The 57,671-nt window shown below is 46.4% G+C and carries 17 protein-coding genes and 2 pseudogenes (2 of these 19 cut by a window edge); 16 read left to right on the top strand and 3 right to left on the bottom strand.

Annotation, left to right across the window (positions count from 1 at the left end):
* The 13 genes from G4P54_RS10500 to nrnB all read left to right on the top strand — a co-directional run.
* On the top strand, window positions 1-6,118 hold the 3' portion of the coding sequence (locus G4P54_RS10500) for a non-ribosomal peptide synthetase (RefSeq protein WP_167872616.1). 1,550 nt of this gene lie to the left of the window's left edge; the window shows 6,118 of its 7,668 coding nt (coding positions 1,551-7,668); its start codon lies beyond the left edge, outside the window; its stop codon occupies window positions 6,116-6,118.
* A 27-nt stretch (window positions 6,119-6,145) separates the two neighbouring features.
* A complete protein-coding gene (locus G4P54_RS10495; protein WP_167872615.1) occupies window positions 6,146-16,972 on the top strand; it encodes a non-ribosomal peptide synthetase in 10,827 nt (3,608 codons plus the stop codon).
* Between the two features lie 7 nt (window positions 16,973-16,979).
* On the top strand, window positions 16,980-20,813 hold the full coding sequence (locus tag G4P54_RS10490; RefSeq protein WP_167873862.1) for a non-ribosomal peptide synthetase: 3,834 nt from the start codon (window positions 16,980-16,982) through the stop codon (window positions 20,811-20,813).
* Window positions 20,814-20,920: 107 nt separating this feature from the next.
* Complete coding sequence (locus tag G4P54_RS10485; protein WP_024716449.1) at window positions 20,921-21,313, top strand: DUF1360 domain-containing protein; 393 nt, start codon at window positions 20,921-20,923, stop codon at window positions 21,311-21,313.
* 152 nt (window positions 21,314-21,465) lie between these two features.
* Complete coding sequence (locus G4P54_RS10480) at window positions 21,466-22,998, top strand: glycoside hydrolase family 10-like protein (RefSeq protein ID WP_167872614.1); 1,533 nt, start codon at window positions 21,466-21,468, stop codon at window positions 22,996-22,998.
* A gap of 270 nt (window positions 22,999-23,268) precedes the next feature.
* Window positions 23,269-24,411 carry an acyl-CoA dehydrogenase family protein gene (locus tag G4P54_RS10475; protein WP_167872613.1) on the top strand — a complete coding sequence of 381 codons (1,143 nt, stop codon included), beginning with the start codon at window positions 23,269-23,271 and terminating at the stop codon, window positions 24,409-24,411.
* 42 nt (window positions 24,412-24,453) lie between these two features.
* Window positions 24,454-26,103, top strand: a complete 1,650-nt coding sequence (locus G4P54_RS10470; RefSeq protein WP_167872612.1) for an AMP-binding protein — start codon at window positions 24,454-24,456, stop codon at window positions 26,101-26,103.
* Window positions 26,104-26,112: 9 nt separating this feature from the next.
* On the top strand, window positions 26,113-27,447 hold the full coding sequence (locus tag G4P54_RS10465) for an acetyl-CoA carboxylase biotin carboxylase subunit (RefSeq protein WP_167873861.1): 1,335 nt from the start codon (window positions 26,113-26,115) through the stop codon (window positions 27,445-27,447).
* Between the two features lie 14 nt (window positions 27,448-27,461).
* The gene (locus G4P54_RS10460) at window positions 27,462-27,683 is read left to right on the top strand and encodes an acetyl-CoA carboxylase biotin carboxyl carrier protein subunit (protein ID WP_167872611.1); all 222 of its coding nucleotides are present in this window, start codon (window positions 27,462-27,464) and stop codon (window positions 27,681-27,683) included.
* Between the two features lie 14 nt (window positions 27,684-27,697).
* Window positions 27,698-28,597 carry a hydroxymethylglutaryl-CoA lyase gene (ldeG, locus tag G4P54_RS10455; protein ID WP_167872610.1) on the top strand — a complete coding sequence of 300 codons (900 nt, stop codon included), beginning with the start codon at window positions 27,698-27,700 and terminating at the stop codon, window positions 28,595-28,597.
* Between the two features lie 19 nt (window positions 28,598-28,616).
* Window positions 28,617-29,399, top strand: a complete 783-nt coding sequence (locus G4P54_RS10450) for an enoyl-CoA hydratase (RefSeq protein ID WP_167872609.1) — start codon at window positions 28,617-28,619, stop codon at window positions 29,397-29,399.
* Between the two features lie 10 nt (window positions 29,400-29,409).
* Entirely contained in the window at window positions 29,410-30,945 is a 1,536-nt protein-coding gene (locus tag G4P54_RS10445) for an acyl-CoA carboxylase subunit beta (protein ID WP_167872608.1), read from the top strand.
* 170 nt (window positions 30,946-31,115) lie between these two features.
* Window positions 31,116-32,315 carry an oligoribonuclease NrnB gene (nrnB, locus tag G4P54_RS10440; protein WP_167872607.1) on the top strand — a complete coding sequence of 400 codons (1,200 nt, stop codon included), beginning with the start codon at window positions 31,116-31,118 and terminating at the stop codon, window positions 32,313-32,315.
* Between the two features lie 47 nt (window positions 32,316-32,362).
* On the opposite strand, the gene uptA is transcribed toward nrnB, so the two are convergent.
* From uptA to G4P54_RS10425, 3 genes and pseudogenes are all read right to left on the bottom strand, one after another.
* A complete protein-coding gene (gene uptA / locus G4P54_RS10435; RefSeq protein WP_167872606.1) occupies window positions 32,363-32,959 on the bottom strand; it encodes an undecaprenyl phosphate transporter UptA in 597 nt (198 codons plus the stop codon).
* Window positions 32,960-33,020: 61 nt separating this feature from the next.
* Window positions 33,021-33,621 (bottom strand): annotated as a pseudogene (locus tag G4P54_RS10430) (hypothetical protein).
* A 55-nt stretch (window positions 33,622-33,676) separates the two neighbouring features.
* A pseudogene (locus G4P54_RS10425) lies at window positions 33,677-33,834 on the bottom strand (GtrA family protein); the annotation flags it as partial.
* Window positions 33,835-34,570: 736 nt separating this feature from the next.
* Between G4P54_RS10425 and fabD the strand changes: the two are divergent.
* The 3 genes in view from fabD to G4P54_RS10410 are tightly spaced (at most 44 nt apart) and all read left to right on the top strand, a layout consistent with a single transcriptional unit that may run on beyond the window.
* The gene (gene fabD, locus G4P54_RS10420; protein WP_167872605.1) at window positions 34,571-35,770 is read left to right on the top strand and encodes an ACP S-malonyltransferase; all 1,200 of its coding nucleotides are present in this window, start codon (window positions 34,571-34,573) and stop codon (window positions 35,768-35,770) included.
* Between the two features lie 19 nt (window positions 35,771-35,789).
* Window positions 35,790-47,738, top strand: coding sequence for a non-ribosomal peptide synthetase/type I polyketide synthase (locus tag G4P54_RS10415; protein ID WP_167872604.1), 11,949 nt, complete (start codon window positions 35,790-35,792; stop codon window positions 47,736-47,738).
* 44 nt (window positions 47,739-47,782) lie between these two features.
* Window positions 47,783-57,671: the 5' portion of a non-ribosomal peptide synthase/polyketide synthase gene (locus tag G4P54_RS10410; protein ID WP_167872603.1), read on the top strand. It continues 6,206 nt past the right edge of the window; only the first 9,889 of its 16,095 coding nucleotides appear in the window; its start codon is at window positions 47,783-47,785; its stop codon lies beyond the right edge, outside the window.

The following is a 57,671-nucleotide window of genomic DNA, read 5'->3' as shown; positions in this document are numbered from 1 at the left end:
CGGTGTCCTGTCTGAGCGGTCACCTGACATGCTGATCGCTGTCCTTGCTGTCTTGAAGGCCGGCGGGGCCTATTTGCCGCTTGACCCAGCATATCCAAAGGAGCGGCTGAGCTACATGCTGAAAGACAGCGGAGCAGCGCTCTTGCTGACACAGCGGGGATGCTCCGCACCGAACTTTTCTGGCGAAACGCTTGAAATTGACATGACATCTCTTGCGGGCGAAAAAGCAGAAAACCATGTGTTTACTCCTGCTGACGGCGGTTCTCTCGCCTATGTCATCTATACATCGGGCTCTACCGGGCAGCCGAAAGGAGTGGCCGTTGAGCACCGCCAGGCTGTTTCCTTTCTGACCGGCATGCAACACCAGTTTGCGCTTCAGGAAGATGACATTGTCATGGTGAAAACCTCTTTTTCCTTTGATGCATCTGTCTGGCAGCTGTTTTGGTGGTCGCTTTCCGGCGCTTCGGCGTATCTGCTTCCGCCCGGCTGGGAGAAAGATCCGGCATTGATCGGAAAAGCCATTCATCAGGAACGTATTACAACGGTTCATTTTATTCCGGCTATGCTGAACAGCTTTCTGGATCAAGCGGAAATCGAAAGGCTGAGTGACGGGACAAGCCTGAAGCGTGTATTCGCCGGAGGTGAACCGCTTGCGCCCCATATGGCAGCCCGTTTTGCTTCTGTATTGCCTCATGTATCGCTGATCCATGGCTACGGGCCGACAGAAGCAACGGTAGATGCGGCATTTTATGTGTTGGACCCAGAGCGGGACACGGATCGCTTACGGATTCCGATCGGGAAGCCCGTACCGGGTGCGCGTTTGTATGTTTTAGATCCGCAATTAGCCGTACAGCCTACCGGTGTCGCCGGCGAACTGTACATTGCCGGAGCGGGTGTTGCCAGAGGTTATTTGAATCGGCCGGCATTAACGGCAGAGCGTTTTCTCGAGGACCCGTTTTATCCTGGTGAACGCATGTACAAAACAGGGGATGTGGCGCGCTGGCTCCCTGACGGGAACATTGAATTCATCGGCCGGTTGGATGATCAAGTCAAAATCAGAGGCTACCGAATTGAGCCCGGAGAAATTGAAGCGGCGCTTAGAAGCATAGAAGGCATAAGGGAGGCAGCCGTGGCCGTACGGACAGACAGCGGGGAGCCGGAATTATGCGCATATATAGAAGGACTCCGGAGAAACGAAGTGCGGGCGCAGCTTGAGAGACAGCTGCCGGGTTACATGATCCCAGCCCATCTGATAGAGGTGGAACAGTGGCCGGTTACGCCGAGCGGAAAGCTGGACCGAAACGCCCTGCCAGCTCCTGACGGAGCTGCAGATGCGGAGACATACACGGCGCCGAGAAATGTGACAGAGATCAAGCTTGCCCAGTTATGGGAGGACGTCCTGAAAAACGGCCCTGTCGGCATTCACGACAACTTCTTTGACCGCGGAGGACATTCCTTAAAAGCAACGGCGCTTGTCTCCCGAATCTCAAAAGAATTCGATGTACAGGTGCCGCTGAAAGATGTGTTTGCCCATCCGACGGTAGAAGGGCTGGCTTCTGTTATCCGTGAAGGAACGGACAGTCCATATGAAGCGATGAAACCGGCGGAACAGCGTGAGACCTATCCGGTTTCCTCTGCCCAAAAGCGGATCTATGTCCTTCAGCAGCTGGAGGACGGAGGGACCGGCTACAATATGCCGGCTGTATTAGAACTGGAAGGGAAGCTCGCCCCCGAAAGGCTGGACAGAGCTTTCAAAGAGCTGATCAAGCGCCACGAGTCGCTTCGGACATCCTTTGGACAGGATGAAGGCGGCGAGCCGATGCAGCGTATCCATGCCGAGGTGCCGTTTACATTACAGACGGCAGACCTCGACGAACAAACTGAACAGGAAGCGGCAGCCGCGTTTATCAAACCGTTTGATCTCAGCCAAGCGCCGCTGTTCCGTGCCCAAATCGTAAAAGTATCAGATGAACGGCACCTATTGCTGGTTGATATGCATCACATCATATCAGACGGTGTTTCCGTCAACATTCTGATTCGGGAATTCGGGGAGCTGTACAACAACCGGACCCTTCCGGCGCTTCCCATTCAATATAAAGACTACGCCGTATGGCAAGAAGGTTTTAAAAAAGGAGACGCATACCAGAGGCAGGAGACGCACTGGCTGAAGCAGCTCGAGGGCGAGCTGCCGGTGCTGGATCTCCCGGCTGATCATACCCGCCCGCCGGTGCGGAGCTTCGCGGGTGACAAGGTCTCATTTACGCTTGATCAAGAGGCAGCATCAAGGCTTCACAAGCTGGCACGGGCGAACGGAAGCACACTGTACATGGTGCTCCTTGCGGCCTACACAGCGTTATTGTCACGCTTAAGCGGACAGGAGGATATCATCGTCGGCTCGCCAATTGCCGGCCGTCCGCACAAGGATCTTGAGCCGATACTCGGCATGTTTGTGAACACGCTGGCGCTGCGGACACGCCCGGAGGGCGGGAAGCCGTTTGTGCAGTATTTGCAGGAAGTGCGCGACACAGCATTGGAAGCCTATGAGCATCAGGATTATCCGTTCGAAGAGCTTGTCGATAAGCTTGGAGTGACGCGGGACATGAGTCGGAATCCGCTGTTTGACGTGATGTTTGTTCTTCAAAATATGGATCAGGAATCGATTCATTTGGATGAACTGCATCTAAAACCTGCAGCAAACAATGGGCATCAAACGTCAAAATTTGATTTAACCCTGTATGCTCACGAACAGCCCCGCGGTTTGCTGACGTTCCAAATGGAATTTAGTACGGACTTATATAAGAAGAAAACGATAGAAAAGTGGCTTCACTATTTCATCAATATGTTACTCTCCATCATCCAAGACAACAAAGCCGCTCTCGGATCAATAAATATACTGAATGAGGATGAGACCCATTACCTTATCCATGAGCTCAATCGTACAAAAATTGAATATCCAAGAAATGAAACCATCAGCAGACTCTTTGAAATGCAGGCGGAACAAACGCCTAATGCCATAGCAATTGTCAGCGATACACAAGAGTTAACTTACGCGGATCTGAACAGCTGGGCAAATCAAATTGCTTCACTTCTACAGAGAAAGGGAGTCGGTCCCGATCGAGTCGTAGCCTTGTTGGCAGGACGAACGCCAGAACTCATAGCCGGAATGCTGGGTATTCTGAAAGCCGGGGGAGCCTATTTGCCTATCGCTTCTGATCTGCCTGTTGAGCGAATAGCTTACATCCTGTCGGACAGCGGAGCGACATTGCTTCTTCAATCTGAAAAAATCGACAAACGGCTATTAGACATTGAATGTGAACAAATCATAATCGAAGACATTCAAAAGCAAGGAGAAACAAAGAACATTGAATCTTCAGCAGGGCCGCATTCGCTTGCTCATATCATTTATACCTCTGGATCAACCGGTAAACCAAAGGGTGTCATGATTGAGCAGCGAAGTGTCATTCGCCTTGTTAAAAACAGCAATTATATTGCATTTACACCTGCAGACCGTCTTCTCATGACATCATCAATCGGTTTTGATGGTGTGACATTTGAAATATTTGGACCGCTGCTAAATGGGGCAGCTTTGCACCTGTCCGAGAAACAGGCATTTCTCGATCCCCATCAGCTGAAGAGATACATAGAACATCACGGGATCACAACGATGTGGCTGACATCTTCTCTATTCAATCATTTGACAGAGCAAAATGAGACAACATTTTCACAGTTGAACCATCTGATTATTGGCGGGGAAGCTTTGTCGGTGAGCCATGTCAATCGAATCAGAAATGCCTGCCCGGAAGTATCGATATGGAATGGATATGGGCCAACCGAAAATACAACTTTTTCGACATGTTTCCATGTTCAAAAAACATATGAACTTTCCATTCCGATCGGGCGGCCGATTGGTAATTCCACCGCTTATATCTTAAATAAATGGGGAATGCTGCAGCCGATCGGAGCTGTTGGCGAACTTTGTGTCGGCGGAGATGGCGTCGCCAGAGGATATTTGGGCCGTCCTGATTTAACGAGAGAGAAATTTATCCCAAATCCATTTGCATCTGGCGATCGACTGTACCGCACAGGTGATCTGGCGCGCTGGCTTCCCGATGGCACAATTGAGTACGCTGGCCGTATTGATGATCAAGTAAAAGTCAGAGGCTACCGGGTGGAGCTGGGTGAGATCGAATCAGCACTTCGCCAAATAGAGGGGGTCAAAGAAGCAGCTGTATTGGCGCGAACAGGACAGACAGGGAGCAAAGAGCTGTTTGGCTACATCAGTGTAAAAGCAGGCACGACCGCTGAACAAGTGCGATCTCTTCTTGCGCGTTCACTGCCAAATTATATGATTCCGGCGTACATCATTGAAATGGATACACTTCCGCTCACATCAAACGGCAAATTGAACCGGCAAGCCCTGCCTGAACCAGATTTTGCATCTAAACAAACGTACGTCCCCCCACGCAACGAACTTGAAGAGCAGCTGGCATTGATCTGGCAAGAGGTTCTAGGCATCCAGAGGATCGGAATAGAGGATTCGTTCTTTGAATTGGGCGGAGATTCAATCAAAGCGCTTCAAGTTTCTGCACGTCTCGGGCGCCACGGGTTAAGCCTGCAGGTAAGCGATCTATTTCGTCATCCGAAGATAAAAGACGTATCACCATTTATCCGAAAGACAGAGAGAGTCATAGAGCAAGGACCCGTTCAGGGAGATGTTCCCTGGACACCTGTTCAGCAATGGTTTCTTTCACAAGATATTGAAGAACGACACCATTTCAATCAGTCTGTCATGCTTTTCCATGCTGACCGTTTGTCTGAAGACGCTCTTAGAGCATCTTTAAAAAAACTGGCGGAGCATCATGATGCGCTTCGGATGGTTTATCGCAACGATGACGGGCGGTGGATTCAAATCAACCAAAGCATACATGAATCACAGCTATATCGTTTAAGAATATCTGATCTTTCACAGACAGAAGGCGGTTGGGAAACACAAATCAAACAAGAAGTTGCAGATCTTCAGCAAAGCATCAATTTACAGGAAGGACCATTGTTACATGCCGCGTGGTTTAAAACATTGACCGGAGATTACTTGTTTCTTACGATCCATCATCTTGTCGTTGATGGTGTGGCATGGCGGATTTTGCTGGAGGATTTGTCAGCAGGGTACCAACAAGCGGCTTCTGGCCAGGCGATTCAGCTTCCGCCTAAAACTGATTCTTATCAAGAATACGCCAGACGGATTCAGGAATATGCCCAAAGCAGCAAGCTGATTCGCGAAGAGGCGTATTGGCGAAGTGCAGAAGAACAGCAAGCTGCGGAACTGCCATATGACATGCCGCTTCAAGAGAACATCGGCTGCGGCAGGAGGGACTCGGTAAGCTTTTCTCTCTCTGAAGCAGACACTGACATTTTGCTGCAAAACGTCAATCACGCCTATGGTACAGATACACAAGATATTCTGTTAACCGCGGCATCCTTGGCGATTTGTGAATGGGCAGGCGGAAAGAAGCTCCGAATCGCTATGGAAGGACACGGAAGAGAACACATTATGCCGGAGTTAGATATCAGCCGGACGGTCGGCTGGTTTACATCCATGTACCCGGCCCTCATAAGCTTTGAAAATCATAGGGATGAACTTGGAACCGCAGTAAAAACCGTTAAAGATACACTGGGCCGGATACCAAACAAAGGGGTGGGTTACGGTATGCTGAAATACCTCACACACCCTGATAACAAAAGCATTTCGTTTTCAAAAACACCTGAAATCAGCTTTAACTATTTGGGCCAGTTCAATGACATAGAAAGACAGGGCAGTTTCCGTCCATCAAGTCTTGGAAGCGGAACGGATATCACTCTTACATGGAAGCGTGAGCAAATCATTGAGATGAGTGCTATGGCGGCAGACAAAAAGCTTCATTTTAATCTTAGTTATCCGCCAGCCCGCTTTCATCGACACACAATGGAGCAGCTGCTCAACAGGATCGAACACTTTTTGCTGGACATTATGAAACACTGCGCCGGTAAACAGACAGCAGAAAAGACACTGAGCGATTTTAGCAGTCAATCATTAACGACAGAGGATTTGGACAGTATATCCAGCTTGGTGGAAGAATTGTAGAAAATCATGACAGGGAGAGACATGAACATGACAAAAGCGAATTCAATTCAGGATATTTATCCGCTGTCTTACATGCAGGAAGGGATGCTTTTCCATTCCCTCCTGCAAAAAGATTCACAAGCATATGTCGAGCAAGCTTCTTTTACAATAGAAGGGAAAGTCAACCCGCAGTATTTTCAAAACAGCATCAATGCTCTTGTAGCAAGACATGATATTTTCAGAACAATTTTTATCAGTCAACATGTTTCATCTCCCCAGCAGGTTGTCCTGAGAGAACGGAATGTCATCGTACAGGAAAAAGACATCACGCATTTAAACGAAGAGAAGCAGTCACAGTTTATCGAGCAATTGAAAGAAGAGGACCGGGCTCAAGGGTTTCAGTTGCAAAAAGATATGCTCATGCGCATCACTCTGATTCAAACAGGGGAGGGCCAATACACTTGTATTTGGACCTTTCATCACATCATGATGGACGGCTGGTGCCTCAGCATTGTGTTAAAGGAGTTTCTCCATATTTACGCATCTTATGTAAACGAATCCGCTATAACACTTGAGCCGGTCCAGCCATATGGAAGGTATATCAAATGGCTGATGGAGCAAGACAAAGAGCAGGCAGTTTCATATTGGGAACATTATCTTTCCGGCCATGAACAGCAAACTATACTCCCGAAGCAGAAAAAAACAAAGGGGAGAAGCAGGCAGGAATACGTTGCGTTTTCATTCTCTAAGAAAGAAAGCAGCAGGCTTTCGGAGCTTGCGGCGAGGGAAGAAGTAACACTCAGTACGATTTTCCATACCATTTGGGGCATTCTGCTTCAAAAATATAATAATAATGATGACGCCGTATTCGGTTCGGTCATTTCAGGAAGGCCCGCGGAAATCGAAGGCATTGAACATATGGTCGGTCTTTTCATTAACACGATACCGGTTCGGGTGCAGGGGGAAAAAACGTCATTTCTGCAGCTCATAAAAGATATGCAAAAAGACCGCCTTGCCGCTGAAGCATACAGCTACCACCCTTTATATGAGATCCAAACCCGTTCAGCGGTTAAGCAAGGGCTGATTGATCATATACTCGTATTTGAAAACTATCCGGTGCAGCAAGAGATTCAGATGCTGAACAAACAGGAACATGCTTCTGATCTTTTTCAGATTCACAACTTCACTGTGGCAGATGAGACCAACTACAGCTTTTATCTAATGGTGGCGCCAGGAGAAGAAATCCATATGAAAATGAGCTATGATGCTGAACAGCATGATCGGTCTTTTGTGCTTTCAGTCAAGGAGCATCTTCTGAATGCTGTATCACAAATCTTAAATAATCCGAATCTTTCACCCTCAGAAATCGATATTACGACAGACTATGAAAAGCAGCAGCTGATTGGAAACATCGCAGATCACACACCAGTTTGCGAAACCATCCATGCTATGTTTGAAAAGCAAGCGGAAAAGACACCGGATGCTTATGCTGTAATTGATCAAGCCTGCTCATTAACATACAGAGAACTGAACAAATCGGCTAACAAATTAGCGCGGCAGCTGCGAATAAAAGGTGTTGCGAGACAGGAGCCTGTTGCGCTAATAATGGAGCGCTCTGCGGCGTTTATCACCAGCGTTCTTGGCATCTTAAAGGCAGGCGGCGCCATTGTTCCGATTGATCCGTATTATCCGGCTGACAGAATCAGTTATATTCTAAATGACTGCGGCTGTTCGCATGTTGTTTCACAAGCGCATCTTTCCTCATCGCTTGAAAACAATTACTCTATCACTCATGCAGAGGATTTCGAAAGCCAAGAAGATGACAGTAACCTACAGTCAGTCAACGATGCGGACGATCTTCTGTATATGATTTACACATCAGGCACAACAGGTAAACCAAAGGGTGTTCAATTTGAACATCGAAACATGGCTAACTTGCTGAAGTTCGAATATACTCACTCCGGCATTGACTTTGAAGCAGATGTTCTGCAATTTGCGACACCTTCCTTCGACGTCTGCTATCAAGAAATATTTTCTGCGCTCCTGAAAGGCGGCACACTGCACATCGTGCCAGAAGCCATAAAAAGAGATGTGCCGCAGCTGTTTGCATTTATAAACAAGCACCAGACAAAAATTGTATTTCTCCCAACTGCTTTTATCAAAATGATCTTCAGCGAACGGCAATTTGCGAACTCGTTTCCTTATGGCGTGAAACATCTGATTGCAGCCGGAGAACAATTAATAATTTCAGAGCTTTTTCAGGACGTATTGCGCGAGCGCGGCCTGCATCTGCACAATCATTACGGACCTTCAGAAACTCATGTGGTATCTACGTATACCATTCATCCGGGGGACCGTATTCCTGAGTTTCCGCCAATCGGTAAACCGATAGGCTGTACTGATCTATATATTTTGAATCATCAAAAACAGCTGCAGCCCTGCGGCGTACCTGGTGAACTCTATATTTCCGGTGCAAGTGTTGCCAGAGGTTATGTCAATCACGAGAAACTGACACGCGACAAATTTTTAAATGACCCATTCAGGCCTGGTGCAATTATGTACCGGACAGGTGATTTGGCCAGACGGCTTGAGGACGGCAACATCGAATATATCGGACGGGCAGACAATCAAGTGAAAATCAGAGGCTATCGAATCGAGCCGCAAGAAATCGAAATCACATTGATGAACCACCCGGACATTAAGGAAGCCGCCATTCTTATCAGGCAAGACCGAAGCGGTGAACATGAATTATGCGCGTACTATTGCAGTGTACAAAAGCTGGATGCAATAGATTTACGCCGCTATATGGCTAGTGAGCTCCCGGAATACATGATCCCTGCGAAATGGGTACGGGTTGACAGCATACCTCTTACCCCAAACGGCAAAGTAGATCAAGCTGCACTTCCAGAGCCAGATGCTTCAATCGGCGGAAATCCATATACTGCCCCTCGTAATCTGTTAGAGGCAAAGCTTTCACAAATATTTGAAGATGTACTGAATAATGGCCATATAGGCATCCAAGACAACTTTTTTGACCATGGCGGCCATTCGTTAAAAGCAACAGTGCTTATGTCGAGGATCGCTAAGGAATTTCATGTACAAGTTCCGCTAAAGGACATCTTTGCCCATCCGACTGTAGAAGACCTGGCTTCAATCATTCGAGGTGCAGAGGAAAACCAGTATGCGGCCATTGAGCCTGCAGAAGAAAGAGAGACATATCCTGTGTCTTCAGCCCAAAAACGGATATATGTGCTTCAGCAGCTTGATGAGGGTGTCGCCTACAATATGCCTGCGGTCTTAGAACTGGAAGGGATATTGGATGTCGCTAAATTGTCGGCTGTATGTAAAGAACTAATCAGTCGGCATGAGCCTCTTCGGACTTCCTTTGTATCCGGAGAAGATGGCGAGCCTGTTCAGCGTATTCACACTGAAGTACCGTTTACATTAAGTACAGAGACAGCTATCGAAGGATTTGTCCGTCCCTTTGATCTCAGCCAGGCGCCATTATTTAGAGCGGGCCTTATAAAGGTGTCGAATGAGAAGCATGTATTGCTGGTGGATATGCACCATATCATTTCAGATGGTGTATCCGTTCAGCTCCTAATCCGAGAATTCACCGATCTTTATGCAAACCGCCAGCTTAAGCCGCTGCGGATCCAGTATAAAGATTACGCCGTTTGGCATCAGCAATTTAAAAAGGGAGACTCGTATCAAAAGCAGGAGACTTACTGGCAGCAGCAGTTTAGCGGGGATCTTCCTGTACTAGAGCTTCCGACAGATAAACGCCGTCCGGCAGAACGGCAATTCGCAGGCGGCAAAGTAACCTTTCAAATGGATAAAGAGCTCACTGCCCGGATAAAACGGCTCGCTCATAAAAACAGAAGCACACTTTACATGACACTGCTCGCTTTGTATTCAGCTTTTTTATCACGGTTAAGCGGACAGGATGATATTGTGATTGGTTCACCTATCGCCGGACGGCCCCACGCCGACCTTGAAGCTGTTCTTGGGATGTTCGTTAATACATTGGCTCTACGGACACGTCCGGCCGGTAATAAAACATTTGAAGAATTTCTGAAAGAAATCAGACAGACGGCACTGGAAGCGTATGAGCATCAGGATTATCCGTTTGAAGAGCTTGTGGATAAACTAGGCGTACAGCGGGAAATGAGCCGGAATCCACTGTTTGACACAACGCTTGTCCTTCAGAATATGGAACAGCAAAAGCTGAAAATGAAAGATGTACAGCTTCAATGGAGCGACTTGCATCATCCAATATCGAAATTTGATATTTCCCTGTATGTAACAGAACACGATGCCGAGCTTTTCTGTCAGTTTGAATACAGTACAGCTTTGTTTGAGAAAGCGACCATCCAAAGGTGGGCCGGCCTTTTCACCACCCTTGTGGAACATACAGCTGTCAGTCCTGAAACAGAATTGGACAACATTCCAATCTTAACAATAGAAGAAGAGAGAGAGTTTATTGAAGCGTGCCATCCGGTTCAGGGGACAGGCTATCCGATGAATCAAACGCTCCACTATGCACTCGAAAAGCAGGCAGCAAAAACACCTGATCAGACGGCCGTTATCTTTGAAGATGGAGCGATGACCTATAAAGAATTGAACGAACAGGCTAACCGTATCGCCTGGGAGCTGATCGGACGAGGATTAAAATCTGAAACGACTGTTGCCATTATAGGCCGGCGTTCGCCTGAAATGCTGATTGGCATATATGGCATTCTTAAAGCTGGCGGCGCGTATTTGCCCATTGACCCGGATTATCCGGAAGAACGAATCAGCTTTCTGCTGGAGGACAGCGGCACAAACCTTCTCCTGCTTCAGTCTGCCGGCCTGCACGTTCCGGCATTTTCAGGAGAGATTGTCTATCTCAATCAGACAAATAGCGGGCTGAAACATCGTTTGTCCAATCCGAATGCGGACGTTCTCCCGCAATCTTTAGCTTATGTCATCTATACATCCGGCTCTACCGGTAAGCCTAAGGGTGTTGAAGTTGAGCATCGGTCAGCGTTGAATTTTTTAAATTCCCTACAGTCCCGCTATCAGCTTCATCATTCAGATGTGATTATGCACAAAACATCGTATTCATTCGATGCTTCAATATGGGAGCTGTTTTGGTGGCCTTATGCCGGTGCTTCCGTTTATCTGCTTCCTCAGGGTGGCGAAAAAGAACCTGAAGTGATTGCGAAGGCCATAGAGGACCAAAAGATCACAGCTATGCATTTTGTACCTTCGATGCTTCATGCATTTTTAGAATATATAAAATATCGTTCTGTACCGATTAAGACAAACGGACTCAAGCGGGTGTTTTCCGGTGGGGAACAGCTTGGGACCCATCTCGTCTCCCGGTTTTGCGAGTTGCTTCCAAATACTGCACTAACCAATTCCTACGGACCAACGGAGGCAACTGTAGAAGCTTCATTTTTTGATTGTCCGCTGCATGAAAAACTTGAACGGATTCCAATCGGAAAACCTGTTCATCATGTCAGATTGTATATCCTCAATCAAAAGCAGCGGATGCTGCCTGCCGGATGTTTCGGCGAACTGTACATCGCCGGAGCGGGCGTTGCCAGAGGCTATTTGAATCGGCCGGCATTAACGGCAGAGCGTTTTCTTGAGGACCCGTTTTATCCGGGTGAACGCATGTACAAAACAGGGGATGTGGCGCGCTGGCTCCCTGACGGGAATATTGAATTCCTCGGCCGGTTGGATGATCAAGCCAAAATCAGAGGCTACCGGATTGAGCCCGGAGAAATTGAAGCGGCGCTTAGAAACATAGAAGGCATAAGGGAGGCAGCCGTGACCGTACGGACAGACAGCGGCGAGCCAGAATTATGCGCTTATATAGAAGGGCTCCGGAGAAACGAAGTGCGGGCGCAGCTTGAGAGACTGCTGCCGGGCTACATGATCCCAGCCCATCTGATAGAGATGGAACAGTGGCCGGTTACGCCGAGCGGAAAGCTGGACCGAAACGCCCTGCCAGCTCCTGGCGGAGCTGCAGATGCGGAGACATACACGGCGCCGAGAAATGTGACAGAGATCAAGCTTGCCCAGTTATGGGAGGACGTCCTGAAAAACGGCCCTGTCGGCATTCACGACAACTTCTTTGACCGCGGAGGACATTCCTTAAAAGCAACGGCGCTTGTCTCCCGAATCTCAAAAGAATTCGATGTACAGGTGCCGCTGAAAGATGTGTTTGCCCATCCGACGGTAGAAGGGCTGGCTTCCGTTATCCGTGAAGGAACGGACAGCCCATATGAAGCGATGAAACCGGCGGAACTGCGTGAGACCTATCCGGTTTCCTCTGCCCAAAAGCGGATCTATGTCCTTCAGCAGCTGGAGGACGGAGGGACCGGCTACAATATGCCGGCTGTATTGGAACTGGAAGGGAAGCTCGCCCCCGAAAGATTGGACAGAGCTTTCAAAGAGCTGATCAAGCGCCACGAGTCGCTTCGGACATCCTTCGGACAGGATGAAGGCGGCGAGCCGATGCAGCGTATCCATGCCGAGGTGCCGTTTACATTACAGACGGCAGACCTCGGTGAACAAACTGAACAGGAAGCCGCAGCCGCGTTCATCAAACCGTTTGATCTCAGCCAAGCGCCGCTGTTCCGTGCCCAAGTCGTAAAGGCAGCAGATGAACGGCACCTATTGCTGGTTGATATGCATCACATCATATCAGACGGTGTTTCCGTCAACATTCTGATTCGGGAATTCGGGGAGCTGTACAACAACCGGACCCTTCCGGCGCTTCCCATTCAATATAAAGACTACGCTGTATGGCAAGAAGGGTTTAAAAAAGGAGACACGTACCAGACGCAGGAGACGTACTGGCTGAAGCAGCTCGAGGGCGAGCTGCCGGTGCTGGATCTCCCGGCTGATCATACCCGCCCGCCGGTGCGGAGCTTCGCGGGTGACAAGGTCTCATTTACGCTTGATCAAGAGGCAGCATCAAGGCTTCACAAGCTGGCACGGGAGAACAGAAGCACACTGTACATGGTGCTCCTTGCGGCCTACACCGCGTTATTGTCACGCTTAAGCGGACAGGAGGATATCATCGTCGGCTCGCCAATTGCCGGCCGGCCACACAAGGATCTTGAGCCGATACTCGGCATGTTCGTGAACACGCTGGCGCTGCGGACACGCCCGGAGGGCGGGAAGCCGTTTGTGCAGTATCTGCAGGAAGTGCGCGCCACAGCATTGGAAGCCTATGAGCATCAGGATTATCCGTTCGAAGAGCTTGTCGATAAGCTTGGAGTGACGCGGGATATGAGCAGAAACCCGCTATTTGATACCATGTTAGTTGTCCAAAATAATGATTACGAGCCATTGCATCTGCATGATTTGCAAATGAAGCCGGCAGAAGTTTCTCATCTCGTTTCTAAATTCGATTTGACACTACAAGCATCTGAGGGTGACGGAAACATTCATTTTCTTTTTGAATATTCAACCGCACTGTTTGAGAAAACCACCATGGAACGCTGGGCATCTCATTTGACAAATGTCCTTCGCATCATCGGCAAAAATCCAGAGGTGACACTCAACCGTATCGACATCCTGACCCAAGAAGAGCGGAACCAGCTGCTCAATGAGTTTAACCTCAGGAAAGCAAATCAATACGAAGAACAAACAATCAGTCGATTGTTTGAGCAGCAGGCTGCACGAACTCCAAAAGCCTCTGCACTTGTCATCGGAGACAAAACACTCACTTATCAGGAGCTTGACGAGTGGTCCAATGGAATCGCACACACATTGCGCAGCAGAGGTGTTAAACCGGACACACCAGTAGGCATCATGATGCCTCGTTCGTTCAGCATGATAGCAGCCATACTTGGTGTGTGGAAGGCAGGCGGCTGTTACGTTCCCATTGATCCTGAATACCCATCGGAACGGAAACGCTATATTCTCAGCGATAGCGGAGCGAAACTGCTGATGACAGTAAATGAAGCGGATTGGAGAGCTGATGATGATTTTGAAGGAGAGATCTTGACCGTCGAAAACGCGGAGACATACGACAAATCATCGCTTCCGCAAGTATCGTCTGCTCATCATTTGGCCTATATCATTTATACATCAGGAACGACGGGCCGCCCAAAAGGGGTAATGGTCGAGCACCGCAATGTAATCAGTCTCTTAAAGCATCAAAATCTGCCTTTTGAATTTGGCCATGAAGACGTCTGGACGTTCTTTCATTCATATTGCTTTGATTTCTCTGTATGGGAAATGTTTGGTGCGTTATTGAACGGAAGTACACTTGTTGTGGTCTCTAAGGAAACAGCCCGTGATCCTCAAGCATTCCGATTATTGTTAAAAAAAGAACGCGTCACTGTACTCAATCAGACCCCGACAGCTTTTTACGGCCTGATGCATGAAGATCGAAACCATTCGGATCGTTTAAACATCCGATACGTCATTTTTGGCGGCGAAGCTTTACAGCCCGGCATGCTTCAAAGCTGGAATGATAAATATCCTGATACTGATTTGATCAATATGTACGGTATTACAGAAACGACGGTACATGTCACATTCAAAAAATTGTCCGCAGCTGATATTGCCGCAAATAGAAGCAATATCGGACGACCTCTTTCAACTCTGCAGGCTTATGTGATGGATGCTCATATGAACCTGCAGCCGATCGGAGTTCCAGGGGAGCTTTATATAGGCGGTGAAGGCGTGGCGCGGGGATATCTCAACAGAGATGAGCTGACAGCTGACCGCTTTGTACCCAATCCGTATCTTCCGAAAGACAGATTATATCGAACCGGAGACCTTGCGAAACGCCTGTCAAATGGCGAACTGGAATACTTAGGCCGCATTGATGATCAGGTGAAAGTCAGAGGGCACCGTATTGAGTTGGGTGAAATCCAAGCGGCTCTTCTTCAGCATCCGATTATTAAAGAGGCAGCTGTCATTACAAAAACAGATGAGCAAGGACAAACAGCTGTTTATGCATACATGGTGACAAAAGATCAACAGGCTGCAAATACATCAGATATTCGCGCTTCTCTCAAAACCATGCTGCCTGACTTTATGCTGCCGGCCCGTTTGATACAGATTGAAAGCATCCCGCTGACTGTTAATGGAAAACTTGATCAGAAAGCCCTGCCCGAACCCGAGAAACACGCTTATCCTGCTGATGATATCAGCCCAAGAAACGAGATTGAAAAGGTGGTGGCAGAAATTTGGGAGGAGCTTCTTAGTGTGGATGAGCTGGGCGTAAACGCTAATTTCTTTGAGCTGGGCGGAGATTCTATTAAAGCGCTGCAAGTTTGTGCCAGACTGAAGCAGCGCGGATTTGAAACGACAGTACGTGAGATGTTTGAACATCAGACTATTGGTGAACTGTCCGCTCGGGTTCGAAAAGCTGTGCGCGTCATTGACCAAGCTCCGGTTGAGGGAGACGTGCAATGGTCGCCTGTTCAGAAATGGTTTCTGTCTCAAGATATAAAAGAAAAACACCATTTTAATCAGTCCGTCATGCTGCATCGGAGCACCTCTATACAAGAAGACGCACTGCGCAAAACGTTAAAAGCAATAACAAGTCATCATGATGCGCTGCGGATGGTGTTTTCACAGAATGAACAAGGATATTGGGATCAATATAATCGGCCGATCAGTCATTCGGACGATGCACTGTATGGCCTTCAGATGATTGATTTATCAGCTTCAAAAGGTACTAACGGAAATAGAGCGTATGAGCCTATTATCAAACGCCATGTACGTGATATTCAGCAGAAAATGGATTTGAAGAATGGTCCGCTGCTGCAAGCCGGTCTTTTCCGCACAACCGACGGTGATTTCTTATTTTTATCGGCTCATCACTTCGTCGTTGACGGCATCTCGTGGCGGGTTCTGCTTGAAGATTTGTCTTTAGGGTATCGCCAAGCTGCTGGCGGGGAAGATATCAAACTGCCGCCTAAAACAAGCTCGTTTAAAGCGTATGCGAAAAAGCTTTCTGGCTATGCAGAAAGCCAGCAGCTTATAAAACAGCTCAAGTATTGGCGCGAAACCGAAGAATATCAAACAGAAGCACTGCCTTTTGATCAAATCGACGGACCCATAGCAAACGAGAGAAAACGATCCACCATTTCGTTTACATTAAACGATAAAGAGACAGCTGCGCTTTTAAAAGATGCCAACAGCGCATACAACACAGATACTCAGGATTTGCTTCTCGCTTCTGTCATTCTCGCGCTGCGCCATTGGACCAATCAATCCGCCTTCAAGCTATCATTAGAAAGCCACGGGCGAGAGGATGTATTAGACGGGGTTGATGTGAGCCGTACGGTTGGATGGTTTACCGCCATTTATCCGTTATTGATTAAACTGAACGCAGACTTGCCAGATTCGGAAGAAGGCATCGTTCATGTGCTAAAAACAACAAAAGATACACTGAGACGTGTACCAGACAAAGGATTCGGCTACGGTGTCATCAAATATTTGACGCCGCCTGACAAAAAAGACATCAATTTCACAGGCGCGCCGGAAATCAGCTTCAATTATTTGGGGCAATTTGAAAGCGGCAGCCCAGCTGAAGCACCTGAGGAGGACACCTTCTCATTCTCTCCGCTTGGTGCCGGGGATGATATCAGCACAACATGGAACCGTGAACAGTCGCTGGATATCAGCGCAATCGCTGCAGAAGGAAAACTGTCTGTCAATATGACTTATGACAATGCCCGCTTTCAGCGCAAAACCATCGAACAGCTTAGCGAAACATGCCGTCAATTTTTATTACAGCTGATCGAACACTGCCAGAACAAAAGCGAAACAGAAAAGACCATCAGTGATTTTGATGATCAAGAACTGACCGAGGACGCGCTGCAAGAGATTGCTGATATGCTCAGTTTTCACTAATGAATCCGTGAAGAAAGGTGCAGATACTATGGATAACATCAAAAAAATCAAGAACATTTATCCTCTGAGTCATATGCAGGAGGGAATGCTGTTTCATTCCTTCCTCCGTAAAGAGGAGGGGGCATACGTTGAGCAGTCGCTCTTCACCATTAAAGGGAGCCTCAGTTATGAATGGTTTCAGCGCAGCATTCAAACCATCATCGACCGCCATGACATTTTCAGAACCGTGTTTTTGCCGCACGTCCCGCATTTGTCGGGACCCCGGCAAGTCGTGATGACAGAACGAGAATTCCATTTGTACAGCGAAGACATTTCCCATCTGCCAACAAACAGGCAGAATGAGTATATTGAATGCTTTAAGGAAAAGGACAAGCAAAAAGGCTTTGATTTGCAAAAAGACATGCTGATGCGGATTTATCTATTCAAAACAGCTGAAGAGGAGCATGTTTGCATCTGGAGCCACCATCACATTTTAATGGACGGCTGGTGCCTTGGCATCGTTCTTCAGGAATTTATGCGGATTTATCAATCGATTCATGCAGGAAAACCGCTTTCTTTAGACCCTGTCCATCCGTACAGCACCTATATTTCCTGGCTGACAAACCGTGACAAAGAAACAGCAGCGGAGTACTGGGATTCATATTTAAAAAACTACAGCACCCCCTCACCGCTGCCTCGTGTGTCCGATGAAGAAACAAAAGAGGGGTATCAACGTGAAGATTTGATATTTTCATTAAATAAACCACTGACAGACAAGCTCAAAGAGACTGCCAAACAACATGGCGTCACGCTTGCCACCTTTATTCAGGCAGTTTGGGGTGTGATGCTGCAGCAATATAACCGCACCGACGACGTTGTATTTGGCGCGGTTGTCTCAGGCAGACCGTCAGAAATTCCGGGTGTGGAACAAATGATAGGATTGTTTATCAATACCATTCCGGTTCGCATTAAAACATTTCAAGGCGAAACGTTTCAGGAGCTGGTCAGACGACGCCAGAAAGAAATGCTGGAAGCTGAGCCGTTTACCTGCCAGCCTTTATTTGATATTCAGGCAAACACCGCTTTAAAACAGGAACTGATTGATCACATTATTGTCTTTGAAAACTATCCGATACAGCAGAAAATCGCCGATTCCGCGGATTCACCACTGCAAATCGATCAAGTGAAGGTATCCGAGCAATCAGGATATCACTTTAATCTTGTCGTTGCTCCCGGCGAAGAACTGATCATCAAATTCAGCTATAATGCGTTCATTTACGATGCTGCCTGGATTAGGTGCATCAAAAGGCAATTTACACAAGCGCTAAGCACAGCGGCCCATCACCCTGATACGCCAATTGTTGATTTTTCTTTTCTTGATGCTACAGAAAAAGAGCAGATTGTCACACAGTTCAACAATACAAAAACAGAATATCCAAAGAATCATACAATTATAGATTTATTTCGTGAACAAGCAGAAAAGACGCCGGACCATATCGCACTTGTGTGTGGGAATTTGACTTTTTCGTATGAAGAGCTTGATAAACGCTCTAATTCACTCGCCAGAGCGTTATATCAAAAAGGGTTTCGGAAGAACGAGACAGCCGGCATATTGGCTGCTCATTCTGCCGAATTCATGATCAGTGTGCTTGCCGTTTTAAAAGCAGGGGGAGCATACCTCCCGCTTGATGCCGAGCTTCCGCCTGAACGTGTCAGCTTTATGCTTGAGGAAACGCAGGCAGAAATACTGATTATTCAAAAGGGGCTGGAGCAAAACGCTGCGTTCTCAGGGACATGTATCATTTCAGATGCGCAGGCATTGACGGAAGAGAATGATATCCCAATCAATATCACCTCCAGTCCGGATGATCTTGCATACATCATGTATACCTCAGGATCAACAGGCCGGCCGAAAGGCGTCATGATCACCAATCGCAATGTCGTGTCCCTTGTCAAAAACAGCAATTACACGTCTGTATCCGTTGATGACCGATTTATTCTGACTGGATCTATCAGCTTTGACGCCGTCACCTTTGAAATGTTTGGGGCACTTTTACATGGTGCAAGTCTTCATATCATTGATAAATCGACACTGCTGTCACCCGATCGGTTTGGGGTGTATTTGCTTGAAAATGACATCACAGTGCTATTTTTAACTACGGCTCTTTTTAATCAGCTGGCACAGGTACAACCAGACATGTTCCGCGGTCTTCATACGTTATATGTTGGTGGAGAAGCACTCTCGCCTGCCCTGATGAATGCTGTCAGACACGCCTGTCCAGATTTGGCACTTCATAATATTTACGGGCCTACGGAAAACACGACATTTTCAACCTTTTTTAAGATAGAAAGAGACTATGCAGGACCCATCCCAATCGGAAAACCAATCAGCAATAGCGCCGCTTTGATCTTAGATGCAAAAGGCCGTCTTTTGCCGATAGGCGTTCCCGGCGAACTTTGTGTCGGCGGCGATGGAGTTGCAAAAGGCTATTTGAACAGAGATGATCTGACAAAGGCTGTTTTTTTTCCTCATCCTTACTTGTCTGGAGAAAGAATATACCGCACCGGTGATTTGGCGCGTTGGCTGCCCGATGGAAACTTGGAATACATCAGCAGGATTGATAGGCAGATAAAAATCCGGGGAAAACGAATTGAGCCCGCCGAAATTGAAGCGCGCCTATTAGAAATGGAAGGCGTGCAGGAAGCGGCAGTGACATTGAGAGAAATTGACGGAGAGGGACAGCTGTACACTCACTACGTCGGCGATGACAAACGAGCAGAAAAGGAGATACGTGCCGATTTGGCGCGTGTGCTCCCAGACTATATGATCCCGCAGCACTGGGTGCGTGTAGACCGGATGCCGCTTACCGGAAACGGAAAAATAGACCGCAGCGCTCTTCCTATACCAGAAAATAAACCTGACAAACGGAAGGACATTACGCTGCCAAGAAACTTGGTTGAAGAAGAATTGGCGAACATTTGGAAGCATGTTCTTGGAGTCAATCCAATCAGTATTGATGATGACTTCTTTGCTCTTGGCGGACATTCACTAAAAGCGCTGCAAGTCATACACACATTGAAGCATCAGCAGCAAATAGACATACCGATTGATTTCTTGTTCGAATATCCGACAATCGCTCAGCTTGCTGAAAAACTTTATTCTAAACAGCTGACAGCGGCAGATGAACAGCATGTGATCAAACTGAACCAGCACGGCGAGCGAAACCTTTTCTGCTTTCCGCCAATATCAGGATTTGGCATTTATTTCAAAGACCTTGCTTTATTGCTGAATGACAAGGCATTTGTCTACGGATTTCACTTTATTGAACATGACGCCCGCATTGAACAATATGTCAATTGCATCACAGACATACAGTCAGAAGGCCCATACGTTTTATTAGGCTACTCCGCAGGCGGAAACCTAGCCTTTGAAGTGGCGCAGGCGATGGAGCGCAAAGGATTGGATGTCAGTGACCTCATTATCGTAGACGCTTATCTAAAAGAGCGGCCTTTACTTGTCGATACCGTGAATGACGAATCTGCAGTATACCTGCCTGAAGCGGTCAGGGAAAAGGTGATGAAGAAAAAAAGAAATTATCATGAATATTGGGCGCAGCTGCTGAATGAAGGGCACCTCGAAGCGAACATTCATTTCATTGAAGCTGGAATTCAAACCGAAACCAGTGAGAATACAGACTTAACAAAATGGAAAGGCGCCGCTTACGGAAACTACAGCGAATACACTGGTTTTGGCGCTCATAAAGACATGCTGGAAGGCACATATGCTGAGAAAAACGCTGACATCATCCTCGGCATTTTAGACAAGATCACTTCAAATAAAGCACTGCTGCACAAACGATAAAGCGATTTAGCGGACAGAGGCATTCTCTGTCCGCCTTTCTTTTTACATCAAGAATGGATATAAAACACGAGGGAATGATAACATCATCCTTTTTGTTGGAGGCTGTTATGGACCATTTCTCTTGGCTTACTTTTATCATGCTGATTCTAGCCAGCTACAGGCTGACACATTTAATTGTATTTGACAAAATCACGGAATTTATCCGGAAACCATTTATGAAAAAGAAAAAAATCGTTGATCAAAACGGTCATGTGAACGAAAAAAGCGTGCCGGCTTCTAACTTTGGATATATGCTCAATTGCTATTGGTGTGCCGGCGTTTGGTGTGCCATCTTGATCGGACTGGGCTATCTCTTTTTGCCTCGTATCGCAGTTCCAGTAATCTTTATTTTAGCCATCGCAGGAGCTCAAGCGATTCTTGAAACAGCTGTCGGGGTCGGCGTAAAACTGATTGATGTGTTAAAGAGCCTGCAAACTATGATAAATGATAAAAAGTCCTAAAGCGGCGGACAAATGCTTCAGGACTTTTTTCGTTTGTCTGGTGATATAGACATAAATCCTGATTTCTTCAATTTCATTAAGCACCCTTTTCCCCCCTGGGAATACGGTAATAACGAATAGTGAAAGCGATGTAATGGGGGAGAAGAAATAGAATGAATGTTCGACAAAAGCCGATTGTCCGTTTCCTTGTCAGCTTGATCATCGGGACGTTTGTCATCTCCGTTCCGTTTATGGCCAATGCGCAGCCTGACAGGGAACTGAGAGCCGTATGGATTGCTTCCGTATTAAACATTGATTGGCCGTCAAAAAAGGGGTTATCAGCCGAAGAACAGAAGCAGGAGTATATCAAGCTGCTGGACGATGTGCAGACATTGGGAATGAATGCCGTTATTGTTCAGATTAAACCGACTGCAGACGCCTTTTATCCATCCGATTATGGCCCTTGGTCCGAATACTTAACCGGTGTCCAAGGGAAAGACCCGGGCTATGACCCGCTTAAATTTATGATTGAAGAAACCCATAAACGAAATTTGGAGTTTCACGCATGGTTTAATCCTTACCGCATTACGATGAATCATACGGATCTCAATAAATTGTCTGAGAATCACCCGGCAAGAAAGCATCCAGACTGGGTTGCCGCATATGGAAAGCAGCTTTATTATCATCCGGGCATCCCCGAAACCAGAGATTTTATCGTCAAAGGTATTGAAGAAGTGGTCAAACAGTATGATATCGATGCCGTTCATATGGACGATTATTTTTACCCTTATAAAATAGCTGGACAGGAATTTCCTGATCAAGCTCAGTATGAACAATACGGAAAAGATGCTTTTTCCAATATCGATGACTGGCGGCGGGATAACGTGAACCAGCTGGTCAAACAAATCAACGATACGATTAAAGCCGCAAAACCGTATGTCAAATTCGGCATCAGCCCCTTTGGCGTATGGAGAAACGCGGCAGATGACCCGACCGGATCAAACACGAAAGCAGGCGTCAGAAATTATGACGATCTATACGCAGATACGAGACACTGGATTCAACAAGGCGACATTGATTATATCGCCCCGCAAATATATTGGAGTATCGGCTTCAACGCAGCGGCGTACGACGTATTGGCTGATTGGTGGAGCAATGAAGTCAAAAATAAGCCGGTGCATTTATATATTGGCCAGGCAGCTTATAAAATCAATAACAATTTTGACGCGCCATGGTCTGACCCCGAGGAATATGTAAGGCAAATCAACTTGAACCGTCAACTTGCGCTTGTAAAAGGAAGCATGCATTTCAGCCTTAAAGACCTCAACAAAAATCCGCTCGGCATCAAAGACAGGCTCACCACCGAGCTTTACAGCAGGCCGGCACTCATTCCGGAAATGCCTTGGCTTGACAGTACCGCCCCCAAAAAACCAAAACTTACGAAAGTGACCGAAGACAAAAACGGCAATCTTCTGCACATTCAAGACCACCCATCAAATCAGCAATCGAAAGAAACAGCCTATTATGCGATATACAGAGCCGAAGGCAGAAAGCACAAAACATTGCTGGCAACCGCAAGAAAAACAAATGAGCAGCAAACCTACTTAGATGACACGGCAGACCCAAACAAGGAGTACACGTATTATCTCACTTCAGCAGATCGGCTTCATAACGAAAGCAAGGCTTTCAAACGAACAACAAAATAAGAAATGAGAAGGACGGCTTTCTATAGTCGTCTTTTTTTCGGCCGAGGAACCCTCTCGTTCTTTCTCTGTCAAAATCTCGATCTCCCTTTGGAATCATCCCATCATCTTCCCCGTACGATCCAAAAGGCAAGTCATTGCATTTGCTCTATGGATGGCTTACTCATTTTCACTAAAAAATGAACCAATTTCAATTTTCAGATTTCTTTTGTCAGGGAATGATTACAGAACTTGCCTAATAGGATGTTACAAAGATGTGAAGGAGGAAACTATGTGAATTTTGAGCTGACAAAAGAACAGCAAATGGTGCGTGAAATGGTAAAGGATTTTGCGAAAAAAGAAATTGCTCCTCACGCTGAACACGTAGATCAAACGGGCGAGTTCCCGATTCAAACATTTAAAAAAATGGGTGAACTCGGACTGATGGGCATTCCATTTCCAGAAGAATACGGCGGATCGGGAGGAGATACGATTTCATATGCTTTAGCCGTTGAAGAAATCGGCAAAGCTTGCGGCAGTACTGGATTAAGCTATGCAGCAGCGGTCTCACTCGGCGCAAGTCCTCTTTATTATTTCGGAACAGAAGATCAAAAGCGGGCGCATTTGACTCCGCTGGCTTCTGGCAAAGCGCTCGGGTCATTCGGCCTGACGGAACCAAATGCCGGCTCAGATGCAGGAGGCACTCAAACAAAAGCGGTAACAAATGGTGACGAGTATGTCATCAACGGCGAAAAATGCTGGATCACGAATGCAAGCTATGCACGAACGGTGATTGTAACCGCGGTAACAGGCAAAAACAAAGACGGAAAAAACATCATCTCCGCTTTGATCGTGCCAACCGACACACCCGGACTTACGATTACGAGCCCGTACGATAAAATGGGCGTCCGCGGTTCAAATACAGCGGAAATTTTGCTTGAGGATGTCAGAGTGCCTGCTGGCAACTTACTCGGCGATCCGACAAAAGGGTTTAAACAGTTTCTGTACACGCTGGACGGCGGACGGATCTCCATCGCCGCGCTTGCAGTCGGCATCGCTCAAGCGGCATTTGAAGCATCATTAGCCTATGCGAAAGAACGAAAGCAGTTCGGACAGCCGATTTCTTCCTTTCAGGCGATTCAATTTAAGCTTGCCGACATGGCGATGGAAATTGACTTGGCACGGCAAATGGTGTTAAAAGCCGCTTGGCTGAAAGACCATCATCGCCCGTTCACAAAAGAAGCGGCGTATGCCAAGCTGTTCGCATCAGAAATGGCGACAAGAGCTTGCAATCAAGCCATTCAGATCCATGGAGGTTCAGGCTATATGAAAGAATATGGGGTAGAACGGATGCTGCGGGACGCCAAATTAATGGAGATCGGTGAAGGCACATCTGAAATTCAGCGTATCGTGATTGCCAGACAGCTTTTAACATAAAATGCAAACGCTTTCCGATCACTTGGAAAGGAGGAATAATGTATGGCTGAACTCATCCATTTCACAATCGGCAGGCTGCTCGAACAAACAGCTGAAGCCTACCCTGATCAAGAGGCCGTAGTTTATCCAGACAGACATATCCGCTATACGTACGCCCAATTTAACAGCCTGTGCCGTCAAACCGCTAAAGGACTTATGCGGATGGGAATTAGAAAAGGAGATCATGTCGCGATATGGGCTTCAAATATCCCCGAATGGCTTGCCGTTCAGTTCGCCACGGCAAAAATCGGAGCCGTTCTTGTGACCGTCAATACGAATTATCAAGCTCATGAGCTCGATTACTTGCTGACGCAATCAGATGCCGCCGCGCTTATTGTCATGGAGTCGTACCGCGGCACTTCTTACACAAACATCTTGAAGAGCCTCATTCCCGAGCTGCAAGAAGCAGAGCCCGGCCAGCTGACATCAGAACGATATCCCTTTTTAAAAACGCTGATTTATATCGGTGAAAAACGTTTGCCCGGCATGTATCATTGGAACGATACAGAGATACTGGCGAAAACAGTGACAGATGCTGAGCTGGAAGCGAGAATGAACAGCCTTGAAAAAGACGATGTGATGAACATGCAGTATACATCAGGGACGACGGGGTTTCCTAAAGGGGTCATGCTGAGCCATTTTAATGTCATCAATAACGCCGCCAATATCGCAGAATGTATGGCATTAACCTCTCAAGACCGCATGTGCATCCCGGTTCCGTTTTTTCACTGCTTCGGATGCGTGCTCGGGGTTTTGGCGTGTGTGTCGGTCGGAGCAGCCATGATACCTGTACAAGAATTTGATCCCGTTACCGTCCTTAAAACCGTCGAAAAAGAGAAATGCACAGCGCTCCACGGCGTGCCGACCATGTTTATCTCAGAGCTGCATCATCCGGATTTTCAAGCATATGATTTATCGACGCTCCGAACAGGCATCATGGCCGGCTCTCCTTGTCCGAGTGAAGTGATGAAAGCCGTCATTGAAAAGATGGGTATGACAGATGTTACGATCGCCTATGGACAAACCGAAGCCTCACCGGTCATTACGCAAACGAGGGCAAATGATTCGTTCATCAGGAGGGTCGAAACAACCGGCCGCGCTCTGCCTCATGCAGAAGTAAAAATTGTAGAACCAGGGACATGCCGAGAAGTTCAAAGAGGCGTGCAAGGTGAGCTATGCACCCGCGGATACCATGTCATGAAAGGCTATTATAAAGATGAAGAAGCGACTAGAAAAGCAATCCATCCCGATGGATGGCTGTTCACCGGAGACCTTGCTGTCATGGATGAAGAGGGGTACTGCCGCATTACCGGGAGATTAAAAGACTTGCTCATCAGAGGCGGTGAGAACATTTATCCGCGGGAAATCGAAGAATTTTTATACCGACATCCCGCTATTTTAGATGTACAGGTTGTTGGTGTGCCTGACGTCAAATTCGGGGAGGAGGCCGCTGCCTGGATTAAGCTGAAAGACGGAAAAACCGTTTCATCTGAAGAGCTTAAAGCCTATTGCAAAGGGAAAATCGCCCGCCACAAAATTCCGCGTTATGTAATTTTTACAGACGAATACCCGATGACGGCTTCAGGCAAAATTCAAAAATATAAACTGCGGGAAAAAACGATTGAAATGTTCAATTTATCATCAACTCAATGAGGTGAAATGATGTTTACAAAAGTGCTGATCGCCAACCGCGGAGAGATTGCAATGAGAATTATCCGAACGTGCAGCCGTCTCGGTATCCAAACGATCGCGATTTATTCAGAAGCAGACAGAGACGCACCCCATACAAAGGCGGCCGCAGAGGCTTATTTGATCGGAGAATCAAGAGTCAGTGAAAGTTATTTACATATAGAGAGAATCATAGAAACGGCGAAAAAAGCAAACGCAGACGCCATCCATCCCGGCTATGGATTATTATCAGAAAACAGCCGGTTCGCTGAACGCTGCAAGCAAGAAAACATCGTGTTTATCGGCCCTTCACCCGATATCATCGCAAAGATGGGCAGCAAAATTGAAGCGCGAAAAGCAATGGAAGCGGCCGGTGTCCCTGTCGTTCCCGGTGTTTCTGAATCCCTTGGAGATATCCAGGCTGCCTGCCGCACTGCAAGCCAAATTGGCTATCCAGTCATGCTGAAAGCCTCAGCGGGCGGAGGCGGCATCGGTATGCAGCTTGTTCAAAATGAGGAAGCATTGATAAAGGCGTACGAGGGGAACAAAAAGCGCGCAGCAGATTTTTTCGGCGACGGGTCGATGTATATCGAAAAAGTTATTGAACATGCCCGCCACATTGAAGTTCAGCTTTTGGCCGATCAGTACGGCCATACAGTACACCTGTTTGAGCGCGATTGCTCTGTTCAAAGGCGGCATCAAAAAGTCATTGAAGAAGCGCCGTCACCATTTGTAGACGATGATCTCAGAATGAAGCTCGGGCAAACGGCGGTAAAAGCAGCAAAAGCGATCGGCTATACGAACGCAGGCACCATCGAATTTTTAGTAGACCCGAATCAACACTTTTATTTCCTCGAAATGAATACGAGATTGCAAGTTGAACACCCCGTAACTGAAGAAATTACGGGACTGGATTTAGTTGAGCAACAGTTACGGATTGCTGCGGGCCATACACTCGCATTCTCCCAGCAAGACATCAAACGAAACGGGCATGCGATCGAAGTTCGAATATACGCGGAAGATCCCAAGACATTCTACCCGTCACCAGGTACGATCACTGCGTTTTCACTCCCTGACCAAAAAGGAGTCAGGCACGAATGTGCTGTGGCTAAAGACAGCACCGTTACCCCTTTTTATGACCCGATGATCGCCAAGATGATTGTCAAAGGCCAAACGAGAGCGGAAGCAATTGAAAAGCTGGAGACAGCGCTCCGCGACTACCGGGTAGAGGGCATCAAAACAAACCTTCCGCTTCTTATCCAGGCTGCAGAAACAAAAGCATTTAAAGAAGGGAATGTCACGACTGACTTTTTGAAACAACACTTATAAAGGAGGCAGGTGTCATGACAGTTAAGATACAAATGGCGGGAAACTTGTGGAAAGTGCACGTCAAAGCCGGCGACCACATTGAAAAAGGCCAAGAAGTTGCCATTTTGGAATCAATGAAAATGGAAATCCCGATCGTTGCGGACAGAAGCGGAACTGTAAAAGAAGTCAAAAGACATGAGGGCGATTTCGTGAATGAAGGAGATGTGCTGCTCGAACTGATCGATTCCACCCAATAATCTGGAGGAAGGCCATGTTATATCCTAAAAAAGTGAAGATCAAAGAAGTCGGCCCGCGTGACGGCTTACAAAACGAGAATGTATGGATCGCAACAGAAGATAAAATCTCTTGGATCAACCAGCTTTCCCGGACTGGGCTTTCGTATATCGAAATCACATCCTTCGTTCACCCGAAATGGATCCCGATGCTTCGAGATGCAATAGACGTGGCAAAAGGCATTAACCGTGAAAAAGGGGTGACGTACGCGGCACTTGTCCCGAACCAAAAGGGGCTGGAGAATGCCCTTAAAGGAGGCATTGACGAAGCCTGCGTCTTTATGTCAGCCAGCGAGACGCACAACAGAAAAAACATCAATAAATCCATTGCTGACACACTTCATATCCTCAAACAAGTAAACGATGACGCAAAAAAAGCAAACCTCATAACAAGAGCCTACCTTTCAACCGTTTTCGGCTGTCCGTACGAAAAAGATGTCCCCCTTGAACAAGTCATCCGCCTTTCTGAAACATTATTTGAATTCGGAATTTCTGAACTGTCGCTTGGAGATACGATTGGAGCGGCAAATCCCGTCCAAGTTGAAATCGTTCTTGAAGCTCTTTTGGCACGCTTTCCGGCCAAGCAAATCGCCCTGCATTTTCATGATACGAGAGGAACGGCGCTGGCCAACATGGTCGCAGCTCTCCAAATGGGCATTACTGTGTTCGACGGCTCGGCAGGCGGGCTGGGGGGCTGTCCATATGCTCCGGGTTCGTCAGGAAACGCCGCAACTGAGGATATCGTTTACATGCTGGAACAGATGGACATCAAAACCAATGTAAAGCTCGATAAACTACTATCTGCGGCCAAATGGATAGAGGAAAAAATGGGCAAACAGCTGCCAAGCCGAAATCTAAAGGTATTCAAATCATCTTGATAAAAGAGAGGACAAAAACATGGAAGAAACGATCCTTTTTACTGTCCAGAATGATCACATTGCCGTCATCACGTTACACAGGCCTCAGGCGGCAAATGCTCTTTCAGCGAAAATGCTGAGAAGCCTGCAATCGATTCTTCAGGAAATTGAATTCAACTCAAACATTCGCTGCGTCATCCTCACAGGCACCGGCGAAAAAGCGTTTTGTGCGGGGGCTGACCTAAAAGAAAGGATCAAGCTGAAAGAAGATCAGGTTCTTGAAAGTGTATCTCTCGTTCAAAGAACTGCGGGTTTACTTGAAGCCTTGCCTCATCCAGTCATAGCTGCGATAAACGGAAGCGCATTAGGCGGCGGTCTTGAACTGGCATTGGCATGCGACCTTCGCATCGCAGCTGAAACTGCCGTGCTGGGCCTTCCGGAAACAGGGTTAGCCATTATCCCGGGGGCAGGAGGAACCCAAAGACTGCCTCGTCTGATTGGCAGAGGAAAAGCAAAAGAACTCATTTTCACAGGCAGACGCGTAACAGCACATGAAGCAAAAGAAATAGGTCTTGTAGAGCATGTCACGGCTCCTTGTAACCTTATGCCAAAAGCAGAGGAACTGGCCGCAGCTATTTCTGCCAACGGGCCGATCGCTGTCCGTCAAGCAAAATTCGCAATCAATAAAGGATTGGAGACAGACCTCGCCACAGGTCTGGCAATTGAACAAAAAGCATATGAACATACCATTCCGACAAAAGACAGGAGAGAAGGGCTTCAGGCGTTTCAAGAAAAAAGACGCGCTGTATACAAAGAAATATAAAAGGGAGGACATGCTCATGGATTATGAAAAGGAACGGACAGAGCGGGCCGAAAGGATACAAAAAGGCGGGGCGGAAAAGTATCATCAGAGCAACAAAGAAAAAGGCAAGCTCTTTGTCAGAGCGCGGCTTGCTCTTTTGTTTGATGATGACATTGAGCTTGAAGACGCTTTTTTTGCGGAATGCATGTCAGACGGGCTTCCGGCTGACGGTGTAGTAACTGCCCTCGGCAAAATCGGCGGCCGAACCGTTTGCGTCATGGCCAATGATTCAACGGTGAAAGCAGGTTCATGGGGAGCAAAAACTGTTGAAAAAATCATCCGCATTCAAGAAACAGCCGAAAAATTAAACTGTCCGCTCATTTATTTAGTCGATTCGGCAGGCGCCAGAATCACTGACCAAATCAATGTTTTTCCAGGGAGACGCGGTGCAGGAAGAATTTTTTACAACCAAGTCAAACTATCGGGACGAATTCCGCAGATCTGCCTGCTTTTCGGCCCGTCTGCGGCAGGGGGCGCATATATCCCGGCCTTCTGTGACATAGTCGTCATGGTAGACGGTAACGCCTCCATGTATCTAGGCTCGCCGCGGATGGCGGAAATGGTCATTGGCGAAAAAGTGTCTCTCGAGGAAATGGGGGGCGCCCGTATGCATTGCTCAATCTCAGGCTGCGGGGATATTCTTGCAGATACAGAAGAAGAAGCCATACGTTTGGCGCGGACTTATTTGTCGTACTTCCCGGCAAATTATCAAGAAAAAGCGCCCATGCAAGAGAGTCACCCGCCAAAACGCTTCGACATCCCTCTTGCCGACATCATTCCGCAAAACCAAAATGCGCCTTTTGATATGCAAGAGCTGATTGAGCGGGTCATTGACGAAGGTTCATTTTTTGAAATCAAAGCTTTATTTGCACCTGAATTAATAACGGGCCTCGCGCGAATTCACGGACAGCCTGTCGGCATTGTTGCAAATCAGCCAAAGGTAAAAGGCGGCGTCTTATTTCACGATTCAGCAGACAAAGCGGCTAAATTTATTACCTTATGTGACGCGTTTCATATTCCATTGCTGTTTTTAGCAGATATCCCCGGCTTTATGATCGGCACAAAGGTAGAACAAGCGGGCATTATCAGGCACGGAGCAAAAATGATATCAGCGATGTCGGAAGCAACTGTTCCAAAGCTCTCTGTCATTGTCCGAAAAGCGTACGGAGCGGGTTTGTATGCAATGGCAGGACCGGCCTTTGAACCAGATTGCTGTCTAGCGCTCCCAACCGCCCAAATCGCGGTCATGGGCCCTGAAGCAGCTGTAAACGCCGTTTACGCGAAAAAAATCGCCGAGCTTCCGAAAGAAGAGAGGGCACAATTTATCAGCAGCAAACGCGAGGCATACAAAGAGGACATTAATATCTACCGGCTGGCTTCAGAAATGATTGTCGATGCCGTGATCCCGGCTAATTCGCTGCGTGATGAGCTGGCAAAACGGCTTAAAGCATATTCGACAAAGGAAATGACATTTACCAACCGAAAGCACCCGGTTTATCCTGTATAGAAAAGCAAAGACTTAAGGAGCGCCAAAAGCGCTCTTTTTATATTTACAATAAATACATTATGTGAACTAATCAGTTTTTGCATAAAACGCTATGTTTTTTAGAATAGTAAATAAAGGCTGCCGCATCTCTGGCGGCAATTGTCAGTTCATCAGAAAAAGGGGCCTACATTATGTATCATTTATATTCACATAACGACTTGGACGGAGTAGGATGCGGAATCGTAGCAAAATTGGCATTCGGAAAAAACGTTGAGGTCCGGTATAACTCTGTCAACAGTTTAAACGCACAAGTGCAGTATTTTTTAGAGAAAGCGAAAGAGAGCAACAGACAAGACGCGTTATTCATCACCGATCTCGCCGTCAACGAAGTAAACGAAGAGAGATTGAATGAGTATGTTCATGCGGGCGGAAAGGCGAAGCTCATTGACCATCATAAAACAGCCCTTCATTTAAATGAGCACGAATGGGGATTTGTCCAGGTGGAATACGATGATGGACGGCTCACATCCGCGACATCGCTTTTATATGGCTATCTCATTGAAAATGGCTTCATGAAACCGACAAACGCCTTAGATCAATTTACAGAACTCGTCCGCCAATATGATACATGGGAGTGGGAGCGGTACGATCAAAAACAGGCGAAGCGGCTTAATGATCTGTTCTTTTTGCTGTCAATCGATGAATTTGAAGAAAAAATGATTCAGCGTCTTTCTGCGCATGACAAATTTTTCTTTGATGATTTTGAAGAAAAGCTGCTTGATTTAGAAGACGCGAAAATCGAGCGCTATCTCCGCAGAAAGAAAAGGGAAATGGTGCAAACCTTTGTTCACGAACACTGTGTGGGCATTGTTCACGCGGAATCTTATCATTCTGAGCTGGGAAACAGGCTCGGAAAAGAAAATCCGCACCTCGATTACATTGCGATTTTAAGCATGGGGTCAAAACGGGTCAGCCTGCGCACCATTCATGATTACATCGATGTGTCAGGAATCGCCGGCCGATACGGAGGCGGCGGACATGCTAAGGCATCCGGCTGTTCAATCACCGACGACGTATACGAATTGTTTGTGGCTGAAGCATTCCGAATTGATCCTGTGCGGCCGGATGCTTTCCGTAATATCTATAATGTAAAGGGATCTGCGAACGGATCATTATACGAAAATCGGGAACAAATGAGATTTTTTCTGTTTCCTTTAGACAGCGAGTGGAATATCCAAATGAACGGGGAAACACAGGATGAAACATTCGCTGCGTTCGAAGAAGCTGAATGGTTTATTAAGAGAAACTATGCCGCATCGCTTGTGCGGGACGAAGTATTTGTCGCATTTTTAGCGGAGCATTTGAAGCTGGCAAACCAGCATCACAGGTAAAAAAATATGCATAGGGGAGATCAGCCGTCCCTATGCATATCCGCTAGCTATCGTTTAAAGATGGCTGCCCGTTTTTTAATTACAAAATAAAGCGCAATCACGACAATAGCCAGTATCATAATCGGTGTCGTATAAGTGCCCGCAATGTTCTCAACATGATCCCACTGGCTTCCGAGCTGAATGCCTAAATAAACAAAAAGGATAGACCACGGGATGATCGCAAGCACAGTCAGTGCCACAAATTTAGAAAAAGGCATTTTGGCAATACCTGCGGGAATCGATATCGCATGTCTGACAACCGGTATAAAACGTGCTGAGAAGACAACTCCAGCGCCATACTTTTGAAACCAATTTTCTGACATGTCAATATGATGCTTTTTAATCAATAAGTACTTCCCGTATTTGTCCAAAAACGGTCTGCCGCCATACCGCCCGATCCAATAAATAAAGATCTGGGCAATGGTGCCCCCGATAACACCCGCAATAATGGCACCAATAAATCCAATCGTGCCTTCCGATACCATATAGCCGCCATAGGCCAATACAATCTCACTCGGAATGATTTCAATCATCAATCCAAGCGCAATACCCGCATATCCCATACTCGTCAGCCATGTTAAAATTTCGCTTATCAAACTGCCCACATTCTTCACAACCTGTCCTAATCTTTTTCACTATTATATGACTGATGAACGAATAAGATGGTTACAATTTTTTTCGCAGCATTTCTTTCGTTTCCCGTTTGATCACATCCTCTAAATAAGCAAAAGCTGATATCTCATATCGGGGATTTCAGTGCTCGCTTTAAAAAACAGCCCAGCTTATCGCCAATGTCCCATAACGGCGATTTCTGAAGGTGTTCTTGACTATATCCTTCACGTCATACACATGCCCAGGAGATCCAGAAGTATTTATTATACCATATTTGCTGACATCCTCAGGGAGGACTGGCCGCACACCGACAAAGCATCGTATACATCTATTAATTACCGTAGAGCTGGTTTTTCAGACACCGTACTATCATCACCTAAGGGCTCATCTCTGATAAAATGCTCCGCATACAGCACGCATCACCTAATCCGGGCCTTTCTGCGGATGTAATGAATATTGGCCAAATCGGCGATCTGCTGCATTTCCTTAAATGTTACCGTGTTGCCTTTTTCCCGCAGATTAACTCCAAATCCGCCGACCGGTCAAAATGATCTTCAATCGGGCATTAATCTGCGGCCTCTTCTACAGCATATTGGATTGCTGGTTTGTCCTCGATTGGGAGCCTTTCTTTATGCCGCGCTTTTGTCGCCGGCATAAAGCTCGTTCCTAAGCCCGGAGCGGGGATGACCGCTTTTCTCACTTTTTTCTCTTCACTCCTGATCCTGTATGTTTTTCAGCGAATCTCCAAATACCCAGATTCGGTTTCGATAAAATTCATCACCATTTCGCCGATAGTGGCTGTGAGCTTACTCACCAAAAGCGAACAGCCGCCTTTTTGAAACAAATAAAGCAGCAAAAAGGTGATCCCCTTGCCGTACATCAAAGCCTTGTTCACAAAAGGTTGACAAAATATGACGGATTATGAAAAGGGGGTTTGCAGAATGATAACGAAATGTCTTATAAAGAAGAACAATGTAAACAGAAATCAGCGGAAGAAGCAGCCGGAATTCAATAGATTGAGAAGTTCCGCGCCTTGATTCCCTATCAGCCTCCAACAAGACTGAACAAGAACCAAAACAATTTGTTTCTAATGATAAATTCCTCTTATGAAGATGCAGCTTGCATTCAGCAATGGTGATGGATCGATTTACTGGATCAGTCAGTATCCGGGCAAGTCTATTCATCTAATTCTATGTCATATTTATTTTCCTCATCCATATTCATTCCTTGTGCTACATCTAATCGAGGGTAATCAATTTACAATCCTCGACAGATATATAGATGAATTTTTACAATTAATAAATAATGTATAATTTCTGACACAATTATGTCGATAGACCTAAAACATATGAGGGGGAGGTCTTAGTGAAGAAGAGTCGGTATAGCCTTCTATCCCGGCTCTTATCCTCTCTCTTTAAGACTGATTTTTCTGTGCAGCCCCATCTTTTATTTCATGAATAAATGTATCCAGTTCCTTTGTAAAATCGAACAATAACTCCTCCGAAAGTATCCTATACACATTTGTTATAATCATGCTAGGATGTTATATAAAGGGATAATTTGTATGATATTGTATTTCTGTTCAATATGATCGGAGGAATCTCATGAACAATCTTGCCTTTTTATTTCCTGGACAAGGGTCTCAATTTGTAGGAATGGGCAAACAATTTTGGAATGATTTTGCGGTCGCAAAAAGATTATTTGAAGAAGCTGGCGACGCGATCTCCTTGGATATAAAAAAGCTGTGTTTTAACGGTGATATGAATGAATTAACAAAAACAATGAATGCGCAGCCCGCTATTTTAACAGTCAGTGTGATTGCGTTTCAAGTGTATATGCAAGAAATAGGGGTTAAGCCGCGCTTTCTTGCAGGTCACAGCTTAGGAGAATACTCGGCGCTTGTCTGTGCCGGCGCCCTTTCTTTTCATGATGCCGTTACACTTGTAAGGCGGAGGGGGATTCTTATGCAAAATGCGGATCCCCAGCAGCAGGGGACAATGGCTGCTGTGACCCGGCTCTCTCTTCAAACATTGCAAGAAATGTGTGCGAAAGTGTCGACAGAAGACTTTCCGGCAGATGTAGCCTGCATGAATTCAGACCGGCAGCATGTCATTTCCGGACATCGGCAAGCTGTGGAGCGTGTCATCAGGATGGCGGAGGATAAGGGGGCGGCATACACTTATTTAAATGTAAGTGCACCTTTTCACAGTTCAATGATAAGATCGGCATCCGAACAATTCCAGAGTGCATTACAGCAGTATTCCATCCGGGATGCCGCATGGCCGATCATTTCAAATGTCACCGCGCGCCCTTACAGCAAAAATTCGATCAGCGAACATCTCAAGCAGCACATGACGATGCCGGTAAGATGGGCGGAATCAATGCATTACTTGCTTTTACAAGGAGTCACGGAAGTCATCGAAATGGGGCCGAACAATGTCTTATCCGGTCTGCTGAAAAAAATAACGAACCACATTGTACCTTATCCCTTTGGACAGACATCTGATATTCACCAGCTTTCCAATTCAGCGGAAAGAAATAAACTTGTTGTCCGTTTACGCAAAAAACAACTGAATAAATTGATGATTCAAACCATCATTGCTCGAAATTACAACAAGGATTCATTGGCTTATTCCAACCTGACGAACCCATTATTTACGCAAATCCAAGAGCTGAAAGAGAGAATGGAAAGACATGAAAATGAGCTCTCAGAACAAGAGCTCGAACATTCGATCCATTTATGCAAATTAATTTGCGAGGCTAAACAGCTTCCGGCTTGGGAAGAATTGCGGATTTTAAAATAAAGCGCCCAGGAGGGGACCTATGTATACCAGTCAATTCCAAACCTTAGTAGATGTCATTCGGGAAAGAAGCAATATCTCTGATCGCGGGATCCGTTTTATCGAATCCGATAAAAAAGAGACAGTTGTCTCTTACCGCCAATTGTTTGAAGAAGCGAAAGGCTTTCTTGGCTATTTACAGCATATCGGCATTCAGCCGAAGCAGGAAATTGTATTTCAAATCCAAGAAAACAAATCATTTGTCGTTGCTTTTTGGGCTTGTATATTAGGAGGAATGATCCCGGTACCAGTCAGTATCGGAGAAGATGATGACCATAAGCTGAAGGTGTGGCGCATTTGGAATATATTAAATCATCCGTTTCTGATTGCCTCTGAAAAAGTATTGGACAAAATAAAGAAATACGCTGCAGAACACGATTTACAGGATTTCCATCATCAATTAAACGAAAAATCTGACATCATTCAAGATCAAACCTACGATTACCCCGCTTCGTTTTATGAACCTGATGCGGATGAACTGGCTTTTATCCAATTTTCTTCCGGATCGACAGGAGATCCAAAAGGAGTCATGTTAACGCATCACAACTTAATACATAACACGTGCGCCATTGGGACTGCCCTAGCCATTCATTCGAAAGACTCTTTCTTATCATGGATGCCTTTAACGCATGATATGGGGCTCATCGCCTGCCACCTTGTTCCCTTCATAACCGGAATCAATCAAAATCTAATGCCTACAGAATTATTTATTCGCAGACCTATTCTTTGGATGAAAAAAGCTCATGAACATAAAGCCAGTATTCTATCCTCTCCTAATTTCGGGTACAACTACTTCCTTAAATTTCTGAAAAACGAACCAGACTGGGATTTATCCCATATCAAAGTCATCGCAAACGGTGCAGAACCGATATTGCCGGAGCTCTGTGACGAATTTTTGAAAAGATGCGCAGCATTCAATCTGAAAAGATCCGCTATTTTGAATGTTTACGGTTTAGCGGAAGCTTCGGTTGGCGCAGCGTTTTCTAAAATAGGTAAAGAATTCGTTCCTGTTTATTTGCATCGTGACTATTTAAATCTTGGTGAACGAGCTGTAAAAGTCAGCAAAGAGGATCAACATTGCGCTTCATTCGTCGAAGTGGGACAACCCATTGACTATTGTCAGCTTCGGATCTCCGACGGAGCAAATGAAAGAGCAGAAGACGGAATCATCGGTCACATCCAGATTAAAGGGGACAATGTGACTCAAGGGTATTATAACAACCCCGAGAGTACGGAAAAAGCGCTGACTTCTGACGGCTGGGTAAAAACGGGAGACCTCGGATTCATTAATGAAAGTGGCAACTTAGTCGTAACCGGAAGAGAAAAGGACATTATTTTCGTGAACGGAAAAAATATCTACCCGCATGATATTGAACGGGTTGCGATTGAAATGGAAGAGGTTGACTTAGGAAGGGTTGCCGCCTGCGGTGTATATGACCAAAAGACACAAAGCGGAGAAATCGTGCTCTTTGTTGTTTTCAAAAAATCGCCTGAAAAATTTGCCCCGCTTGTCAAAGAGATCAAAAAGCATTTATACCAGCGGGGCGGCTGGAGCATAAAAGAAGTACTCCCGATCAAAAAGCTGCCAAAAACGACGAGCGGGAAGGTGAAACGATATGAACTGGCCAGACAGTATGAGGCAGGGGATTTTTCATTAGAGTCTGCCGCCATTAATGAATGTTTGGAGAGCGGCCCGGAAAAAACCGGACAGACTCCCATTCATGAAATCGAAACGGAATTACTGTCTATCTTTTCCGATGTGCTCGATGGGAAAAAGGTTCACCTCACTGACAGTTATTTTGATATGGGCGCAAATTCATTACAGTTATCACAGGCTGCCGAGCGTATAGAACAGAGATTTGGACGCGAGCTTGCCGTCTCCGATCTCTTTACGTATCCTTCTATCACTGATTTAGCGGCATATCTGTCTGAAAGCCGGGCTGAAATCAAGCAGAACGTGACAGCAAAACCAAGCCGTGTGACGCCGAAAGATATCGCCATTATTGGGATGTCGCTCAATGTCCCGGGAGCATCAACTAAAAGTGATTTTTGGAATCTGCTTGAAAAAGGAGAGCACAGCATTCGAGAATACCCTGCATCTCGAATGAAAGATGCGGCCGATTATTTAAAGTCCATCCAAAGTGAATTCAATGAGAATCAGTTTGTGAAGGGCGGTTATTTAGATGAAATCGACCGATTTGATTATTCGTTTTTCGGTTTAGCGCCTAAAACGGCTCAGTTTATGGATCCTAACCAAAGACTGTTTTTGCAGTCTGCATGGCATGCGATTGAAGATGCAGGCTATGCCGGCGACAGCATAAACGGGAGCCGGGTCGGGGTATATGCAGGGTACTCAAAGGTGGGCTACGATTATGAACTCCTCCTTTCTGCGAATTATCCGGAGGAACTTCATCAATATATAGTAGGCAATCTTTCTTCTGTGTTAGCCAGCCGGATCGCTTATTTCTTAAATTTAAAAGGGCCGGCGGTTACAGTGGACACGGCTTGCTCTTCATCGCTTGCCGCCGTTCATATGGCATGCAAATCTTTAATTTCCGGCGATTGTGACATGGCTCTTGCCGGCGGAATCCGGACATCGCTCTTGCCGATCCGTATCGGACTTGATATGGAATCCTCGGACGGATACACGAAAACGTTCAGCAAAGATTCAGACGGCACGGGCTCGGGTGAAGGCACGGCAGCAGTCCTGTTAAAACCTTTGCAGGATGCGATTCGCGACGGAGACCATATTTACGGCGTGATTAAAGGAAGCGCGATGAATCAAGACGGAACGACCGCCGGGATTACCGCACCGAATCCGGCAGCTCAGACTGAGGTCATTGAGACGGCCTGGAAAGACGCGGGCATTGCTCCTGAAACACTGTCTTTCATAGAAGCGCATGGCACCGGAACGAAGCTCGGCGATCCGGTTGAATTTAACGGGCTTTGTAAAGCGTTTGAAAAGTATACGGCAAAAAAACAATTTTGTGCGATTGGTTCTGTTAAATCGAACATCGGTCATTTGTTTGAAGCCGCAGGCATCGTTGGACTGATCAAATCTGTCCTCATGCTGAATCACAAGAAAAACCCGCCTTTAGCGCACTTTAATGAACCTAATCCGCTCATTCAGTTTCACTCTTCGCCATTTTATGTGAATCAAGAAGCTGCAGCGTTCACATCAGGTGAGGAGCCGCTGCGAGGCGGAATCAGCTCGTTCGGTTTTAGCGGAACGAACGCTCATGTGGTGTTGGAAGAATACACCTCTCAAAATGAGGATGCACCTGAGGACGAGCATGAACCGCACCTATTTGTTTTATCCGCTCATACTGAAAATTCACTCTATGAACTCGCACAGCAGTACCGGCAATATGTATCGGAGGACAGCCAAGCTTCATTGAAGTCCATTTGCTATACAGCCAGTACGGGCAGAGCTCATTTGGATCATGGTATTGCCATGATTGTATCCAGTAAGCAAGAACTATGTGACAAGCTGACTGCCGTAATCCAGGGAGACAGACATCTTCCCGGAGTATACGTTGGTTATAAGAACTTGAAGGAAATGCTGCCAGCCCATAAAGAGGAGCTGAATAAACTAGTCGCGGATCTGGTTGAGCAGCGTATACGCACGCATGATGAACGGATCACATGGCTGAATCGCGCCGCCGCATTATTTGTGCAGGGAGCCGTTATCGATTGGAACGCGCTTTATGCCGGTGAAACTGTACAAAAAACGCCATTGCCCTTATATCCGTTTGAACGGAACAGATGCTGGGCTGAAGCTGACCATTTGCGCTTAAACGAGGTCAAAGAGAGAGGAGAAGCGGCATTGAATATCAATCAAACGAAGGCGCATATTGAATCCTTTCTGAAAACTGTAATCGGCAATGCTTCCGGAATCAGAGCGGATGAGCTCGATCTGAATGCTCATTTTATCGGGCTCGGAATGGATTCCATCATGCTGTCACAGGTCAAAAAAGCCATCGCGGATGAATTTGGTGTAGACATTCCGATGGATCGTTTTTTCGATACGATGAACAACCTTCAAAGTGTCATCGATTACTTGGCTGAGACCGCTCCATCGTCCTTTGCACCCGCCCCGGCTCATGAGGATGTTCCGGCGCAGGAAAAACCGGTCGTTTCAGATCCACAGCCTGAATCTGGTCACAGAGAAGAGCATCAAGAGTATATGCTCGAAAAAATAATCGCTTCTCAGAATCAATTAATTCAGGATACCTTGCAAGCTCAATTAAATAGCTTTAACTTGCTGAGAAACAGCGGACATCATTCCAATGTGAAAGAATATGCTAAAGCACAAGAGAAATCAATTCCGTCTGTCAAGCAGGGGCCTCCGGCTGTCGCTGCAGAAAAGACATTGACTCAAGAAACGAAGCCCTATGTGCCTTTTCAGCCCCAGAACCTGCATGAACAGGGACACTATACAGCACAGCAAAGACAATACTTAGCAGATTTCATTCAGAAATACGCAGACAAAACGAAAGGTTCCAAACAATATACGGACAAAACCCGATTTGCTCATGCAAACAACCGCAACTTGTCCAGTTTCCGTTCATATTGGAAGGAAATCGTGTACCCGATTATTGCCGAACGTTCAAACGGTTCCAAGATGTGGGATATTGACGGAAACGAATATATCGATATCACCATGGGATTCGGAGTCAACCTTTTCGGGCATCATCCGCCCTTTATTACACAGGTTATCGATGATTCAACCCGTTCATCATTGCCTCCGCTCGGCCCGATGTCAGATGTTGCCGGTGAAGTTGCCGATCGGATCCGCACATGTACTGGTGTAGAAAGGGTCGCTTTCTATAATTCCGGAACAGAAGCCGTCATGGTTGCCCTTCGTTTGGCGCGGGCGGCAACAGGAAGAAAGAAAGTCGTGGCGTTCTCAGGCTCTTATCACGGCACGTTTGACGGCGTCTTAGGGGTTGCCGGCACAAAAGGCGGGGCTGAGTCTGCGAATCCGCTAGCTCCGGGCATACTGCAGAGCTTTATGGATGATTTGATTATTTTGCATTACAACAATCCCGATTCGCTCGAAGTGATTCGCAGCCTCGGGGATGAATTTGCAGCCGTACTGGTGGAACCGGTACAAAGTCGCAGGCCGGATTTACAGCCGGAAGCATTTTTGAAAGAACTGCGGGCGATCACGCAGCAATCCGGGACAGCCCTGATTATGGATGAAATCATTACCGGATTTCGAATCGGTCTCGGCGGCGCGCAGGAATGGTTCGGCATTCAAGCCGATTTAGTGACCTACGGGAAAATCATCGGCGGCGGGCAGCCGTTAGGGATCGTTGCCGGAAAAGCTGAATTCATGAATGCGATAGACGGGGGAACCTGGAAGTATGGGGACGACTCCTATCCACCAGACGAGGCGAAACGCACGTTTGTGGCCGGCACCTTTAATTCTCATCCGCTTACCATGAGAATGTCATTAGCCGTGCTTCGTCATTTACAAACCGAGGGAGAACACCTGTATGAAGAGCTGAATCAAAAAACAGCCTCCCTGATTGATCGGCTAAATCGCTACTTTGAACAATCGCAAGTACCGATCCGCATGGTTCAATTCGGTTCTTTATTCCGATTTGTCTCATCGCTCGATAACGACTTGTTCTTTTACCATCTCAATTATAAAGGGGTCTATGTGTGGGAAGGACGCAACTGCTTCTTGTCTGCGGCGCATAGCGCGGATGATATTGAACATATCATTCAAGCCGTTAAAGACACGGTGAAGGATCTTCGCCGAGGCGGATTTATCCCGGAAGGTCCGGATTCCCCTGACGACGGCGGCCATAAAAAATCCGGGACGTACGAGCTTTCACCTGAACAAAAACAATTGGTTATGGCGTCCCATTATGGGAACGAGGCTTCTGCGGCTTTAAACCAGTCCATTATGCTGAAAGTGAAGGGTGAACTACAGCATACACTCTTAACACAAGCCGTGCAGCATATCGTCGACCGTCACGAGGCTTTACGTACGGTAATTCATGTCGATGACGAGGTGCAGAAAGTGCAGGAACAGATGAATATAGACATTCCCGTCATTGATTTTACCGGTCATCCAGATGAGCAACGGGAGTCAGAAATGCAGAATTGGCTGACAGAAGATGCCAAGCGGCCATTTCATTTTCATGAACAAAAGCCCTTGTTTCGAATCCATGTGCTTACATCGGCTCAAGATGAACATCTGATTGTGCTCACGTTCCATCATATCATTGCCGATGGATGGTCAATCGCCGTTTTTGTTCAAGAGCTGGAGGGCAGCTATGCGGCAATTGTACAAGGAAAACCGTTTCCGCTAAAAGAGGCTGCTCCTTCGTTTCATCAATATTTAGACTGGCAGCAGGCGCAGATTGATGGCGGCCATTATGAAGAAGGAGTCCGTTATTGGCGGCATCATCTCTCTGAACCGATACAGCAGGCAGTCCTGCCGAGCGCCGTTTCTGTCCGTTATCCGAACGGGTATGAGGGAGACCGATGTACCGTCAGGCTTGGACGGCCCTTAAGCGAGGCTTTAAAATCATTAAGCATTCGGATGAAAAATAGCGTATTTGTGACGATGCTGGGCGCATTTCATCTTTTTCTGCACCAGCTAACCAAACAGTCCGGCCTTGTGATTGGAATCCCTGCAGCAGGTCAATCGCATATGAAACAGCATGATCTGATTGGAAATTGCGTCAATATGATTCCGGTGAAGAACATGTCTTCTTCAGAAAGCACTTTATCCGGTTTTCTTGGCAGTATAAAAGAAAGCGTGAATCTTGCAATGCGGCACCAAGCCGTCCCGATGACATTGGTAGCCAGACAGCTTCCGCACGATCAAGTGCCGGATATGCGTATTATTTTTAATTTGGACAGGCCCTTTCGAAAGCTGTATTTCGGAAAGGCTGAGGCGGAGCCCATTGCATACCCGGTGAAATGCATGCTTTACGATTTATTTCTTAACATAACAGATGCAAACCAAGAATATGTTCTTGATTTCGACTTTAATACGAACGTCATCAGTCCGGAAGTCATGAAAAAGTGGGGAGCGGGCTTTACGACATTGCTGCAAAAAATGGTTGAGGGGGATTCAGTCCCTCTTGACGCCATGATGATGTTTTCCGATGAAGAACAGCATGATTTACAAGAACTGTACGCCGAACACCAAAAGCGGGTCTCTTCAATCGTAAGCAATACGGAAAACTTTGCTGATGCCTACGAGGCGCCGGCAAATAAAACGGAGCGGCAGCTGGCGCAAATTTGGGAGGAACTTTTCGGCGTTGAGCGGGTTAGCAGATCAGATCGCTTTCTGGATCTGGGAGGAAACTCACTCCAAGCGACGCTTATGCTTTCCAAAGTTCAGAAGACATTTGATCAAAAGGTTTCTATCGGACAATTTTTCAATCACCAGACTGTTAAGGAATTAGCGCGTTTCATTGAGAATGAAAAGAAAGTCATGCACCTCCCGATAAAGGCTGCTGAGAAAAAAGCGTATTACCCAACATCGCCGGCGCAGCAAAGAGTATATTTCCTCCACCAAATGGAGCCGGATCAGCTGGCTCAAAATATGTTCGGGCAAATATCCATGATAGGGCAGTACGATGAGCACGCCCTGATTTCTTCCCTTCAGCAAGTCATGAAGCGGCATGAAGCGTTTCGCACGTATTTTGAAATTGCAGATGGCGAAATCGTCCAGAAACTTGAAGATGAAGTGGATTATAACGTTCAAGTCCGGACGATGAGCCGGGACGAATTTGACGCCTATGCAGACCGATTTGTAAAACCATTCCGTTTGGAACAAGCTCCTTTGGTTCGCGCGGAACTGATCAAGATCGATAACGAACAGGCCGAGCTGCTCATCGATATGCATCATATTATTTCGGACGGTTATTCCGTCAACATCCTTACAAATGAATTGCTGGCTTTATATCATCAACAACCATTACCGGACATTGAATTTGAATATAAAGATTTCGCCGAATGGCAAAACCAATGGCTGAATGAGGATGCCATAAAGCAGCAGGAGACATATTGGCTGGAACAATTTCAAGACGAAATCCCGGTCCTTCAACTGCCGACAGACGGTTCAAAAGCGGCGGAACAGTCTTCCGAGGGACAGCGCGTGACGTGCTCCTTACAGCCGGATGTCATCCGTTCGCTGCAAGATCTGGCACAAAAAGCGGGAACAACTCTCTATACGGTGATGCTGTCCGCCTACAAAGTGCTGCTTCATAAATATACGGGACAAGAAGACATGGTCGTAGGCACGCCTGCTTCAGGAAGAAATCATCCGGACATCGAACATATTATCGGAATTTTCATTCAAACCATCGGAATCCGGACGAAGCCGCACGCCAATAAAAAGTTTACGGATTATCTAGAAGAAGTAAAGCGGCAGACGCTGGATGCTTTCGAAAACCAAGACTATCCATTCGACAAACTCGTCGAGAAATTAAATGTACAGCGGGAAACAACCGGAAAATCACTGTTTAACACGATGTTTGTGTTTCAAAATATTGAATTTCATGAAATCCGCTACAATGAATGTACATTTAAAGTGAAAGAACGAAATCCCGGAGTCTCTTTATATGATTTAATGCTGACGGTCGAAGATGCCGGACAACAGATCGAGATGCATTTTGATTTTAGACCGGGACAGTTTGAAAAAGAATCCATTGAACAGATCACAAGACATTATACCAGCATTTTAAACAGCCTTGTTGAACAGCCGGAGATGACGCTGTCTTCCGTTCCTATGCTGTCTGAAACCGAACGAAAGCAATTGCTGACGGAGTGTAATGACACAATGACGCCTTATCCGCATAACGAAACGGTTTCCCGCTGGTTTGAAATACAGGCGGGACAGCGGCCTGATCATGAAGCCGTTATTTTTGGCACTGAGCGGTACACGTACAGACAGCTCAATGAACGGGCGAACCAATTGGCGCGGACGTTACGGACAAAAGGTGTACAAGCGGATCAATTCGTTGCCATCATCTCTCCGCATCGGATCGAGCTGATTGTCGGAATTTTGGCTGTTCTGAAAGCCGGCGGCGCATACGTGCCGATTGACCCTGAATATCCGGAAGATCGGATTCAATACATGCTGAGAGATTCAAAGGCGGAGATTGTGTTGACACAGCGCTGCCTGTTGGATCAATTACCGTATGATGGTGACGTTGTGCTTTTGGATGAGGAAAGTTCATATCATGAGGATCGCTCGAATCTTGAATTGGACAGCAATGCGCATGATTTGGCCTACATGATTTATACGTCGGGTTCTACGGGAAATCCGAAAGGTGTACTCATTGAGCACCAGGGATTGAGTAATTATATTTGGTGGGCGAAAAAGGTGTATGTGAGAGGCGAGAAAACCAACTTTCCATTATACTCTTCCATCTCTTTCGACCTGACAGTGACTTCGATATTTACACCGCTGGTTACGGGAAATACCATCATTGTTTACGATGGAGAGGACAAAAGCGCCGTGCTTTCTGAGATTATGAGGGACACAAGAATAGATATGATCAAATTAACCCCGGCACATTTGCATGTACTGAAGGAAATGAATATAGCCGATAGCACCACAATACGGAAAATGATTGTCGGCGGAGAAAATTTAAGCACCCGTCTGGCCAAAAGTGTCAGCGAGCATTTTAAAGGCCGGCTGGACATTTTCAATGAATATGGACCGACGGAAGCTGTCGTCGGATGTATGATTTATCACTTCGACGCAGAACGGGACAAGCGGGAATTTGTACCGATCGGCACTCCGGCTGCTAACACGGATATTTATGTGATGGATGCAAGCCAAAACCTGGTTCCGATCGGGGTAATCGGCGAAATATATATCAGCGGACCGGGTGTTGCCAGAGGGTATTGGAATCGCCCTGATTTAACGGCAGAGAAGTTCGTTGACAACCCGTATATCCGAGGCGCGAAGATGTACAAATCAGGGGACTTGGCTAAGCGGTTGAGAGATGGAAATCTTGTATATGTTGGGCGCATCGATGAACAAGTCAAAATCAGGGGACACCGAATCGAACTTGGTGAAATCGAAGCAGCGATGCATAGCGTGGAAGCAGTACAAAAAAACGCGGTTACAGTCAGAGAAGAAGAAGACGGCTTAAAACAATTGTGCGCGTATTACGTAAGCGACCAACCTATAGCGGCAGCGCAGCTTAGAGAACAATTGTCTTTGGAGCTTCCGGACTACATGGTTCCGTCTTATTTTGTCCGTCTGGAGGATATGCCGTTAACATCCAACGGGAAAATAAACCGTAAAGCACTGCCTGCGCCCGAAGCGAGTCTGCAGCAGTCCGCTGAATATGTCCCGCCGAGCAATGAGATAGAGTCTAAACTGACAGAATTATCGAAGGAAGTGCTCGGAATAAGCCGTGTGGGGATTAAACATAATTTCTTTGATCTCGGAGGAAACTCCATTCGAGCGGCGGCCTTGGCCGCCAGAATCCACAAAGAGCTGGATGTGAATCTGTCTCTCAAAGACATATTCAAGTTTCCTACCATTGAACAATTGGCTGACAAGGCGTTACACATGGACAAGCATCAATATGTACCGATTCCGGCCGCAAAGGAAATGCCCTATTATCCGGTTTCTTCAGCTCAGAGACGGATGTATTTGTTAAGTCACGCAGAAGGCGGCGAGCTAACTTACAATATGACAGGTGCCATGAGCGTGGAAGGAGAAGTTGATCCCGACCGGTTAAACGACGCTTTCCAAAAATTAATCGAGCGTCATGAAGCGTTGCGGACCAGCTTTGAATTATATGAAGGTGAGCCGGCACAGCGAATTCATAAGAACGTCGACTTTACGATAGAGCGAATTCAAGCAAGCGAAGAAGAAGCGGAAGACCGTGTGTTTGATTTCATCAAAGCGTTTGATTTAGCCAAACCGCCTCTGATGCGGGCCGGACTGATTGAAATTGAACCTGCGCGGCACGTGCTTGTGGTTGATATGCATCATATCATTTCTGACGGCGTGTCCGTCAATATTATGATGAAAGATCTAAGCCGACTCTACGCAGGGAACGAACTGGACCCGCTCTCTGTTCAATATAAAGACTATGCGGTTTGGCAGCAATCGGATATTCAGAAACGGAAGGTCAAGAGTCAGGAAACGTATTGGCTGGATCAGTTTCACGATGACATTCCCGTACTGGATATGCCTGCGGATTACGAGCGGCCTGCCGTACGCGATTACGAGGGCGAATCCTTTGAATTTGTTATACCGGAACACTTGAAACAGCGTTTAAGCCGTATGGAAGAAGAAACAGGAGCAACACTGTATATGATTTTATTGGCAGCCTATACGATTCTTTTATCCAAATACAGCGGACAAGAGGATATTATCGTAGGAACGCCGTCTGCCGGGCGGACTCATTTGGATGTGGAGTCAGTTGTGGGAATGTTCGTCAATACGTTAGTCATCCGCAATCACCCGGCGGGCCGTAAAACATTTGATGCCTACTTAAACGAAGTAAAGGAAAACATGCTGAACGCCTATAAAAATCAAGACTATCCGTTGAAAGAATTGATTCAGCATTTACATCTTCCAAAAGATTCAAGCCGCAATCCTTTGTTCGATACGATGTTTGTGCTGCAAAATCTCGACCAGGCTGAATTGACATTCGATTCCCTGCAGCTCAAGCCGTATCCATTTCATCATCCGGTTGCCAAATTCGATTTGACCTTATCAATTCAGACAGACCAAGACAACTATCACGCTCTATTTGAATATTCGAAAAAACTGTTTAAGAAAAGCAGAATCGAGGCTTTATCAAATGACTTCTTGTACATTCTATCTGTGATTCTGGAACAGCCAAGCATTTTAATCGAACATATCGGACTGAGCGGCAGCAATGAGGAAGAAGAGAACACGCTTGATTCGATTCAATTGAACTTTTAGGGAAAAGCATTATTTCTTTAAATTATATAAAATGAGGTGCTCCAATGTCGGCATTTAAAAATCAAGAAACGTACTGGGATAACCTGTTTGGTGAAGAGGACAGCCTAAGCGCATTCCCTTACTTTAAAGCAGCGGACAAAGCGCCATTGGCCCGTACCGGCTATCAGGAAAATTGCATCTGCCGTTCCTTATCTCCGGAAGTATCTCAAAGAATCATGACAATGGCTAATCAATCTGAAATGGCTGCCTATTTGATTTTATTGGCAGGTATTGAATGCTTGTTGTATAAATATACAGATCGAACGAGCCTGATTCTTGGCATTCCAACGGTATCGAAGCAAAAAAGCAGCCAGTCAGCCGTTAACACCATTGTTCTCTTGAAAAATACGCTTTCAAGTCAGAGCACGTTTAAAACCGTTTTCGAGCAGCTGAAAGAAGCCGTTACTGATTCGCTGAAAAATCAAAGCCTGCCGTTTAGAAAAATGGTTCAGCATCTAAACGTGCAATACAATGAGGAGCATCTGCCGCTGATTCATACCGTCGTTTCGCTTAACGAAATTCATTCTTTGCAATTTAAAGAAGACATTGCAGCCGATACGCTGTTTCACTTTGATTTGGAAAACAACGGGATTCATTTGCAGCTTTTTTATAACGGCAATCTTTATGATGAACGCTATATGGAGCAAATTGTATCCCATTTGGATCAGCTGCTGTCTGTGATCCTGTTTCAGCCTCAAGCCGCGATCCATACGGCCGAAATCTTACCGGAAGCGGAAAAACAGAAGCTATTGTTTGATTTTAATGAAACCGGCAGAGATTTCTCCGGGAAAAGAACCGTGTATCAATTATTTGAAGAGCAAGCAGAAAGAACGCCTGAACATACGGCGGTCAAGTTTAAAAACGCCCATTTGACGTACAGGGAATTGAATGAAAAGGCGAACCGTTTGGCAAGAACATTGCGTAACTGCGGGGTTCACGCCGATACGTTAGTCGCTATTCTGGCTGATCGTTCATTAGAGATGATTGTGTCTATGATAGCCGTTTGGAAGGCGGGGGGCGCTTATGTGCCCCTGGACCCTGAATATCCAAAAGAGCGGCTTCAATATTTGCTTCATGATGCGAATGCGGACGTTCTCCTTGTTCAGCATCATTTAAAAAACAGCCTCACCTTTGACGGCCCAACGATCGATCTGAATGATGAAGTATCTTACCATGCGGACGGCTCATTGTTATCACCAATAGCGGAACACAGCCATTTAGCCTATGTTATATACACCTCGGGCACAACAGGAAAGCCGAAAGGGGTCATGATTGAACACGGAGGCATTGTGAACTCGCTTCAGTGGAAAAAGGCGTTTTTCAATCATTCTGCCAAGGATCGCGTGCTTGTCTTGTATCCCTATGTTTTTGATGCATTCATTTTAAATTTCTTCGGCCCGCTCATCTCGGGTGCAACTATGCACCTTTTGCCAAATGAAGAGAATAAAGATCTTTTCGCCATTCAAAATGCCATGAAACAAGAAAGGATTACACATTTTTCAACTTCTCCCCGTCTTCTGAAAACGATGGTCGAACAGATGAACGCGGCCGACTTCATTCATGTTCAGCATGTTGTTGTAGGCGGTGAGCAGCTGGAAAAAGATACAGTTGAGAAGCTGTATTCTCTGCAGCCTCACATTCGAATCAATAATGAATACGGACCGACAGAAAACAGTGTGGTATCTACATTTCATCCTGTTCAGACTGATGATGAACAGATCACAATCGGCAAACCGGTAGCCAACCACCAAACCTATATTTTAGGATCGCACCACCAAATCCAGCCGATCGGCGTACCGGGAGAGCTGTATGTTGGAGGAGCTGGAGTCGCCCGCGGCTATCTCAATCAGCCTGAATTAACGGAAGAAAAGTTTGTTCAGCATTTGCTCCTCCCTGGTCAAAAGATGTATAAAACGGGTGATCTCGCCAGATGGCTGCCAGATGGAAGAATCGAATATGTAGGACGGATCGATCATCAAGTGAAAATTCGCGGCTACCGTATCGAGATCGGCGAGGTAGAAGCAGGCATGTGTACTCTGGACAATGTTCGTGAAGCTGCAGTCGTTGCGCGGGAAGACGAAGACGGAGCCAAGCAATTGTATGCCTATTATGTCGGCGATCCTTCTTTGACTGCTGCGCAGTTCAGAGACGTATTATCCCGTAAACTGCCGGATTTTATGATTCCATCCTACTTTATCCAATTGGAACAGATACCGCTCACTTCCAATGGAAAACTTGATCTGAAAGCTTTGCCTGCTGCTGAAGAAAATACCCAGACAGATAACGAATACATAGCCCCGCGGAACACAATAGAAGAACTGCTGGCGTCTATCTGGCAAGAAGTATTAGGGGCAGAGCGTATAGGAATTATGGATAATTTCTTTGATTTTGGAGGAGATTCGATTAAATCCATTCAGGTGTCTTCCAGATTGTATCAAGCCGGATACAAGGTTGATATGAAGCATTTGTTTAAATACCCTTCGATTGCTGAACTTAGTCAGTTTGTAGTGCCGGTTGGCAGGGTGGCTGATCAAGAGGAAGTGAACGGCGGGACAAACCTGACCCCGATTCAGCATTGGTTTTTTGAACAAAAAATGCCGCAAGCACACCATTACAATCAGGCCGTCATGTTATATTCGGCGGAAGGATTTAAAGAGGAGCCGCTTCGCCGGACGATGGAACGGATCGCCTCACATCACGATGCCTTAAGAATGATTTTTGAAAAAACGCCAGATGGATACGCTCCGCGAATTACAGGAACAGATGAAAGTGAATTGTACCATCTGGAAGTGATGAATTATAAAGGGGTAACCGATCCAGCTCAAGCGATTGCCGACAAAGCGAATGAGATTCAAAGCAGCATGGTATTAGACCGGGGGCCTTTGATGAAGCTTGGTTTGTTCCAATGCCCCGACGGAGATCATTTGCTGATTGCAATTCATCACTTGGTGATTGACGGAGTATCATGGCGCATTTTACTCGAAGATTTTGCAAGCGGTTATGAGCAGGCAGAGCGCGGACAAACGATCCAGCTTCCGCAAAAAACTGATTCATTTACATTCTGGACGGAGCAATTGTCCAAATATGCGAAAGAAACTGACATGGAAGAGGAGATTGCTTATTGGGCCGAGCTTTCAAGCACGGAGCCGCAGCCATTGCCTAAGGACAAAATAAGCGAAGGTCCATTATTAAGAGACAGCGAAGAAGTGACGATTCAATGGACAAAAGAGGAAACGGAGCAATTATTAAAACAAGCGAACCGCGCCTACAACACGGATATCAATGATCTGCTGCTGACTTCGTTAGGGCTGGCCGTTCACAAGTGGACAGGCATGGAAGACATTGTCGTGAATGTGGAAGGGCATGGGAGAGAACCAATTATCCCGGATGCGGATATTTCCCGCACGATAGGATGGTTTACAAGCCAATACCCTGTCGTACTGAGGATGAAAGCCGGAAAAGACTTGTCGCAGCGGATTAAGACGGTGAAAGAAGGGCTGCGCCGTATCCCTGAGAAAGGCATGAATTACAGCATTATCAAATATGTATCCGGGCGTCCGGAAGCCGAAAGCCTGCAGCTGAAACCGGAAATATCGTTTAATTACTTGGGGCAGTTTGATCAAAACCTGAATCATCAAGCTTTGCGCATATCACCTTACTCCACAGGGGTATCGATGAATGAAAGCCAAAAGAGAACGGTCGTGCTTGATTTGAACGGCATGATTGCTGAAGGGACATTATCACTGACACTGAGCTACAGCAGCAAACAATACGAAAGATCGACTATGGCGCAATTTGCCCGGAACTTGAAAGAAAGTCTGCAAGAAGTAATTGCGCATTGCGTAAGCCGGCAGCAGACTTCCCTCACACCAAGTGACATCTTGTTAAAGGACATCACAATAGACGAACTGGAACAGCTGTTGGAGCAGACGCGTGAATTAGGCGAGGCGGAAAATATTTATCCATTAACACCGATGCAGAAGGGGATGCTGTTTCACAGCTTGTTTGACCCGAATTCAAGTGCTTATTTTCAGCAAACGATATTTGATCTGGATGGAGATTTAGATATTGATGCATTTTCGAAAAGCTTGGATGGCTTATCGCAAACATATGATATTTTCCGGACGAATTTTTACAGAGGCTGGAAAGATCAGCCGCTGCAAATCATATTCAAAACGAAAAAGATCGGGTTTGAATTCATTGACTTACGCGAGATGAAGGAATCACAAAAAGAAGAGATGGTTCAGGAGTATGCCAGAAAAGATAAGATGCGGGGCTTCGACTTAGAGAAAGACGCATTAATGCGGCTACTCATTCTTCGTACAGCTGAAAAGACATACCGTTTTATCTGGAGTTTTCATCATATTTTGATGGACGGCTGGTGCCTGCCGCTGATTACAAAAGAAATATTCGAGCATTACTTTGCCTTGCTTCACAAAAAGCAGCCTGAACAATCGTCCATTACTCCGTACAGTCAATATATTGAATGGCTCGGCCAGCAAGATGCGAAAGAGGCCATGGCTTATTGGGATCAGTACTTGGAGGGATATGAAGAGCAAACCGGCCTTCCTAAGGATCACCATGCAGCGGAAGACGGACGATACGTTCCGGAAAAAGTGACGTGTGACATAAGCTCCGATCTCACTTTAAAAATGAAGCAGACGGCCGGCAGACGCCATGTCACGCTGAACACGCTGCTGCAGACGGCATGGGCGGTTTTGCTGCAGAAATATAACCGAAGCCGTGACGTTGTGTTTGGAAGTGTTGTATCCGGAAGACCTGCTGGAATTCCAAACGTGGAAACGATGATCGGCTTATTCATTAACACCATTCCCGTCCGGTTCCGATGTGAAGCCGGAACAACGTTTGCCGAGCTTATGAAAGAGGCGCAGGAAAGGGCTGTAGCGTCTCAACAATTTGAGACGCACCCGCTGTACGATATTCAAGCGCGTACTACGCAAAAGCAAGATTTAATTACACATTTAATGATATTCGAAAATTATCCGGTTGATCAGTATATGGAAAGCATAGGCCGCCAAAACGGAACATCCATCACGATTTCCAACGTACAAATGGAAGAACAGACGAACTATGATTTTAATTTGACCGTTATACCGGGCGACGAGATGAACATCTCTTTTGAATACAATGCAAATGTGTATGATCGGGCAAGCATAGAGCGGGTTCGGGAACATTTCATGCAAATCCTGCATCAAGTCGTGACAGATGCGGATATCCGGGTGGATCAAGTGGAATTGTTAACGGAAGGCGAAAGAAGAACCCTTCTGAAGACGCTTAACGACACGGCCGCGCCGTTTCCGCAGACGCCGGTTCATCAATTATTTGAAGAGCAATCGCAGCGTACGCCCGATCAAGCGGCTGTCATTGAAAAGGACAGGCAGCTCACGTACGGAGAGCTCAATAAGCGGGCCAACCGATTGGCGCGAACGTTAAGAGCAAAGGGAGTGCAGGCGGATCAGCCTGTGGCCATCATCAGCAGAAACAGTATCGAATCGGTGGTCGGGATCCTTGCCGTTTTAAAATCAGGCGGCGCCTATGTCCCGATAGATCCGGAATATCCGCAAGACCGCATCCAGTATATGCTGGATGACTCCCAAGCCGGAATCGTTTTAATGCAGCGAGATGTCAGGGAACAGCTTTCCTATGAAGGCGTCACAATTTTACTAGATGATGAAGAGTCGTATCACCACAATGCCTCTGACCTTGAGCCGATAAGTGATGCAAGCCATTTGGCATATGTCATTTATACGTCAGGTTCCACAGGCCGTCCAAAAGGCGTACTAATCGAGCACCGAGGTTTGACCAATTATATTTGGTGGGCGAAAGAAGTTTATGTAAAAGGCGAGAAAGCCAACTTCCCATTGTATTCGTCAATTTCTTTTGATCTGACGGTGACTTCTATTTTCACACCGCTTGTCACAGGCAATGCAATCATCGTCTATGACGGAGAGGATAAAACAGCTCTGCTTGAATCGATTGTGCAGGACCCGAGGGTGGATATCATTAAATTGACCCCGGCCCATTTGCAGGTTTTGAAAGAAATGAACATTGCCGATCAAACGGCTGTCCGAAGAATGATTGTGGGCGGGGAAAACTTAAGCACCCGGTTAGCCCGCAGCATTCATGAACAGTTCGAAGGCCGGATTGAAATATGCAATGAGTACGGACCGACGGAAACCGTTGTCGGCTGCATGATTTACCGTTATGATGCCGCAAAGGACAGACGGGAATCGGTACCGATCGGAACCGCTGCGGCAAACACGAGCATTTACGTTCTTGATGAGAATATGAAACCCGCACCGATCGGAGTGCCGGGAGAAATCTATATCAGCGGCGCCGGTGTGGCAAGAGGATATTTGAACCGTCCCGAATTAACGGCAGAGAAATTTGTCGATGACCCGTTTGAACCCGGAGCGAAGATGTATAAGACCGGAGATTTGGCGAAGTGGCTGGCGGACGGAAACATTGAATATGCGGGCAGAATAGATGAACAAGTGAAAATCAGAGGCTATCGTATCGAATTAGGCGAGATCGAGGCGGGACTGCTTCAAGAAGAAGCGATCAAGAAAGCAGTCGTTACAGCTAGAGTTGATGTCCACGGGTTTAAACAATTGTGTGCATATTACGTGAGCAGCGGGCAAGTAACGGCAGCCCGGCTCCGAAAACAATTGTCTCAAAGCCTGGCGAGTTATATGGTTCCGGCTTATTTTATCGAGCTTGATGAAATGCCTTTAACTTCTAATGGAAAAATAAACAAAAAAGAGCTGCCGGCTCCGGATTTCGAGCTGCAGGACAGAGCAGAGTATAAAGCTCCCCGGACAAAAACGGAAGAAATATTAGTTTCTGCCTGGGAATCGGTATTAGGCGCTGAAAACGTCAGTATTCTTGATAATTTCTTTGATCTAGGCGGTGATTCCATTAAATCCATTCAAGTATCCTCCAGATTAAATCAGCAAGGATACAAAATGGAAATCAAAGACTTGTTTCAATATGCAACAATTGCAGAATTGAGTCCGCATATCAAGCAGAATCTGCGTATAGCCGATCAAGGTGAAGTCAAAGGAAAAGTCAGCCTGACTCCTATTCAGCATTGGTTCTTCGATCACATAACGACAGATCAGCATTATTATAATCAAGCCGTCATGCTGCATGCGCTGGAAGGTTTTCAGGAAACGCCGCTTCGTCAAACCCTGCGAAAGCTTGCTGAACATCACGATGCGCTCCGCATGACGTTCCGGACTACGGAAAATGGATACGAAGCACAGAATGCAGAGATCGCCCAAAGCGGGCTGTACCACTTAGAAGTCCTGAACCTGAAAGAAGATTCCGATCCGGGGCGGACAATTGAAGCCAAGGCTGATGAGATACAAAGCAGTATGCGTTTAAGTGATGGGCCGTTAATGAAAGCCGGGTTGTTTCAATGTGCAGATGGGGATCATTTGCTCATTGCCATCCATCATTTGATTGTAGATGGGGTATCATGGCGCATTTTACTGGAGGATCTCGTGAGCGGCTACAAGCAAGCCGAGAACGGGCAAGTGATTCAACTGCCGCAAAAAACAGACTCTTTCCAATTATGGGCTAAGAGACTTTCAGAATATGCGCAAAGTGAAACGATAAAACAAGAACAGGAATATTGGACAAAGATCGAACAAACCGAAGTAAAACCGCTGCCTACAGATTTTCAGGAAACCCATACAACTGCAAAAGACAGTGAAACAGCAACTGCGGAATGGACGAAAGAGGAAACGGAGCTCTTATTAAAACAAGCGAATCGCGCTTATAACACGGAAATAAATGATTTGCTTTTAACTTCTCTCGGTCTTTCTATATCCCATTGGTCGGGGCTTGACCGGATTCCGATTCATTTAGAGGGACACGGAAGAGAACAGATCATTCAAGATATGGATATATCGCGCACGGTCGGCTGGTTTACTAGTCTGTACCCGGTTGTGCTGCACGCGCAGCCAGGCAAAGAAATCTCTGATTATATCAAAACGACCAAAGAAGGACTGCGCCAAATTCCGCATAAAGGGATCGGATATGGAATAGCAAGGTACTTAAGCGGCGGAATGCCATCGAAACTCAATCCTGAGATCAGCTTTAACTACCTGGGGCAGTTTGACCAAGATTTACAGCAGCATAGGGTTCAATTATCTTCTTACTCCTGCGGTTCAGACTCAAGCGGCGCTCAAACCAGACCATATGTATTGAATATAAACGGAATGATCACCGAGGGTCAGCTGAAGCTTACGATCAGCTACAGCAGCAAACAGTACGCAAGAGAAACAATCAAGCGGTTATCGGAAACGATTCAAAGCCGCCTGCGGACCATCATTACGCATTGCGTTCAGAAAGAACAATCGGAACTGACGCCAAGCGATATTTTGTTAAAAGGCATGTCCATTGACGAATTGGATCAGCTTCTCCTTCAACTGCCGCATACAGGTGAGATTGAAAACGTGTATCCGCTCACTCCGATGCAGAAAGGAATGCTCTTCCATAGCCTGCTGGACGAGGCCTCAAGTTCTTATTTTGAACAAGCATCGTTCGATTTGCAGGGAGAGTTAAAGATTGATTGGTTTAAAGCAAGCCTTGAACGATTATTTGAAAGATACACCGTGCTCAGAACCCGTTTTTACAGCGGCTGGAATGATACTCCTTTACAAATTGTCTATAAAACGCAAAAACCGCAAATTCATTTTGCAGATCTGCGTGATATAGAGGAGCACCTGAGAGGGGATGCAATCGCAGCCTATCAAAGAGAAGATAAGGCAAAAGGATTTGACTTGGCTCGGGATCCGCTGATGCGCATAGCGATTTTTCGTATGGAAGACCGCAAATATCATTTGATTTGGAGCTTCCATCATATTGTTATGGATGGCTGGTGCCTGTCTCTTATCACGAAGGAAGTGTTTGATCATTATAGCGCCTTACAGGAAGGCAGGGAAACAGAACCGTCATCCGCCGCTCCTTACAGCGACTATATTGAGTGGCTTGACCGCCAAGATCAGGGAGCAGCAAAGCGGTACTGGAGCGAGTATCTTGAAGGATATAAAGGTGAAACCGCGCTTCTTCATAAAACACCGCAGCATGAACAAAAAGAATACGCTTATGCCAATGTGATCTGCCAATTTGATCACGAACAGACAAAACAATTACAGCAGATCGCAAATCAGCATCAGGTTACGTTAAATACGTTGATCCAAACGTTATGGGGAGTTTTATTACAGAAATACAGCGGGTCTGGGGATGTCGTCTTTGGCAGTGTCGTGTCGGGAAGGCCGGCGGAAATTCCTGATGTGGAACAGATGATCGGCCTGTTCATCAATACCATTCCGGTTCGCATCCGCTGCGATGAGGACAGCTCTTTTGCAGAAACGATGAAAATGGTTCAACAAAACGCTCTGGCTTCCCAATCGTACGATACCTATCCTTTATTCGAAATTCAGGCCCAAACGGAACAGAAGCAAAACCTAATTGAACACATACTGATCTTTGAAAACTATCCGATCGGGCAGCAGGTTGAAGAGGCAGGTCATTATGATACGGAACTGAACATCACGAATTTTCATATGCAGGAACACTCCCATTATGATTTGAATGTGGTTGTTATACCTGGCGAACAGCTGGCCGTTCATTTCGGTTTTAATGAAAACGAATATGAAAAATCAGAAATGGAGCGGATCCGCGGACATTTTGAACAGATCATACAGCAAGTATTACAGAAGCCGTCTGTCAAAATAGAAGAATTGGAGCTTTTGACTCAGCAGGAAAAAGAACACATGCTCAGCCGCTTTCAGTCTAATGACATGCATTACCCGCGTGAAAAAACGATTCATGAGTTGTTCGAGGAACAGGCGCATCGTACGC

This window comes from Bacillus tequilensis (genome assembly GCF_012225885.1).
GTDB classification, from domain to species: domain Bacteria; phylum Bacillota; class Bacilli; order Bacillales; family Bacillaceae; genus Bacillus; species Bacillus tequilensis.
The sequence above is the reverse complement of the archived record's forward strand: the minus strand, read 5'-3'. Positions and strand labels throughout refer to the sequence as shown.

Excerpts from the sequence above, each read along its gene's own strand:
- G4P54_RS10465 (WP_167873861.1), top strand. The coding sequence starts at position 26,113 with ATGTTTACAAAAGTGCTGATCGCCAACCGCGGAGAGATTGCAATGAGA.
- G4P54_RS10415 (WP_167872604.1), top strand. The coding sequence starts at position 35,790 with ATGTATACCAGTCAATTCCAAACCTTAGTAGATGTCATTCGGGAAAGA.
- G4P54_RS10445 (WP_167872608.1), top strand. The coding sequence starts at position 29,410 with ATGCTCATGGATTATGAAAAGGAACGGACAGAGCGGGCCGAAAGGATA.
- G4P54_RS10480 (WP_167872614.1), top strand. The coding sequence starts at position 21,466 with ATGAATGTTCGACAAAAGCCGATTGTCCGTTTCCTTGTCAGCTTGATC.
- G4P54_RS10495 (WP_167872615.1), top strand. The coding sequence starts at position 6,146 with ATGACAAAAGCGAATTCAATTCAGGATATTTATCCGCTGTCTTACATG.
- ldeG (WP_167872610.1), top strand. The coding sequence starts at position 27,698 with ATGTTATATCCTAAAAAAGTGAAGATCAAAGAAGTCGGCCCGCGTGAC.
- G4P54_RS10470 (WP_167872612.1), top strand. The coding sequence starts at position 24,454 with ATGGCTGAACTCATCCATTTCACAATCGGCAGGCTGCTCGAACAAACA.
- G4P54_RS10460 (WP_167872611.1), top strand. The coding sequence starts at position 27,462 with ATGACAGTTAAGATACAAATGGCGGGAAACTTGTGGAAAGTGCACGTC.
- nrnB (WP_167872607.1), top strand. The coding sequence starts at position 31,116 with ATGTATCATTTATATTCACATAACGACTTGGACGGAGTAGGATGCGGA.
- fabD (WP_167872605.1), top strand. The coding sequence starts at position 34,571 with ATGAACAATCTTGCCTTTTTATTTCCTGGACAAGGGTCTCAATTTGTA.
- G4P54_RS10450 (WP_167872609.1), top strand. The coding sequence starts at position 28,617 with ATGGAAGAAACGATCCTTTTTACTGTCCAGAATGATCACATTGCCGTC.
- G4P54_RS10485 (WP_024716449.1), top strand. The coding sequence starts at position 20,921 with ATGGACCATTTCTCTTGGCTTACTTTTATCATGCTGATTCTAGCCAGC.